Source organism: Ferrovibrio terrae, from assembly GCF_943372915.1.
In the GTDB taxonomy this organism is placed as follows: Bacteria; Pseudomonadota; Alphaproteobacteria; order Ferrovibrionales; family Ferrovibrionaceae; genus Ferrovibrio; species Ferrovibrio terrae_A.
Map to the genome: position 1 here is coordinate 1 of NZ_CALSAN010000018.1, position 56963 is coordinate 56963.

Genomic DNA, 56963 nt, shown 5'->3' on the forward strand with positions numbered 1-56963 from the left:
CAGCGCTAGGCGCTGCAGCGCCTAGCGCTGCCGCACCATACAGCGCAGTTCGCGGGGCCAGGTCACCGCCAGAATCCCCATCACACAGCCGATGACGTCCCCTCTGCCGCAAGGCAACGGATAATCGGGCAGCCAGATGCCGGCAGGCCCTGAATCGGCAATCACAATGGCATCGTCGCTCATTCCACTGACATAGCCGTAAGCGAGGGCGAAATCCTCACCCCTGGATTCATAACGGCCTGAAACCCGATATGTGTAATCGCCCGATGGCCAATCGAAAACGAGGTGACGGACCTGCCCACGATCGAGCCGGCCCTGCCAAACCTCGCCCTCGCCCGAGCCGCTCCGCATCCGCACCGAGAGGCCATCAATGGCCTCGCTGGAAACATTCATCAGCATCAGGTTGTGCCGGGCACAGGGCCCCAGGAGTACCAGCAGCACATAGAAAGGAATGGCAAGCAGGCAGGTTACGATGACAGCATCGACAAAACTGAATCGCGCCATTGTCAGTCCCACATAGCGGAAAAGGGTCAATAGGGCGACAGACGCAGCAAGCCTTGCCGCATGGCATCGCCGATCACCTCTCGGGGGTCACGATCACGATTTTCGGGCAACTGGGCCAAACTGCGACCGACATCATTATTGTAAAGATCCATCATGCGCTCGCCTGGAAGATTATCCCCGGACCGTTCATGCGCATCGCCAATCTTCTTGGCAACCGCGGCACCAAAATACTGCGTCATGCGATAGGACCAATAGGCATGGCGAAAGGCATCTGCCTCGTCATTCCATCGCTCATGATTGGGGAACTGTTGCTTGGTCACCTGCAAGGCTTCGGGCGCCAGATAGTTCCTGGTCCAGATCGCCTCCCGCGGATAGAGAGCCGCAGTCGCCTTCTCACCCAGGCCCTCTGGATCGAAATCAAGCCGGCGATACAGATCCTGCGGACTGCGCGGCACCTGATCGGGTGGCGGCAATGCCCGGTGCCGGCCGCCATCACCAGGCCGTGCCCGATAATGCTGCCGCACCTGCTCGCGCTGGCCGTCGCGCTGGCGGCCATAAGCATCGACATGCACAGGACCGCCGGCAGTCGGGCGCGGGCGGTCGACCTGATCGTCCCAGGGACGATACTGGCGCCCGGTCGCATCCCGTCGCGCCGGACCGGAATAGAGGCGGCGGAAACCGGCCTCCACCTCGCGCTGATAGGCCGGGTCGCGGCTGGTCGGATGCCAGTAGCGCGGGTCGCGCATCATCTGGCGCAGGGCGGTTTCGTCCAGGACCGCAGGCTCCCGCTGCAATGAGGGCATGTCGCCTCCCGCTCTGTTTAAGGAATGAATACGGCAGTATGTTCAATATTTGTTCTTATTGCAGGATATAGAACAAAAACGGAATACTCAAGTTGGAAAATGCCTGCGAAGCCGGGTTTGCGTCCGCCGGTCCGCTATGGTCAATTGAAGTCATTGATTCGCCAGACGGATACCGCCGCCTGCCATGCTCGCTTACATCCTCCGCCGCCTGCTGCTGATCCTGCCGACCCTGCTCGGCATCATGGTGATCAATTTCGCCATCGTGCAGTTCGCGCCGGGCGGCCCGGTCGAGCAGGTGATCGCCCAGGTCACCGGCACGGCGGCCGACACCACCGCGCGCATCTCGGGCGCCACCGGCGGCGAGACCGGGCCGGGCGCCGGTGCCTTTGCCCAGGCGGCCGAGGGCGTCAGCGCGCGCTATCGCGGCGCGCAGGGACTGGACCCGGAATTCATCAAGCGGCTGGAAAAGCAGTTCGGCTTCGACAAGCCGGCGCATGAGCGGCTGTGGCTGATGCTGAAGCAGTATGTGCAACTCGATTTCGGCGTCAGCTATTTCAAGGACCGGCCGGTGGTGCAACTGATCGCGGAGAAGCTGCCGGTCTCGATCTCGCTCGGCCTGTGGACCACGCTGATCGTCTATCTGATCTCGATCCCGCTCGGCATCGCCAAGGCGGTACGCGATGGCAGCCGCTTCGACATCTGGACCTCGGCTGCCATCGTGGTCGGCTATGCCATCCCCAGCTTCCTGTTTGCCGTGCTGCTGGTGGTGCTGTTTGCCGGCGGCAGTTTCCTGCAATGGTTCCCGCTCAGGGGACTGACCTCTGACAACTGGGCGCAGCTCAGCCTGTTGGGCAAGGTGACCGACTATTTCTGGCATCTGGCCCTGCCGGTGATCGCCATGGTGATCGGCGGTTTTGCCGGCCTGGTGATGCTGACCAAGAATTCCTTCATGGAAGAGATCAACAAGCTCTATGTGCTGACCGCGAAGGCCAAGGGGCTGAGCGAGGGCCGCGTGCTCTATGGCCATGTTTTCCGCAATGCCATGCTGATCGTGATCGCCGGCTTCCCCGGCGCCTTCATCGGCATCCTGTTCACCTCCTCGCTGCTGATCGAGGTGATCTTCTCGCTGGACGGGCTGGGGCTGCTCGGATTCGAGGCGGCCTTGAAGCGCGACTATCCGATCATGTTCGGCTCGCTGTTCATCTTCACCCTGCTCGGCCTGATCGTGAACCTGGTGTCTGACCTGATGTATGTGCTGATCGACCCGCGCATCGATTTCGAGAGCCGCGACGCCTGATGCAGATGGCCCCGATCAAACTCAGCCCGATCAACCAGCGGCGCTGGCGCAACTTCTGCAACAACCGGCGTGGCTTCTGGTCGCTGTGGCTGTTCCTCATCCTGTTCGTGCTCAGCCTGTTTGCCGAACTGATCGCCAATGATTCGCCGCTGCTGGTGAAATACGATGGCGGCTATTACTTCCCGGTGCTGAAGGCCTATCCCGAAACCACGTTTGGCGGCGATTTCGAGACCGAGGCGAAATACCGCGATGCCTTCGTGCAGGAGCTGGTGAAGGAAAAGGATGGCTGGATGGTGTGGCCGGCGATCCGCTACAGCTACCGCACCATCAATTACGACCTCGGCCGTCCGGCGCCTTCGCCGCCAAGCATAGAAAACCTGCTCGGCACGGATGACCAGGGCCGCGACGTGCTGGCCCGGCTGATCTACGGCTTCCGCATCAGCGTACTTTTCGGCCTGGTGCTGACCGCGCTGAGTTCGGTGATCGGGGTGATCGCCGGCGCCGTGCAGGGCTATTTCGGCGGCCTGACCGACCTGCTGTTCCAGCGCTTCATCGAGGTCTGGTCTGGCCTGCCGACCCTGTATCTGCTCATCATCCTGGCCAGCGTGGTACAGCCGAATTTCTGGTGGCTGCTGGGTATCATGCTGTTGTTCTCGTGGATGGCGCTCGTCGGCGTGGTGCGGGCGGAATTCCTGCGCGCCCGCAATTTCGGCTATGTGCGTGCCGCCCGCGCGCTCGGCGTCTCGGATATTTCCATCATGTTCCGCCACCTGCTGCCCAATGCCATGGTGGCGACCCTGACCATGATGCCCTTCATCCTGAATGGCTCGATCACCACACTGACCGCGCTTGATTTCCTCGGTTTCGGCTTGCCGCCGGGATCGCCGTCGCTGGGCGAGCTGCTCAGCCAGGGCAAGACCAACATCCAGGCCCCCTGGCTCGGCCTCACCGCCTTTGCCGTGCTGGCGGTGATGCTCAGCCTACTTATCTTCATCGGCGAAGCGGTGCGCGACGCCTTCGATCCGCGCAAGATCTTCAAATGACGGCGCCGCTGCTGGATGTCAAAGACCTGAGCGTGCGTTTCGGCCAGGGTGCCGGCGCGGTGGAGGCCGTGCGGCATGTCTCTTTCACCATCGCACGCGGCGAGACCGTGGCGCTGGTTGGCGAGAGCGGTTCGGGCAAATCGGTGACGGCACTGTCGGTGCTGCAGCTGCTGCCCTATCCGCTGGCCAGCCATCCGAACGGCGCGATCCACTTCGATAGCGAGGACATGCTGCAGGCCGGACCGGACCAGCTGCGGCGCATCCGCGGCAACCGCATCGCCATGGTGTTCCAGGAGCCGATGACCTCGCTCAACCCCCTGCACACCATCGAGCAGCAGGTCAACGAGGTGCTGTTCCTGCACAAGCGGCTGGACAAGGCAGCCGCGCGGGCCCGCACGCTGGAGCTGCTGCAGCTGGTCGGCCTGCCGGATGCGGAAAAGCGGCTGGGCGCCTATCCGCATCAGCTGTCGGGTGGTCAGCGCCAGCGCGTGATGATCGCCATGGCACTGGCCAATGAGCCCGACCTGCTGATTGCCGACGAGCCGACCACGGCACTGGATGTCACCATCCAGGCACAGATCCTGAAACTGCTGAAAGACCTGCAGCAGAAAATGGGCATGGCGCTGCTGCTGATCACCCACGACCTCAACATCGTGCGCAAGGTGGTCGACCACGTCTGCATCATGACCCATGGCGAGATCGTCGAGCAGGGCCCGGTGGCCCAGGTGTTCGGCCAGCCGCAGCATGCCTATACCCGCAAGCTGCTGGCCGCCGAACCCAAGGGCACGGCGGCAGTGGCCAAGATCGATGCGCCCGTGGTGATGGCCGCCACGGATGTGAAAGTCTGGTTCCCGATCACCGCCGGACTGCTGCGCCGCACGATTGGCCACATCAAGGCGGTGGATGGCGTCAGCTTAAGCGTGCGGGCCGGCGAAACGCTGGGCGTGGTGGGCGAAAGCGGTTCGGGCAAGTCGACGCTGGCCTATGCCCTGCTGCGGCTGCAGAAATGCGAGGGCAGCATCCGCTTCCGCGATACCGAGCTGCAGGGCCGCAGCTGGGGCGAGATGCGCCCCCTGCGCAAGGAAATGCAGATCGTCTTCCAGGATCCGTTTGACTCGCTGTCGCCGCGCCTGCCGGTGTTCGACATCATCGCCGAGGGCCTTGCGGTACACGGCATCGGCCAGACCGAGGCCGAGCGCCGCGCCATGGTGGCTGCGGCGATGACCGAGGTCGGCCTCGATCCGACCACCATGGACCGCTACCCGCATGAATTCTCCGGCGGCCAGCGCCAGCGCATTGCCATTGCGCGCGCCATCGTGCTGAAGCCGCATTTCATCGTGCTGGACGAGCCGACCTCGGCGCTCGACATGAGTGTGCAGGCGCAGATCGTCGACCTGCTGCGCGATCTGCAGAAAAAGCACGGCCTGGCCTATCTCTTCATCAGCCATGACCTGCGCGTGGTGCGCGCACTGGCCGACCGCGTCATGGTGATGAAGGATGGCAAGGTGGTGGAGGAGAACAGCGCGCAAGCCATCTTCACCGCACCGCAGACCGATTACACCAAGGCGCTGATCGCGGCCGCCTTCGATGTCGCGGTGCGCCATGAAACCGCCGTCAGGATGTAGCCTTGGCCGTCCTGATCTACACCAAGGCGCATGACCCGGCGGAATGGGCGGACGAGTTCAGGAAACTTGCCCCCGATCTCGACATCCGCCTGCATCCCAACACCGGCAATCCGAACGAGATCGAGGCCGCCGTGGTGGCCAAGCCGCCGCATGGCCTGCTGAAAAGCTTTCCCAACCTGAAACTGATCCATGCCTTCGGCGCCGGCGTCGATGCCATCCTCGCCGACCCCACCCTGCCGCGCCATGTGCCGCTGACGCGGGTGATCGACGACCGCCTGACCGTGGCGATGACCGAATATGTGCTGCTGCATGTGTTGCGCTTCCATCGCCAGGTCGATGCCATGGCGGCCAACCAGCGCAACAAATCCTGGAAATGGCTGCCGCCGGTGGATGCGGCCGAACGCGTGATCGGCATCATGGGCATGGGCACGCTGGGCGTGGCGGCGGCGCAGAAGCTGTCGCAATTCGGCTTCCAGCTGGTGAGCTGGAGCCGCAGCCTCAAGGCCGTCGATGGCGTCACCAGCTTCCATGGCGAGGAACATCTCGACAGCTTCCTGCGCCTGTGCAACGTGCTGATCTGCCTGCTGCCGCTGACGCCGCAAACCCGCGGCATCATCAGCCGCCGCACGCTGTCGCTGCTGCCGCGCGGCGCCTATATCATCAATGCCGCGCGCGGCGGCCATGTGGTGGAAGCCGATCTGCTGCATGCACTGGACAGCGAATGGCTGTCGGGCGCCACGCTGGATGTGTTCGACGAGGAACCGCTACGCGACAACCACCCCTTCTGGACGCATCCGAAGGTGACAGTGACGCCGCACAATGCCGCCGACAGCATCGCAGCCCAGGTGGCACCGCAGATCGTCGACAATATCCGCCGCATGCAGCAGGGCCAGCCGCTGCTACGCCAGGTGGATTACAGTCGGGGCTATTAGCCCCCTGCCATCATTCCCATTTCTTGAAAACGTCGACGAATTTCTCTTCGCCGCAGGCGATGAAGAAACCGCGCAGGGTGCAATTCTCGGACTCGCCCAGCCGCGACCGTGCCGCCTTCAGCGCCGGCAGCATTTCCTTGGCCAGCTGCTTGTCCTTGAAGCGCATGACCTCGCCCTGGGTGCGGGCGCCGTCGTAGAGCACACCGAGGCTTTCCTCGGAATTGATCTCGGGGCGCCGCTTGTAGAAGGTGTTCAGACTCTTCAGGCCGCCGGTCTTCTGGATGAACTGCACGAAATTGCTCAAGCTGGTATGGCGCTTGTCGGGCGCCGTTTCCTTGGCTTCGAAACAGCCTGCGAGCAGACCAACAGCGAGCAGCGCCGCGCCAAGCGCGGGCAGACGAACAGACCACATGGGTATTCTTCCCCTTCAGAGCGACCAACCACCCGGCCGCGTCGGCAACTTTAAACGGCCAAGGTTTAAAGAAAGCTATAGGGATCGATATCAACCGTGCGTTTTACACCTGACGGTAGTTTTGTTTTCGCCATCCATTCCCGCAAAGCGGCAGGCACATCGATTTCCCGCTCGGCCTTGAGCAACAGCCGCTCGCGATAGCGACCGCGCAGGTAATGCAGCGGTGCCGGCGCCGGCCCCAGCACTGAGAGCCCCCCACCGCGCGGCGCGACCCGCGCAAGCGCGCGGGCTGCCTGCTCCACCTCGGCCTGGTCAGTGCCGCTGATGATCACGGCGGCGAGACGGCCGAATGGCGGCATGCCAGCGCGCTGGCGTTCGGCCATCTCGGCGGCGAGAAAACCGGCGGTATCGTGGCGGCTGAGCGCGGCGATGACCGGATGCTGTGGATCGAAACTCTGCAGTAGCACGCGGCCGGGATGGGCGGCGCGGCCGGCGCGGCCGGCCACCTGGGTGAGCAGTTGATGCGTGCGTTCGGCGGCGCGCGGATCGCCGCCGGCCAGCCCCAGATCGGCATCGATCACGCCCACCAGCGTCAGCAGCGGGAAATGATGGCCTTTCGCCACGATCTGCGTGCCGATCAGGATGTCGATCTCGCGCCGTTCCATGCGCTCCAGCATCTCGCCGATCATGCGCGGGGTATTGGCGGTATCAGACGCCATCACCGCCAGCCGCGCATCGGGAAACAGCATGGCAGCTTCCTCGGCCAGGCGCTCGACACCCGGGCCGCAGGCCTTGAACTTGTCTTCTGCTTCGCATTGCGGGCAATTCTTCGGCAGGCGCTGCTGATGACCGCAGTGATGACATTGCAGGCGACCATGACGCTTATGCTCGACCAGCCAGGCGGCGCAGTTGGGACATTGCAGGCGATGGCCGCAGGCACCACAGAGCGTCAGCGGCGCATAGCCGCGGCGGTTGAGGAACAGCATCGCCTGCTCGCCGGCGGCAATCGTTTCGGTCAGCGCCGTCACCAGGGGCGCACTGATGAAGCGCTGCGTCGGCAGTCGCTCTTTGCGCATGTCGACAATCTGGATGCGCGGCAGGCTGGCGGCATTATGGCGTTCGGGCAGCACCGCATGGGCATAGCGGCGGCGCGCCACGTTATGCAGGCTTTCCAGCGACGGCGTCGCCGACGCCAGCACGACGGCAATACCTTCCAGCTTGGCGCGCACCACCGCCATGTCGCGGGCGTTGTAGATCACGCCTTCCTCCTGCTTGTAGGAGGCATCGTGTTCCTCATCGACCACAATGAGGCCGAGATCGGCGTAAGGCAGGAACAGCGCCGAACGTGCGCCGATGACGACTTTTGCCTCGCCACGGCTGATGGCGCGCAGGGTGGCCGCACGGCGGCCCTCGGCCATTTCCGAATGCCAGGCCCAGGCGGGGGCGCCGAAGCGCTGCTCGAAGCGATCCAGCGACTGCTGGGTCAACGCGATTTCCGGCAGCAGCACCAGCACCTGGCGACCGCGTGCCAAGGCCGCTGCCACGGCTTCGTAATACACCTCGGTCTTGCCGGCGCCGGTGACGCCTTCCAGCAGCGTGACGGAAAAATCCTGCGCTTCGGCCGCCGCACGCAGGGCGGCAGCGGCCTCCGCCTGCAGGGTATTCAGCGCACGGCCGTCACGGCGCCAGTCCGGCGCTGCGGGCGGGCGGAAGGCCGGCACCTGATCTGCCACCAGCGCACCGAGTTCCAAAAGTTTGCGCACCACCGCCTGCGAGACGGCGGCGGCTTCGGCCAGTTCGGTCACACTCAGGCCAGGCTGGTCGCGCACGATCTTCAGAACACGCTCACGCTGCTCACTGGCCTTCACACCGCTGGCATCGCCCAATCTCAACACCGCACGCACAGGCGGCGGCTCGATCAGGGCACGCGGTTCGGGCAGGCACATCTTCAGCACCGCGCCGGTGGGGTTGAGCGTATAGGCCGCCACCCAGTCGACCAGCTTGCGTAAGGCCTGCGGAATCGGCGGCGCGTCGCAGCGCCGCAGCACATCCTTCAGTTTCGCCTTTTCCGGCAGCGGCGCGGGCGTGCCATCCCAGACCACGCCGAGCGAGACGCGGTTGCCGATCGGCACCTCGACGATATCGCCGGGTGCAAGCGGACCCGCACTGCCAGCCCGGTAGGTAAAGGGCTCGGCCAGCGGCAGGGGCAGCAGGACGTGGATCAGATCGGCGTTCGTCAAGGGGGTTGTTCCGGTGGAACGGATGGTCCGGGTCGGGTATTGTTAACCATCCTGCTTATAGCATCGGCGGCTGATTCGGGCAGAGCCCGGGCCGCCTTGAGGAGTGATCGGGTATGAAATTTTTCGTCGATACTGCGGATATCGCCGAGATTGCCGAGCTGAACGACACCGGCCTGCTGGACGGGGTGACCACCAACCCGTCGCTGGTGGCCAAGACCGGCAAGGATTTCGTCACCACGATCAAGGATATCTGCAAGATCGTGAAAGGCCCGGTCTCGGCCGAGGTCACCGCCACCGATTATGCCGGCATGCTGGCCGAGGGCCGCAAGCTGGCAGCCCTGGCCACCAATGTCGCGGTGAAGGTGCCGCTGACCATGGATGGCCTGAAGACCTGCAAGACGCTGTCGGATGACGGCATCATGGTCAACGTGACGCTGTGCTTCTCGCCGGCACAGGCGATCATGGCCGCCAAGGCCGGCGCCACCTTCATCTCGCCGTTTGTCGGCCGGCTCGACGATATCGGCCAGGACGGCATGCAGCTGATCGCCGACATCGTGCAGATCTACAACAACTATGCCGATTTCAAGACCGAGGTGCTGGTCGCCTCGATCCGCCATCCGATCCACCTGATCGAATCCGCCAAGCTGGGCGCCGATGTGGCGACGCTGCCGCCGAATGTGCTGAAGGGCCTGGTCAAGCATCCGCTGACCGACAAGGGCCTGGAGGCATTCCTGGCAGACTGGAAGAAGACCGGCCAGTCGATCCTCGGCAACGACAAATAGGCGGGCTGCGCATGGCCGATGGCATCATAGCACCCTTTCCTGCCGCGCCCGGCCTGGCCGAGGCGGATGTGATCGCATGGCTGAAGCAGCATCCCGATCTGCTGACCCGCCATCCGGACCTGTGTGAAATCCTGCTGCCGCCGACGGCACCGCGCGGTGGCGACAATGTCGTCGACCTGCAGCGTTTCATGGTGCAGCGCCTGCAGGGCGAGTTGCATCGCGTGTCGCATGTGGGCAACGAGCTGCTGGATGCCAGCCGGCAGAACCTGTCGGCCACCCAGCGTGTGCATGCTGCCGTGCTGATGCTGCTGGAAGCGGGCAGCTTCGAGCATATGATCCATATGGCGACCCAGGACTGGACCGACCTGCTGGAGGTCGATGTGATCAGCCTGTGCGTCGAGGGTGATCCGGAAAAGATGAAGGACATCGCCACCGGCGGCGTCTTCGTCCTGCCCAATGGCGCCATCGATACCCTGCTGGGTGCCTTGCCCGCCGTGGCACGCGACAAATGCGACGCGGCCGACTGGCTCTATGGCCCGGCAGCGACGCTGGTGCGTTCGGACGCGCTGGCACGCCTCGATTTCGGCCCCAATGCGCCGCATGCCATGCTGGCGCTGGGTTCGCGCGAGGCCGACAAGTTCCAGCCGCACCAGGGCACGGAGCTGCTGCAGTTCCTCGCCGGCGTGCTCGGCCGTTCGGTGCGGGCATGGCTCGACCTGCCGCAGCCCTGAAAGCCTCAGAGGCAGACGAAGGCCTGCCGTTCTTCCTTGCTGCCGAGGATGTGAAGGCCGCGGCCGAAGCCTGGTATCGCTGGCTGGCCAAGGAAAAACGCTTCTCGCGCCACACGCTGCGCGCCTACGGCCAGGATCTGTCGGTCTATCTGTCATTCTTAAGCGAGCATCTGGGCGAACCGGCCAGCCTGGCCGATCTGCAATCACTGCGGCAGGCCGATTTCCGCGCCTATCTGAGCCATCGCCGCACCGATGGCGTCGGCGCCACCTCGGTGGCGCGCAACCTGAGCGCCGTGCGCAGCTTCTTCCGCCGCCTGCAGAAGGACGGCCGCATCGACAATGCCGCCGCCAACCTGATCCGCACGCCGAAGCGGCCGCACAGCGTGCCCAAGCCGTTGAGCGTGAATGCCGCGCAGCAGATGATCGACAGCGTGGACGAGGCTGATACCGCGCCATGGCTGCAGGCACGCGATGCCGCGATCCTGACCCTGCTCTGGGGCGCAGGCTTACGCCTGGGCGAGGCACTGGGTCTGGATGGCGACAAGATCCCACAAGGCGACAGCCTCACCGTCACTGGCAAGGGCAACAAGCAGCGCCTGGTGCCGATCCTGCCCGTCGTGCGCGAGGCCATCGCCGCCTATGTGAAACTCTGCCCTTACGCCATCGGCGGCGGCACGCCATTGTTTTACGGCGCCCGCGGCAAGCGGGTCGATCCAGCCATCATCCAGAAGGCCATGCGCAATGCCCGCCGGGCCCTGAACCTGCCGGAAACCGCCACGCCGCATGCCCTGCGGCACAGTTTCGCCACCCATCTGCTGGCCGCCGGCGGCGATCTGCGCACCATCCAGGAACTGCTGGGCCACGCCTCGCTGGCCACCACCCAACGCTATACCGAGGTGGACGCCGAGGCGCTGCTCCGGGTCTATGACAGTGCCCATCCGCGCGCCCGAGCCTGATTGAGACGGCAGTCACAGCGCCCTGTCCAAGCTTTGCCATAATTGGCCGACACTCTATGTTTGACCCCATAGGCCAGACATGACGCTCAAAATTTCACTCCGCCCCCGCCCCCTGATCCGCAATCTCCTGATCGCGCTGGCCGCCCTGATCGCCGTGCCGCTGATGGCCAGCGGCGCTTCCATCGCCACGGCCGAGCGCAAGCACTGGTCGACCGCGCGCTGGGACAGTGTCGGCCTGGCACCCGATCCGCTGACCGTGAAGGACGCGGTGATCCAGGTCTATGCCGCCCGGGTCTGGGGCTGGCGCGGGGCCTTCGCCGTGCATACCTGGGTGGTGGTGAAGCCGGCCGGTGCAGAGGCCTTTACCCGCTACGAGGTGGTCGGCTGGGGCGGTGCGCCGGTGCGCATCAGCAACCGCACCCCCGATGGCTACTGGGCCGGCAATGCCCCCGAGCTGCTGCATGACCTGCGCGGCCCGGCCGCCGCCGCCGCCATCCCGTTGCTGATCTCGGCGGCCGAACGCTATCCCGGCCGCAGCGGCTATGTGATGTGGCCCGGCCCCAATTCAAACAGCTTTGTCGCCTACCTGGCGCGTGAAGTGCCGGAGCTGGGGCTGCAACTGCCGCCGACCGCCGTGGGCAAGGACTGGCTCGGCACCACCACACTGTTTGCGCCCGCCCCGAGCGGCACCGGCTGGCAGGTCAACCTGCTGGGCCTGGCCGGCGTGACGGCGGCAGCCCGCGAGGGGCTGGAGCTGAACCTGCTCGGCCTGACCATCGGCATCGACATCCTGCGCCCGGCGCTGAAGCTGCCCGGGATCGGCCGCCTAGGCCTGCCGCTGCAGCCGCCCGCGGCCATGGCAACGGAAAATCCCCTTTAAGTAACCAGTAGTTGAGCTTCAGGGCCGCCTGATCTCGGCAGGTATTTTTCCACAGGCGATGCTAGAGTGCCGGGATATGCACAGGGCTGGCAGGCCTGTGCAGCGACGCATCAGCCTGAAGAGTGTGCATCCGGCGCCATGACGGATCAGAAACCCATTGCCGCACCGACCAGAGAGACTCTGGCGCGGGACGCGACCACCGGCAGCCCGGCCCCGGGGATCGCTGCGGCGATTCTGCCTGGCCTGGCGCCGGAGCGCGTCGGCATCGGCCTGCGCCCGCCGCATCACCAGGATCTGCTGGATACGCGCCCGCCGATCGGCTGGCTGGAAATCCATGCGGAAACCTATATGGGCGGCGGCGCAGCACGGCACTACCTGGAACAGGCCCGGGCGCTCTGGCCGATTGCCGTGCAGGCCACCGGCCTGGGGCTGGGCAGCGACGAACTGCCCGACACCGATCATCTCAACCGGCTGGCCCGCCTGGTCGACTGGCTGGAGCCGGCACTGGTGTCCGAGCACCTCGCCTGGGTCGGCGTCGATGGCCGCTACTACAATGATCTGCTGCCCCTGCCCTATACGTCTGAGAGCCTGGAAAGCTGCTGCCGCAATGTCGATATCGTGCAGGGGCGCCTGAAACGGCCGATCCTGATGGCCAACCCGGCCAGCTATCTGCGCTTCCGCGAAAGCCAGATTGCCGAGGCAGAATTCCTTAGCCGCCTGAGCCAGCAGAGTGGCTGCGGCATTCTGTGCGACGTGAACAATCTCTATGTCTCCAGTGTCAACCATGTCGGCCGCGAGGCGGCGCCGGCGGTGGCGGAGGCCTATCTCGACAGTCTGCCCGGACCGGCGGTGCACCAGATCCGCCTGGCCGGCCACAGCGAATGCACCGCCGATGGCAAGCTGATGCTGATCGATGACCATGGTGCCCTGGTGGCCGAACCGGTCTGGCGGCTTTATGCCAGCGCGGTGCAGCGTTTCCCCCATGCCGCCACCTCGCTGGAATGGGACAGCAACCTGCCGCCCCTGGCGCATCTGGTGGCCGAAGCGCAGCATGCCGAACGCCAGCGCGCCGCAGCACTGCGGCCGAGCGAACTGCCGGGAGATTCTCCTGGCGACGAACTGACAGCGACGGATGGCGATGAGCGCGCTGCTTGAACGTCAACGCGAATTTGCCGGCGCGCTGACCGGCTCGCTGTATGGCATCGTCGAGAAGGTGATCGGCGATGCGATCCCGGCGGAAGGCCGGCTGCAGATCTATGCCGACCGCTTCCGCGCCAGCCTGCTGGAAGTGCTGGCCCTCACCTTCCCGGTCACCCGCGCCCTGGTCGGCGAGGCTTTTTTCGCCCAGACCGCGCGCGCCTTCCTGATCTTCGACCCGCCGCGCTCGCCGGTCCTGGCACAGTATGGCGGCGGCTTTCCCACCTTCCTCGCCGCCTTGCCCGATCTCAGCGGGCACCACTACTTGCCCGATATCGCCGCCTTTGAATGGGCGCTGAATGTGGCCGAACATGCCGAGGATGTAGACCTGCTGCGGCCGGAAGACCTGCCCGATGCCATCGAGGAGATGACCTTCACGCTGCACCCATCCGCGCAACGTCTCTCAACGCCGTTTCCGGTCAGCGAGATCTGGCAGGTGCACCAGCCGGAATCACCGGCGGTGGAGCGTATCCAGCTGGCCGGCAGCAGCGAGCGCCTGCTGGTCTGGCGCCGCGGCATCACGGTCCGCTGGCACAAGCTCAATCACGGCGAGGACCGCCTGCTGGCCGAACTGGCCAACGGCGTGCCGCTGGATGCCGCCATGCAGGCGGCCGGCGTACATGAGGATTTCGATTTCCCCGCCAGCTTCAGCTGGATGCTGGATGGCGGCGTGTTCGCGCGACCAGCCAGCATCACGGAGTCCGCAGCTTAATCCAGCCAGCTGTAGGACGCCGCCAGCATCGCCTCGATGCCGGTGCGCAGGGTCGGATGCAGCACCGGTGCGTAGAAGGGCGAATGATTGACCGGCAGGATCGTGGGATCGTCACCGGTCTGCGCCTTGGCATAGAGATCCGGATCGCTGCCGCCAATCACCCAGAACACCGAGGGCACGTTCCAGGCCGTGCCGAACAGGCCGAAATCCTCGCTGCCCGAGGCCGGTTCCACCGTCATCACGCGCTCAGGCCCGAAGTAGGCCGACATGCCCTCGACGGTGCGCGCGGTGGCGGCCTCGTCATTGATGGTGAGCGGGAACTGGCTGATCACCGAGTATTCCGGCGGCTTCGGCGCGCCGGAAGCCTGTGCCTCGGCGTCGATGATGCGCTTGACCGAGGCCAGCACCCGGGTGCGCACGTTTTCCTTGAAGGTGCGGATATTGAGGCGCAGCAGCGCCTCGTCAGGGATCACATTTTCATTGAAGCCGCTTTGCAGCGTGCCCACGGTGACAACTGCGCTGTCTGCCATCGCCACTTCGCGCGACACGACTGTTTGCAGCCGCATCACGGTGGAGGCGGCCATCACCACGGGATCGATGCTGTTCTGTGGCTTGGAGCCATGGGCACCACGGCCGAACAGCTTCACCTCCCAGCTGTCGGCCGCCGACATGGCGACACCGGCCTTGTAGCCGATGCGGCCGGCCGGCAGCGGGATGACATGCTGGCCGAGCGAGACAGTGGGCTTGGGGAAACGCTTGACCATGCCGTCGGCCAGCATGGCGCGGGCACCAGCGCCGATTTCCTCGGCCGGCTGGAACACCGCCATCACGGTGCCCTTCCAGGTGTCGCGCGCTTCCGACAGCAGGCGGCCCACCGCCATCAGCCAGGTGACATGGAAGTCGTGGCCACAGGCATGCATGATCGACACAGACTGGCCGAAGCGATCCACGCCGGTCTGCGTGCTGGCATAGTCCAGCCCGGTCTTTTCCTTGACCGGCAGGCCGTCCATATCGGCGCGCAGCAGGATCACCGGGCCGTCGCCATTCTTCAGAATCGCCACCACGCCGGTGGTGCCGACCTTTTCATGCACCTCGAAGCCATACTGCTTCATCCAGGCGGCGGCGATGCCGGCGGTGCGCACTTCCTGCATCGAGAGTTCCGGATGCCGGTGCAGATCGAGATAGATCTTTTCCAGCTCGGGCAGCATGGCGTCGATCTTGCCGAAGATCGCGGCTCTGTCAGGGGAAAGCGTGCGGTGCCGGGGTGCGTGCATGAGCGTTCTCTTTCTTAAGCGTAAGTCTGGAACTGGGGTTTGGTGCCGGCGCGCAGGCGCGGCAGGCCGCATTTCGGCGCTTCCGGATCGGCTTCGATCTCGCCGAGCAGCACCAGGATTTCCTGGCCGATGCGCATGGCATCCTGCGGCGGCAGGGCATCGGGATGTTCGACAAGTGCGAGCAGATCGAGAATACGCTGCTGACGCTGGTAGCGGCGACGGATCGCAGCAGCCTGATCGTCAGGCATGCCGATCAGCTCCACATCGGGCGGCAGTTCACAGCGGTCGCACATGAACGAATTAGACCGGATACGCCGAAAAGCGTCAACGCGATTGAAGATTTTTACCTGTGCGGATGAGTGCGAGCGGACCAATCAGCGCACCAATTCCCATGACCGCAAGGCCGATGCCCCAGGTCACCACGCTCTGACCGCCCGCCATATATTGCGCCGCATCCAGGGCGAAACCGACAAACAGCGGGCCCAGCACCGAAACACCGAAACCCAGCGCCGAATGCAACGCCATGGTTGAGGCGCGATGCTCAGGCTCGGCGGCGGCCATCATACCAGAGGTAAGCGAACCCGAATCACCGCAGATAAAGACGAAATAGACCGCGCTGAACAGCAGCACGGCCCAGACCGGCAGCCAGGCAGTAAAACCAAACGCCAGCCCCATCACCGCCGAGATGGTCATGATGCCGACCAGGGCGCGGCGGCGACCGATCTTGAGCGCCAGTTCGTTACCCAGCAGACTGGCCGGCAGGCCGATCAGGGTGACCAGCGCTGCCAGCACGGTGGCACTGGGCAACACGGCCGACACGGATGGGTCGCGCGCCAGCACGAAGACAAGGAAAGCCGTGATCCAGGCGCGCATGGCGGTGAGTTCAAAGCCATGAGCGGCATAGCCGATGATATAGCCCATGGCATCACGGTTGCGCAGCACCGGCCGCAGGGCGAAGCCACGCTCGGCCTTGTCCTTGACCGGCGGCACATGCGGCGCCAGCAGCCACCAGGCCAGCAGGCCGGCGATCAGGCTTAAGCCACCCACCACGGCAAAGCTCCAGCGCCAGCCAAAGGATTCGGCCAGCAGGCCGGTGACGGTGAAGCTTGCCGCAACGGCAATCGAATAGCTGGCGGTGTAGAAGGTAACAGCGCGACTCTGTTCGCCGCCCTGCAGCCGGTCGGTGAGCGCACGCAGGCCGGGCATATAGATCGCAGCCTGGCCCACACCGCCGATGGCACGCAGGAAAAAGCCCGACCAGAAGCCATCGGCAAACAGGGCAAAACCCACAGTGCTGAGACCGGTGACCAGAGCACCACCAGCAAACACCAGCTTGGCGTCGAAGCGGTCGGTCAGCATCATCGCATGCGTGACCACCAGCATGTAGCCAAGGTAATAAACGCCGGCGATCCAGCCTGCCTCGGTGTTGCTTAAGCCCCAGGCGGCGATGAAATCCGGCATCAGGGCCGGAAAGCTGGCGATCGGCAGGATGGCGAGAACCTCGAGGGCCGCCAGCATAAAAATCAGGTTACGAGAGGACATCAGACCGGAATTGGCTTGAGGGTGTCAGGGGTTATCACGCAGTATTCACCCATCTTGCGCCCACTGCCAGAGTATCGTCACATTCCTCCGCGATAACTGACAGACTCGTCCAGCCAAACTGGCCTTCAGAACCAGGATCCGTCATGCCACAGAATTTCCAGTTCCGCCCGTCCCGCCGCAGCTTCCTGGCCGGCACCGCCGCCCTTGGCCTCACGCCGCTGCTGGCCTGCGCACCGCGCCCACAGGATGCCGCCGTCGCCGTGCCGCAGTTCGATACTTATCCGCCTGTGATCTTCGTACACGGCAATGGCGATACAGCGGCTTTGTGGCATACCAGCATCTGGCGCTGGGAAAGCAACGGCTTCCCCGACAAACGGCTGTTCGCGGTCGATTTCCCCTATCCGCTGGCGCGCAGCAACGATGCTGAATACCAGGCTGGCCGCTCTTCGACGCAGGACCAGTTCGAACAGCTTTCGGTGGCTGTGCAGGCTGCCCTGCGCCAGACCGGCGCCGGCCGCGTTGCCCTGGTCGGCTCATCGCGCGGCGGCAATGCGATCCGGAATTATCTCAAGAACGGCCCCGGTCCCGCCTATGTCAGCCACGCCGTGCTCTGCGGCACGCCCAACCATGGCGTGATTGTCTCGAATGACAAGCTGGTCGGCAGCGAATTCAACGGTGCCGCGCCATTCCTGCGCCGGCTCAACGATGGTCTGGAGACCGTGCCGGGCGTGCAATGGATGACCACACGCAGCGATGCCTTCGACAAATTCGCACAGCCCGATGGCGCCGGCATCGGCATGCCGGGCACGCCGACCGGCGTGACGGCCGATGGACCCGCCCTCGCTGGTGCCAAGAATATCGTGCTGCCCGGCCTCGACCATCGCGAGGTGGCCTTCCACGAAAAGGCCTTTGCCGCGACCTGGGACTTCATCATCGGTAGCCCGCCGGCCACCACCAAGATCCTGCCCGAAAGCAATCCGGTGCTGAACGGCAAGGTCAATGGTATGGCGCGCGGCGTGCCGACCAACCTGCCGGTGGAAGGCGCCACGGTTGAAATCTGGGAGACCAACCCGCAGACCGGCGCGCGCCTGCGCAGCGCAGCGTCGCATCGCAAGGTCACCGGCGCCGATGGCTACTGGGGTCCGTTCCAGGCGAGCCCGACGGCGACCTATGAATTCGTGCTGAGCGTGCCCAGCCAGACCACCACGCATATCTATCGTTCGCCATTCCCGCGTTCGTCGGCGCATATCCATCTGCGCACCGCCGTGGTGGCCGACCGCGACCGCCAGGCCGGTTCGATCGTCACCATCAGCCGGCCGCGCGGCTATTTCGGCCCGGGTCGAGACATCGTCACCTTCGACGGCCAGCCGGCGCCGGGTATTCCCGCCGGCGTGCCGACCAATTCGACCTCGACGCTGGCAATTCCGCGCGGCACGGCGCAGCGCACCGTGGTATGCCGCTGCAACGACGAAACCATCGCCGTGCAGAGCTGGGCAGCGACCGATGACCGCGCGGTGATTGCGGAGCTGCATTACTAGGGCGCCTTACTTGGGGCTGCCTTGCTGGGGTGATCTGCCCTTGCGAATCAGCAGCAGACCACCGGCCACGATCAGCGCCGTGCCGGTCCAGGCCATCAGGCTGGGCAGGGTGCCGAACACCGCCCAGCCGATCAGCGCGGCGAAGGCCACCGAACTGTAGGTGAATGGCGCCAGCCAGGCTGCATCGGCCAGGCGGTAGGCGCGCACATTGCACATCTGGCCGAAGATCGCCATCGGCCCGATCAGGCAGAGCGCCGCCAGCGTCAACGGTTCGACCGGAACCCACAGAAACAGCATCGCGCCGCCCAGGATCACGGAGGCAAAGCCGTTCACATGCAGCAGCATGGACAGCATGCTCTCATGGCGCGACAGCACCTTGATCAGGATCACCTCGCAGGCGGTGAGGAAGGCGCCGGCCAGTACGGCCAGCGGCGCCCAGGCATGACTGAGCGGATCGGGCGCCACGGCAAACCCGGTGTTGCCCCGCACGATCACCAGCGCGCCCAGCACGCAGAGCAGGCCGGCGATGCCCTGCATCAGCACGATACGCTCGCGCAGCAGCAGCACGGCCAGCCCCATGGTAAAAACACCCTGCAGCAGCGCGAGCGCCGAAGCATCGGCCAGCGGCATATGGGTCGCACCCCAGATCGAGCAGGCACCGCCGCCGACACCGCAAAACGCACGCAGCAGATGCAGGTGCCGTCGCCCGCCAGCCAGAAGGGTCTTCAATGGCTGGCGCTGGGCAGCGGCAATCCCGCTGACCGTGACAAAACCGCTGACATAGCGGATGAAGACGATCTGGATCGCCGGCACCAGGCCGCCGGTCAGCTTGCCCGAGGCATAAAGCAGCGAGAAGGCGAAGGCGGCGCCCAGCACCCAGAGCGCCGCGGCGGCTTTTGATTCGAGACGCGGGATCATCGGTCTATCATGAATGAAAAAGGGCGGCTGTGAAGCCGCCCCTTATGACCGACATGCGGCCCGGTCAGATCGTGATCGTATGCCCGTCGACGGCCAATGCGGCTTCCTTCACAGCTTCGGTCAGAGCCGGATGGGCATGGACAGTGCGGTAGATGTCTTCGGCGGAGGCACCAAACTCGATCGCCATCACCAGTTCCTGGATCAGGTGACCGGCATCGGCGCCAATGATATGCGCGCCGACCACCTTCTTGGTCTTCTCGTCTTCCAGGATCTTCACGAAACCGTCGGTCATGGTCATGGCCCGCGCCCGCGCGTTGGCGGTGAAGGGAAACTTGCCAACCTTGTAGGCAATACCTGCGGCCTTCAGTTCTTCCTCGGTCTTGCCCACGCTGGCGACTTCCGGCCAGGTGTAGACCACGCCCGGAATGGCGTCGTAGTTGATATGCGGCTTCTGGCCGGCCAGCATCTCAGCCAGCACCATGCCCTCTTCATCCGCCTTATGTGCCAGCATGGGGCCGATGATTGCATCGCCGATGGCATAGATGCCCGGTGCCGTGGTGTTGAAGTGACCATCGGTCTTGACCCGGCCGCGCTCGTCCAGCTGCACACCGGCAGCCTCCAGGCCGAGGCCAGTGGTGTAGGGCCGGCGGCCGATCGACACCAGCACGATATCGGCGGTCATCTCTTCAACCGCACCGCCGGCGGCCGGCTCCATGGTCAGTGCCACGCCAGCCTTACCGGCCTTGGCCGCCGTCACCTTGGTGCCCAGCTTGAACTTCATGCCCTGCTTGGCGAGGACGCGCTGCATCTGCTTCGATACCTCGCCATCATTGGTCGGCAGGATGCGGTCGAGGAATTCCACCACGGTGACTTCAGCGCCAAGGCGCATCCAGACAGAGCCCAGCTCCAGGCCGATCACGCCGCCGCCGATCACCACCATGGTCTTCGGCACGGCGCTGAGCTTGAGCGCGCCGGTGGACGACACCACCTGCTTCTCGTCGATCTCAATACCCTTGAGCGGCATCACTTCGGAGCCGGTGGCGATCACAATATGCTTGGCCGCATAGGTGCCCTTGCTCTCGCCGGTCACTTCCACCTTGCCGCCACCCAGCAGTTTTCCGGTGCCCTTGAGCCAGGTGATCTTGTTCTTCTTGAACAGGAATTCGATGCCCTTGTTCGACGCACTGACCACGCTCTGCTTCTGCGCCATCATCGCCGGCAGGTCGATGTCGATCTTGCCGACCTTGATGCCATGCTGGGCGAAGCCATGATTCGCCTCACGATACAGCTCGGAGGAATGCAGCAGTGCCTTGGACGGGATGCAGCCGACATTGGTGCAGGTACCGCCAAGGCCGGGATCCTTTTCCACGACAGCGGTATTCATGCCGAGCTGGGCGCAGCGGATCGCCATGGTGTAGCCGCCGGGGCCGGCACCGATGATGACAACGTCGAAAGCCTGTTCACTCATTAGGATAATCCTCCGGAAACCTATAGCGGCAGCGGGGCATAAAGCCGGCCACCGGCAACATTCATGGTTCTCACCGACTGGCTGCCAGCCAGCATGCCGCTGGCCACCAGATCTTCCAGAATTTCATGATAGACCGGTGAGGTCTTAACTGCGTCGATGGCAGTGATGTCACGCCAGTAGCTGACTGTGCGCCACTGTTCTGCGTCATAGTTGAACATGCAGCCCAGGCAGCCATCCTGATCGCGGAAAAAAGGCTCAAGGCGGTCGCGAGCGAATTCGATGAAATCGTCCAGGCGAGTGGCGTCGTAACCCGAAATCCACACCCGGACGATCATCGCCCACCCGCTTTCTTTTACATCTCAAACAGCAGGCGCTGCGGATCCTCGAGGCATTCCTTGACGCGCACGAGGAAGCTGACCGCCTCGCGGCCGTCGACGATGCGATGATCGTAGGTCAGTGCCACATACATCATCGGACGGATCACGACCTGACCATTGATCGCCATCGGGCGGTCCTGGATCTTGTGCATGCCCAGGATGGCCGACTGTGGCGGATTGATGATCGGAGTCGACATCAGCGAACCGAACACGCCGCCATTGGTGATGCTGAAGCTGCCGCCCTGCAGTTCGTCGATACCGAGCTTACCGTCACGGGCGCGCTTGCCCATGTCGGAAATGGTCTTCTCGATGCCGGCAAACGACAGGTGATCGGCATCGCGGATCACCGGCACGACCAGACCGGTCGGGGTGGAAACGGCGCAGCCGATGTTGAAGTAGTTCTTGAAGACGATCTCGTCGCCTTCGATCTCGGCATTCACCGCCGGGAATTCGCGCAAGGCCTGAACGCAAGCCTTGACGAAGAAGGACATGAAGCCCAGCCGCACGCCGTGCTTCTTCTCGAACTGGTCGACATACTGCTTGCGGGCAGCCATCAGCGCCGTCATGTCCACTTCGTTGAAGGTGGTCAGCAGGGCCGCAGTGTTCTGGGCTTCCTTCAGGCGGCGGGCGATCACCTGGCGCAGCTTGGACATGCGCTGGCGTTCCTCGCGGTCGCCATTGGCACGCGGGCCGGCCGGTACCGACGGCTTGGCGGCAGCCGCCGTGGTGCCGCTGGCCAGCAGGTCCATGACATCGCCCTTGGTGACGCGGCCATCGCGGCCCGAGCCGGCGACCCCCGCAACATTGACATTCTTCTCCGCCGCCAGCTTGGCAGCGGCCGGCAGAGCCTGGCCGGCCGCGGGCGCGGCAGCAGCCGGGGCCGCAGCGGGCTTCGGCGCGGCGGCGGGGGCAGCAGCGGGTGCAGCAGCCGGTTTGGCAGCGGGCTTCGCGGCGCCGGTACCGGCAGTCAGGGTCGCCAGCAGATCGCCGACCTGCACCGTGGCGCCTTCAGCGGCAAGAATCTCACCCAGCGTACCGGCTTCCGGCGCGTTGACCTCGACGGTCACCTTGTCGGTCTCCAGCTCGACCAGCAGCTGGTCGCGGGCAACACTGTCACCGGCCTTGGCCGACCATTTGCCGACAGTGGCTTCGGAGATCGATTCCGCCAGTTGCGGGACGCGAATTTCGACTGCCATGGTTACTTTCCTTATCCTTAAAAACGCCCCTCGAAACCTTCGTGACCCTGCGGTTTACGCCGTCAGGGCATCGTCGACCAGCTTGGCCTGCTGCTGGTTATGCTTGCTCATCAGGCCGGTGGCCGGCGAAGCGGCTTCCATGCGACCAGCATAGACCGGACGCTTCACCTTGCCGCCCAGCTCGGTCAGCACCGCCTCGACATGCGGCTCGATGAAGCTCCAGGCGCCCATGTTCTTCGGCTCTTCCTGGCACCACACCACCGTCTTGGCGTTCTTGTAGCGGCTCAGTTCGGTGATCAGCGCCTTGTGCGGGAACGGATAGAGCTGCTCGACCCGCAGAATCACGGTGTCTTTCATCTCGCGCTTCTGGCGTTCCTCGAACAGGTCGTAATAGACCTTGCCGGTGCACAGGATGACACGCTTGATCTTGGCATCGTCATGCGGTGCATCGTCCCACAGCACGCGGTGGAAGGTCGAACCCGGACCCATCTCGGTCAGCTTCGACACCGCCAGCTTGTGCCGCAGCAGCGACTTCGGCGTCATCAGGATCAGCGGCTTGCGGAACTTGCGGTTCACCTGCCGGCGCAGGATGTGGAAATAGTTGGCCGGCGTGGTGCAGTTCGCCACCTGCATGTTGTCTTCGGCACAGAGCTGCAGATAACGCTCCAGGCGGGCCGAGCTATGCTCCGGGCCCTGGCCTTCGTAGCCATGCGGCAGCAGAACCGCCAGGCCAGACATGCGCATCCATTTGGCTTCGCCCGACGAGATGAACTGGTCGAACACCACCTGGGCGCCATTGGCGAAATCGCCGAACTGGCCTTCCCACATCACCAGCGCATTCGGCTCCGCCAGGCTGTAGCCATATTCGTAACCCAGCACGGCGACTTCCGACAGCAGACTGTCGATCACCTCGTAATGGGCGGCCTTTTCGTCGATATGGTTGAGCGGCACATAGCGCTCTTCGGTCTGCTGGTCATGCCAGACGCTATGGCGCTGGCTGAAGGTGCCGCGACCGCAATCCTGGCCCGACAGGCGCACACCGAAGCCTTCCAGCTGCAGCGAGCCGAAGGCGAGCGCCTCAGCGGTCGCCCAGTCGATGCCCTCGCCCGCCTCGATGGCGGCGCGACGGTTGGCGGTGTTGCGCGCCAGCGTCTTGTGGATATTGAAACCGTCCGGCACGGCGGTAATCGCCATACCGACCTTCTTCAGGGTCTCGATCGCGACACCGGTGGTGCCACGGCGCTCATCGCCTGAAGCCTGCTCAAGACCGGCCCACTTGCCTTCCAGCCAGTCGGCCTTGTTCGGCTTGAAGGATTTCGAGGCTTCCAGCTCCTCTTCCAGGCGGTTCTGGAAATCGGTCACCATCGCCTCGGCCTCGGCCTCGGTCAGCGTGCCTTCATCGACCAGACGCTTGGCGTAAATCTGCCGCGTGGTCGGATGCGTGGCGATCGTGCGGTACATGATCGGCTGGGTGAAGGACGGATCATCGGTCTCGTTATGGCCGTGGCGGCGATAACAGAACAGATCGATCACCACATCCTTCTTGAACTGCTGACGGAACTCGATGGCGATCTTGGCCACATGCGTCACGGCTTCCGGATCGTCGCCGTTCACATGGAAGATCGGCGCCTGCACCACCTTCGCTCCATCCGACGGATAGGGCGATGAGCGCGAGTAGGACGGATTGGTGGTGAAACCGATCTGGTTGTTGACGATGATGTGGATAGTACCGCCGGTGCGATAGCCGCGAAGTTCGCTAAGCGCGAAGCATTCCGCCACCACGCCCTGGCCGGCAAAGGCCGCATCGCCATGCAGCAGCACGGTCAGCACCGAGCCGCGCTCGGTATCGCCCCACTGGGTCTGTTTGGCGCGTGCCTTGCCCAGGCAAACCGGATTGATGATCTCCAGATGCGACGGATTGGCCGCCATCGAAAGATGCACCTTGTTGCCATCGAACTCACGATCCGACGACACGCCGAGATGATACTTCACGTCGCCCGAACCCTGGAAATCGTCCGGGTGGTAGGCCATGCCCTTGAATTCGGTGAAGATGGCGCGATAGGGCTTGGCCATCACATTGGCGAGCAGGTTGAGACGGCCGCGATGCGGCATGCCCAACTCGATATCGCGCACGCCAAGCTGGCCGCCGCGCTTGATGATGGCTTCCATCGCCGGAACCAGCGCTTCGCCGCCTTCCAAACCAAATCGCTTGGTGCCGGTGAACTTCATGTGGCAGAAGCGCTCGAAAATCTCGCCTTCCACCAGTTTGTTCAGGATCGCCTTCTTGCCCTGAGGCGTGAACTGCACTTCCTTGTCGCGGCCTTCGATGCGCGACTGGATCCAGGCCTTCTGCTCAGGATGATAGATGTGCATGAACTCGACGCCGATGGTCGAGCAATAGGTACGGCGCAGGATCTGCAGGATCTCGCGCAGCGTGGCGCTCTCCAGACCCAGCATGTTGTCGATGAAGATCTGCCGGTCCATGTCGGCTTCGGTGAAGCCGTAGGATTGCGGCTCCAGTTCCGGATGCGCGCCCGGCGCCTGAATGCCAAGCGGATCCAGGTTGGCCATCAAGTGGCCGCGGATACGATAGTTGCGGATCAGCATGGCCGCGCGGATGGTATCCAGCGCAGCCGAACGGGCGTCGGCTGGCGAGGCGCCGCCCTTGGCCGCACGGTCGGCGGACTTGGCCGCCTTGCCCTGCGGACCGAGCAGACCCTCATCCTCCATCGGCACCAGCACGGTGGCCGGCGCCCAGGAGGGACGACTCAGCGCCTGCTTTGGCTGACTGAAGTCGTCGCCCAGTGCCTCGAAGAACTGCTTCCAGGAAGCATCGACGCTGTCGGGGTTGGCTACGTACTTGGCGTACAACTCCTCGACAAAGGTGCTGTTGCCACCATAGAGGAATTGCGTGCGTTCAAGCTGCGCCGTCATCGATGTCGTGGCGCCGCTTGTTGGCCGGCGCCGCCCTCTGTTTTCCTGTTACTTACCGTTCAACAGTTCAACCAGGGTGGTGCCGAGCGCTGCCGGGCTTTCCGAGACTCGGATGCCGGCCGATCGCATGGCCTCCAACTTGGTATTCGCATCGCCCTTGCCGCCCGAGATGATGGCGCCAGCATGACCCATGCGGCGCCCCGGAGGCGCGGTACGACCGGCGATGAAACCCACCGTCGGCTTCTTGATCTTGGACTTCATCAGGAACTCGGCAGCCTCTTCCTCGGCGCTGCCGCCGATTTCGCCGATCATGATGATGCACTCGGTTTCCTTGTCGCCAAGGAAGAGATCGAGCGCGTCGATGAAATTGGTGCCATTGACCGGGTCGCCACCGATGCCGATGCAGGTGGTCTGGCCCAGGCCGGCCGCCGTGGTCTGCGCCACGGCTTCATAGGTCAGCGTGCCGGAGCGCGACACGATGCCGACCTTGCCGCGGCGATGGATATGGCCCGGCATGATGCCGATCTTGCATTCGCCCGGCGTGATGACACCCGGGCAGTTCGGACCGATCAGGCGGGTCCGGGAACCGGTGAGCGCGCGCTTGACCTTGACCATGTCGAGCACCGGGATGCCTTCGGTGATGCAGACCACCAGCGGAATCTCGGCCTCGATGGCTTCCATGATCGAGTCGGCCGCGAACGGCGGCGGCACATAGATCACGGAGGCGTTGGCGCCGGTCTTTTCCACGGCATCGGCCACGGTGTTGAACACCGGCAGACCGATATGGGTGGTGCCGCCCTTACCCGGGGTGACGCCGCCGACCATTTTGGTACCGTAGGCAATCGCCTGTTCGCTGTGGAAGGTGCCCTGGCTGCCAGTGATGCCCTGGCAGATCACCTTGGTGTCCTTATTGACGAGAACAGCCATTTACTTGGCTCCCTTCACGGCCTTCACCACCTTTTCGGCGGCGTCGGCGAGATTATCGGCAGAGATGATCGGCAGGCCGCTCTCGGCCATGATCTTCTTGCCCAGATCGACGTTGGTGCCTTCCAGGCGCACGACCAGCGGCACCGCCAGCTTGACCTCGCGGGCCGCAGCCACCACGCCCTCGGCGATGATGTCGCAGCGCATGATGCCGCCGAAGATGTTGACCAGGATGCCCTTCACGTTCTTGTCGCCAAGAATGATCTTGAAAGCAGCCGTGACGCGTTCCTTGGTGGCGCCGCCGCCGACATCGAGGAAGTTGGCCGGCTCGGAGCCGTACAGCTTGATGATGTCCATGGTGGCCATGGCAAGACCGGCGCCGTTGACCATGCAGCCGATTTCGCCGTCGAGCTTAACGTAGTTCAGCGACCACTTGGCGGCTTCCAGTTCGGAGGCATCCTCCTCGTCCGGATCGCGCATGTCTTCCACATCCTTGTGGCGGTACAGCGCGTTGTCGTCGAAGTTCATCTTGGCATCCAGCGCAATCATCTCGCCGGCGCCGGTGACGACCAGCGGGTTGATTTCAACGATGGAGGCATCGAGGCTGGTGAAAGCCTCGTACATCGCGGTCATGAACTTCACCGCCGACTGCACCTGCTTGCCCTCAAGGCCAAGGCCGAAGGCAATCTTGCGGGCATGGAACGGCTGCAGGCCGGTCGCCGGATCGATGGCGACCTTGAGGATCTTTTCCGGATGCGAGGCCGCAACCTCTTCGATCTCCATGCCGCCCTCGGTGGAGGCCATCACGGTGATGCGCGAGGTGGCGCGATCAACCAGGAAGCTGAGATACAGCTCGCGCTTGATGTCGCAGCCTTCCTCGATGTAGAGGCGCTTGACCAGCTTACCCTCGGGACCGGTCTGGTGCGTCACCAGGGTCATGCCGAGGATCGACTTGGACTGTGCGGCAACGTCGTCGATCGACTTCACCACCTTGACGCCGCCGCCCTTGCCGCGACCGCCGGCATGGATCTGGGCCTTCACCACCCAGACGGGACCGCCCAGCTGCTTGGCCACGGTAACGGCCTCGTCGGCCGTGAAAGCGACACCGCCGCGCGGCACGGCGACACCGTATTTCGCGAGCAGGCTTTTCGCCTGGTATTCATGGATGTTCATGCTGACCTACGGGTTTTAAAACCGGCGCGAAAAGCCCCGGTTTCTCTGATTGCCGTTCGGGGCCGAGGTTATAGCAGCCTTCGGAAAGGCCGCAACCGCCGCGCCGCCGGAAATTCAGGTTTTTGGACGAAAGTTCACAGACTTGCGCCTGATCTCGCCGCTCCCGGGACTGTGGAATTCCCGCCTCGGGGCCAGGGCGCCGTGGACGGTAGCTGCCGTTACGGCATGTGCCCATACCGCCGGTAGCGCTGGCCCCCGGAATGGGGTCGGAAACAGGGTCCGTGAACGGACCAGAATTACACTGGTAACCGGGTTACCGGCGCTGCTGCAGGGCGCGTTCCACCGCCGGCCGGTCGCCATAGGTATAGAGCCGGGGGTTGATCTGCGGATTGAAATCGATCTTCGACAGGGTGATGGCCGTGTCCTTGCCCTGGGCATCGGTGACGGTCCAGCCGGCGAATTCGAGTGGCTTGTCGCCGAACACCAGCGTCAGGGCACCCTCTTTCGGACGGTCCGGGGCAAACAGCGTGACCCGCAGGATGGCGGCACCACGCTCGACCCTGGCGATGCCGACGCTGTCATCGAACACCACCTTGTCGCGCACCAGCAGATCGAGCGGCGTAGCCCCTAGCGGAATACGCTCCACCGTCTTCAGTTCACGGTCTTCCATGATGATATAGGCGCCGTCGGAAACGATCAGCATCGGGACCGGCGGATCATATTCAAAGCGGAAGCGGCCCGGCCGGCTCATGTAGATCTTGCCTTCCGAGGCCTCGCCCTGCGGCGCGACCTGCAGGAAACGGCCTTGCATGCTGCGCACCTCGTTGAAATAGGCGGCAATGCGGGCGAGATCAGCCTGGTCCTGTGCCGTCAGCTTGGCCGAACTGGCCGGGGCAGCGGCATAGGCAACGGAAAGCGGCAGTTTCGCCGCAGTTGCGGCAACGGCCATGGCAAGCAGGAAGCGGCGGCGATCTGTCATGGCTCACAGCGGTAGCCCTGGCAGATGGCGAAATCAAGGCGGCATGCTTAAACTGCCGCGAAATCAACCGGGAGCGTCGCATGATTCTGACCACAACCGACAGCGTGGACGGCCGCAAAATCACGGCCTATCTCGGCATCGTGGCGGGTGAAGCCGTGATGGGTACCAACATTTTCCGCGATTTCTTCGCCGGCATCACCGACATCCTCGGCGGCCGCTCCGGCTCCTACGAAAAGGAACTGCGCAAGGCCAAGGCGCTGGCGCTGGAATCCATGATGGAGGAAGCCCAGGCGCTCGGCGCCGATGCGGTGGTCGGCATGGATCTGGATTATCAGCAGATCGGCGGCACGGATCGCCAAATGTTGATGGTCGCCGCCAGCGGAACTGCGGTAAAACTGGGCTGACGCCGGGCGCCCCGGCGCGCCGGGGGAACCAGACAATGGAATCGCGCTTTACCAGCTTCGTCGGCGGGCCGACGGGGCCGTGGAAGATTGTTTCAATGCGGGCGATCAGCGGCAACGGCATGGCGCTGGCCAGTCATCTGGATCTGCGAGATGGCCTGGCCGAGGCCGAAGATGTGGCCTGGCAGCTGCGCGGTGTCGCCAGCCATCTGCGTTATACCAACGAAGCCGAACGCAACGCGCTGGCGTCCGTGCAGCCGGGTCTGGGGCGGCCGGAAGCGCGCTGCGCGGCCCTGATCCCGATCCGCAAGACTGCAGCCTGGTGGCTGCTGGCGCAGGATGAACGCCGGGCCATCATCGAGGAACAGTCGCGTCATATCGCCATCGGCATGGCCTATCTGCCCGCCGTGGCGCGCAAGCTGTTCCATGCCCGCGATCTGGGCGAGCCGTTCGATTTCCTCACCTGGTTCGAATTCGCCCCCGACCATGCCGCCCGGTTCGATATGCTGCTGGCGGAACTGCGGGTCAGCCCCGAATGGGATTATGTCGACCGCGAAGTGGAAATCCGGCTGGAACGGGTCACCTGAGGATGATTTTCGGCTTGAAATAGAACGATCGTGCTATATTCTGCCTGAACCCGACCACCCGCACTGCGCTGAATCGAGCCTCGCCATGACCAAACATTCTTCACCTCGCTCAAATAAAAGCACGAATGTTCATTCTATTATCAATTTCCTGATTCAACGCAGCCTGATCCGCACCGGTTTCCGCCTGGCGCCGGGCTGGGCGGCCAACCGCGCCGCCAGGATGTTTCTGCGGCCCTGGCGCAGACCCGCCGCGGGCCGACCGCCTTATGCGACCCGGGAAACCGCCTTCGCCGCCGAAACGCAGTATGGCCCCATCGCGGCCTGGAGTTTTGGTCCAACTCAAACCGGTACGCCGGCGATCCTGCTGGTGCATGGCTGGGAAGACGACCACCTGAGCTGGGCGCCGCTGATCGACAAGCTGGTGGCGCGCGGCCATCGTGTGCTGACACTCGACCTGCCCGGCCATGGCCGGTCGCCGGCCGATATCACCGGAATCCCGATCCTGGCGACCGCCGTCGCCGCCGTCGGTCGCGAGGCCGAAGCGATTGGTGCAGTCTCACCCCACCAGCCTTTCAAGGCGGTGATCGCCCATTCGCTGGGTGGCACGGCAACGCTGATCGCCGCCACCGAGATGGGCCTGCGCGCCGAACGCTTTGCCATCCTCGCCTCGCCCAACCATCCGCGGCTGTTCGCCGGCGCGATGATGCAGATGCTGAAACTGAGCCGGCAGCAGACCACCATGGTCTTCACCGCCATCGAGCGGCTGATCGGCCGCACCATGGACTCGCTCTATCTGCCGCCCAAACTACGCAACCTGAACCAACCCGGCCTGATCCTGCACAGCCGTGAGGACCGCACCGTACCGCTGCAGCACAGCCAGGAGAACGCCACCGCGTGGCCACGCGCCGATTTCCGCGTGCTGGACGGCATCGGTCATCGCAAGCTGATGACCGACGATGGCGTGCACAGCATGCTGCTGCATTTTATCAGCAGCACCGCACCGGCCGATGCCTATAGCCTGAAGAGCGATGCGGCGGATTAACGCCGCAGCTGCTGGGCGTGATGGGCGATATGCTCGCCGATGAAACTGGCGATGAAATAGTAGCTGTGGTCATAGCCGGCCTGCAGACGCAGCGTCAGCGGGATGCCGGCGGCAGCGGCGGCATTGGCCAGCAACTGGGGCTTCAACTGGTTTTCCAGAAACTCGTCGGCCATGCCCTGATCGATCAGCACCGGCTTGCGCCAGTCGGTGGCTGATGCCAGCGCCGTGGCGTCCCAGCTGTTCCAGGTGGAACGATCCGGCCCGAGATAGCCGGTGAAGGCCTTCTCGCCCCAGGGCACCCGGCTCGGCGCCACGATCGGCGCGAAGGCCGAGACCGATTTGTAGAGTTGCGGATTGCGGAAGGCGCAGACCAATGCACCATGACCGCCCATCGAATGGCCGAAGATGCCGCTGCGCGCCATCTCGGCAGCCGGGACATGCTCGGCAATCAGCGCCGGCAGTTCCTGCGTCACATAGGAATACATCCGGTAATGCCGCGCCCAGGGCGTCTGTGTCGCATCGACATAGAAGCCGGCGCCGGAACCGAAATCGTAAGAGTCGTCCTCACCCGGGATATTCACGCCGCGCGGGCTGGTGTCCGGGGCGATCAGAATGAGGCCATGCTCGGCGGCGTAGCGTTGCGCACCGGCCTTGGCCACCATGTTTTCCCAGGTGCAGGTGAGACCCGACAGGTAATACAGCACCGGCAGCTTTGCGTTTTTCTCTGATGCCTGCGGCGGCAGATAGACGGCAAATTCCATCGCACAGCCCAGCGATGTCGATGCGTGCCGCCAGACCTGCTGCTGGCCGCCGAAGCTGGCCCAGTTCTTGATGCGCTCCATCAGAAGGTCACGACCGAACGGATCGACTTGCCCTCATGCATCAGGTCGAACGCGTCGTTGATCCTGTCCAGCGGCATCACATGGGTGATCAGGTCATCGATGTTGATCTTGCCGTCCATATACCAGTCGACGATCTGCGGCACGTCGCTGCGTCCGCGCGCGCCGCCGAAAGCCGAGCCCTTCCAGACCCGGCCGGTGACCAGCTGGAACGGCCGGGTGGAGATTTCCGCACCTGACGGCGCCACACCGATGATGACGCTCTCACCCCAGCCCTTGTGGCAGCATTCCAGCGCCTGCCGCATGGTCTTCGGATTGCCGATGCATTCAAAGCTGAAATCAGCGCCACCCTTGGTCAACTCGACCAGATGCGGCACCAGCTCGTCATCCTTCATGTCCTTCGGGTTGACGAAATGCGTCATGCCGAATTTCTCGGCCATCTGTTTGCGGGCCGGATTGATATCAACGCCGATGATGCGGTCGGCGCCCACCATGCGGGCGCCCTGGATCACATTGAGGCCGATGCCGCCCAGGCCGAAGACCACCACGTTGGCGCCGGCCTGCACCTTGGCCGTATAGACCACGGCGCCAATGCCGGTGGTGACGCCGCAGCCGATGTAGCAGACCTTCTCGAAGGGCGCGTCAGGCCGGATCTTGGCGACCGCGATCTCGGGCAGCACGGTGTAATTGGCAAAGGTGGAAGTGCCCATGTAATGCCACACGGTTTCGCCGCGGCATTTGAAGCGGCTGGTCCCGTCCGGCATCATGCCTTGGCCCTGCGTGATGCGGATCGACTGGCAGAGATTGGTCTTGCGGCTGAGGCAGTAATCGCACTGGCGGCATTCCGGCGTATAGAGCGGAATGACATGATCGCCCTTCTTCACGCTGGTGACGCCCGGGCCGATATCGACCACCACGCCCGCCCCTTCATGACCCAGGATGCAGGGAAACTTGCCCTCGCTATCGAGGCCGGACAGCGTATAGGCATCGGTGTGGCAGACGCCGGTGGCCTTGATCTCGACCAGAACTTCGCCGGCCTTGGGACCCTCCAGTTTCACCGTTTCGATGCTGAGCGGCTTCTTGGCCTCGAAAGCGACAGCGGCGCGCACGTCCATGGCGAATCTCCTGCGATATGGGCTGCAGGACAATAAAGGCCATGGTCACGCAATGGAAAGCCCTTGAACCACGAACTTGTGGTTACGTCGGCGTTACCGTTGCTTCACGCGGCGCGCTCCACGGCAATCGCGGTGGCTTCACCGCCGCCAATGCAGAGCGAGGCAATGCCACGCCTGCCGCCGCTGCGCTGCAGCGCATTGAGCAGCGTGACGATGATGCGGGCGCCGGTGGCGCCGATCGGATGCCCCAGCGCGCAGGCGCCGCCCACCACGTTGACGCGGTCATGGCCGATATTGAGGTCGCGCATCGCCGCCATAGGCACCGCCGCGAATGCCTCGTTGATCTCGAACAGATCGACCTGGTCGACGCTCCAGTCGACCTTCTGCAACAGCTTGCGGATGGCCGGGATCGGCGCGGTGGTGAACCAGGCGGGGTCCTGCGCATGCACAGAGTGACCGACAATGCGCGCTACCACCGGCAGGCCCTTTTCCCTGGCCGTGGATTCCCGCGTCAGCACCAGCGCAGCGCCACCATCGGCATTGGCCGAGGAGCTGGCCGGCGTGATGGTGCCATTGGCCTTGAAGGCCGCCTTCAGGGTCGGGATCTTTTCCGGGTTCACCTTCAGCGGATTCTCGTCTCGGCTGACGGTCTCCGCACCCTTCACCGTGGGTGTGACGGCAACGATCTCGGCATCGAACCAGCCATTCTCCACCGCCTTGCGTGCGCGGGTCAGCGTCTCGATCGCGTAAGCATCCTGCTCAGCCCGGGTGAAGCCATATTTCTCGGCGCATTGCTCGCCGAAGGTGCCCATGGCGCGGTCGCGCTCATAGGCATCCTCCAGCCCATCCAGCATCATGTGATCGAGCACTTTCGTATGGCCGGCCTTGTGACCGAAGCGCATCTGCGGCAGCAGATACGGCGCGCCCGACATGCTCTCCATGCCGCCCGCCACCATGATATCGGCCGAGCCGGCCAGCAGCATGTCATGCGCCAGCATGGTGGCGCGCATGCCTGAGCCGCAGACCTTGTTGATGGTGACGGCGCCGACATGATCGGGCAGGCCGGCCTTGCGCGCCGCCTGGCGCGCCGGCGCCTGGCCCTGGCCGGCCGGCAGCACGCAGCCCATCAGCACCTCGTCGATCTCTTCGCCCTTCACCCCGGCGCGCTCCAGCGCCGCCTTGATGGCGACCGCACCGAGTTCGTTTCCGGCAACGCTGCTCAGCGCCCCGCCGAAGCGGCCGAGCGGGGTGCGGACGGCGGACGCAATGACGATCGTATCCTGCGCAGACGAGGGGGCGGACATGGCGGCTCTCCGTGTTTTCTCTTGCCGAGTAAATTAGATGATTGCTATCATCTATCCGTCAAGTGCTATTTGTGCTGCAGAAAGCCAGTCATGCGCCGTTCGGCCGAGGAAAAGGCGGAAACCCGTCGCCAGATCGTGCGCACCGCCGGACGAATGATCCGTGGTCGCGGCTTGGCCGACACCGGCGTCGCCGAGGTGATGGCCGAGACCGGCCTGACCCATGGCGGCTTCTACCGGCATTTCGACTCCAAGGAGGCGCTAGCGGCAGCAGCAGTGGAAGCCGCTTTTGCCCATATGCGGGCACGGCTGGAGGCGATCACGGCCAAGGCACCGCCGGGCAAGAGACTGGAAGCCCTGATCGAGACCTACCTGACGGAAGCCCATCGTGACCAGCCCGAACTCGGCTGCGTGATGGCCAGTGTGGGTATGGAGGCGCAACGCGCCGGCGGTGTCGTGCAGGCTGCCTATGAGGGTGGCATCGCGCGGCTGCTGGCGCTGTTCGCGGCACAGATCGAGGCGCCGACCCGGCAGCAGCAGAAGGATCGCGCCGATGCCGTGCTGTCGGTGCTGGTTGGTGGGCTGCTGCTCGCGCGGGCACTGCAGCATGATCCGGTGCAGTCGCGGCGGGCATTGAGGAATGCGCGCGCTGCAGCTTTAGCGATTGCACAATAAAAAGCCCGGCGGTGACGCCGGGCTAATCGAACTTCTGCGGAAACGGAACGACGACTTGGCCGTATCAGCTATCGAGGGATCAATTCCAGAAGCGCCACATAACATACGGCGAAAAGCGCAGAACCTAAGAATACTCCCCCGGCCTTCCAGAGACGATGCCAGTGGCGCTGGCCGGTTTCGGTAAGCATCTCCCGCGGCGCCAGCCACAGCTTCAGACCATCTATGGGATCAAACCACGCGAAGAACCCATTCGGTGTTTGATCAGGCTTGCGGCTGGCAACAACCAAGGCAGCACTGCCAAAGGTCACCACTCCAGCAACAAAACCGATCAGGCAAGCGAGCACAAATGGGGCGATGACAACGTATGCCATCCAATCTCCCATTGGCTGGCCCTACTCCGCCGCTTCGATATTGCGGGCGAGCACTTCGCGCTTGCCGACATGGTTGGCGCCGCCGACCACGCCTTCCTTTTCCATGCGTTCCATGATGCGGGCGGCGCGGTTATAGCCGATCTGCAGATGACGCTGGATAAAGGAGGTGCTGGCCTTGCGCTCGCGGCAGACCAGCGCCACGGCCTGGTCGTAGAGATTATCTTCCTCGCTGCCGCCACCCTCGCCACCCGAACCCGGCGCACCGTATTTGCCGCCATCGGCATCGGCAGTCACGGCTTCCACATAGATCGGCTCGGCCTGGTCTTTCAGCATCTTGACCACGCGTTCGACTTCTTCATCCGAGACGAACGGCCCGTGCACGCGGCTGATACGGCCGGCGCCCGGCATGAACAGCATGTCGCCCATGCCGAGCAACTGCTCGGCGCCCTGTTCGCCCAGGATGGTGCGGCTGTCGATCTTCGATGTCACCTGGAAGGAGATACGCGTCGGGAAATTCGCCTTGATCGTACCGGTGATGACATCGACCGACGGGCGCTGGGTCGCCATGATCAGATGAATGCCGGCGGCGCGCGCCATCTGCGCCAGGCGCTGGATGGCGGCCTCGATATCCTTGCCGGCAACCAGCATGAGGTCGGCCAGCTCGTCGACGATGACAACGATGAAGGGCAGCGGGTTGAGGTCGATCGGCCGCTCTTCATACATCGGCTTGCCGGTATCGGGATCGAAGCCGGTCTGCACGGTGCGGCCGAGTTTCTCGTCCTTGGCGCGTGCCTGGGCGAGACGCTCGTTGTAGCTGGCGATGTTGCGCACGCCGAGTTCCGACATCTTGCGATAGCGGTCCTCCATCTCGCGCACGGTCCATTTCAGCGCCACCACAGCCTTGCCCGGCTCAGTGACCACCGGGGCGAGCAGATGCGGGATGCCGTCATAGACGGAGAGTTCCAGCATCTTGGGATCGACCATGATGAAACGGCACTGATCCGGCGTCAGCTTGTAGAGCAACGACAGGATCATGGTGTTGATCGCCACCGACTTGCCCGAACCGGTGGTGCCGGCGACGAGCAGATGCGGCATCTTGGTCAGGTCGGCGATGATGGCCGAACCGCCGATATCCTTGCCGAGCGCCAGGCCCAGCTTGGTGGACGGGCTCTCGAATTCGGCCGAGGCCAGCAGCTCGCGCAGATACACCGTTTCGCGCTTGGCATTGGGCAGTTCGATACCGATGGCATTGCGGCCCGGAATGACGGCGACGCGGGCCGACAGCGCACTCATCGAGCGGGCGATATCGTCGCTGAGGCCGATCACGCGGCTGGACTTGGTGCCGGGTGCGGGTTCGAGTTCATACAGCGTGACGACCGGGCCGGGGCGCACCTTGGTGATCTCGCCCTGCACGCCGAATTCGTTCAGCACCGATTCGAGCATGCGGGCATTCTGCTCCAGTGCATCCTCGTTGATCTTTTCGCGCGCGGTATCGGCCGGCGCCGGCTTCAGCAGCGACAGTTCCGGCAGCTCGAAATCGCCGGCATCGCCCAGATTGAGCGTGGTCTGCGCCTCGCGTGCGGCCCGCACGCCGGTGCGCGGCTTTTCGATGCGCCGGGTGACGCGGCCCTCATCAGCGCGCTTGGCCGTTGGCAGCCGCGGCAGGTCGTCTTCATCGTCCTCGTCGTCGGCCTCATCGAGATCGTCGGCATCGACATAGTCATCCTCGACGGCAGCTTTCGCCTTGGCCTTGCCAAAGCTCGGCTCGGCCTTGCGGAGCACCGGCTTGTCGTCCTCGTCGTCGCGGGTGAAGGCTGCCTTGAGGCGACCGAAGAAACCCTGGGTTTCCTGGCCGGCGCGCACGGCGGCCTTGCCGCCCTGATAGATGCCCTGTGCCGCGAGGCCGGCGGTGGCGGCGGCGCCGAAGCCGAGCCCCGCGCCCATGCTGCGCCATTCGCTCATGCTGAGACCCGAGGCGAAATAGAAGCACAGCACGGCGAAACCGAAGCAGAGCACGGCCGGCAGCACGGCGGAGATCGGCATGCCGAGCATGACGCCGAAGGGCACCAGCTGGTGATAGAGGATGAAATCGCCGACCACGCCACCAAGCCCGGCGCGCAATGCCCAGACCGTCGGCACCGGTAGCGCAGCCGCGAAGGCCGCAAACAGGATCAGGGTGAGGGGCACCAGGGCCACATTCAGCCACCAGCGCGGCAGGCCACGGTGCGAGACGATGCGGAAACCCCAGCTGGCCAGCAGCAGCACGAACAGCCAGGCCGAGAGGCCGAGCGTCTGCAGCAGCACATCGGAAACATAGGCGCCCGGCAGGCCGAGCCAGTTATGCGGCGCCTTGGGGGTGGCGTGATTGAAATTGGGATCGGCGGGGTCGAAGCTGGCCAGCGCCAGCGCCAGCAGGAAGCCCAGGCCAAGGATCAGGATGCCGCCACCCTCGCGGGCCCGCATGCGCAGGAAATCGTCAAATCCCTCGGGGAAGAAAGACCGCTTCTTCTTCGACCTGGCAGCCATGCCGTTCCTCACAGATTAACCATACCGGCGCGCATACACGGCCGCCGACCCGGGCCGATTCGCCCTAGCCTGACCAGTTAACCCCCGAGAACGTTACCAATGCGTTGAAGGGCGATCTGGGTGGTCGGGATATCCGACACCAGGGCAAGCCGCAGATAGGTCTTTCCGGCCCGTTCTCCGCCATTTTCCGGCCGGGTCAGGTAATTGCCCGGCAGGCTGCGGATGGCCGCCTCGCGCCACAGGCGCAGCGCCATGGCCTCGGGGTCACCGACATCGAGCCAGAGGTAGAAACCGCCGGCCGGGCGGAAAAAGCCGAAGCGGTTGCCCAGCACATTCTGCGCCATGTCGAATTTCTGGCGATACATCGCGCGGTTTTCTTCCACATGCTTCTCGTCGCGCCACAGCGCGGCAGAGGCCGCCGCCACCGGCATCATCATGCCGGTGCAGCCATAGTTGCGCAGCTTGATGAAGGCCTTGGTGATTTCCAGGTCGCCGGTGCAGAAACCCGAGCGCAGCCCCGGCGCGCTGGAACGCTTGGACAGCGAATGAAAAACCACAATGTTCTTCAGCGCATCCTGGCCGACCTTGTTGCCGGCCAGATGCAGGGCGGCATCGAGGCCCCCTGGCGGCGGCACCTGGTCGTAGATCTCGGCATAGCATTCATCGAAGGCGACGACGAAATCATACTGCCGCGCCAGTTCGATCAGATGCGCCAGATAGTCCACGCTGGCAACCGCGCCCTGCGGGTTGGCCGGTGAGCAGATATAGACGAGCGCCGTGCGCTGCAGCGTGTCCTTGTCCAGCGATTTGAAATCGGGCAGGAAACCGTTCTCGGCCGTGGCCGGCATGAAATACGGATCGGCACCAGCCGCCACCGCCGCGCCCACATAGGTCTGGTAGAACGGGTTGGGCATCAGCACCAGCGGGCGCTCGCCTTTCGGACCCTTTTTCTGCGGCACGATCACATTGGCGATCATGTACAGGCCTTCGCGCGTGCCGGTCAGCGCCACGATCTGCGTCTCCGGCTCAATGAGAGTTTCCGGCAGCTTGTAGCGGCGCGTGATCCAGGCGGCGCAGGCGGCGCGGAATTCCGGCGTGCCGTTGATGGTGGGGTAGCGGTTGAGGATGCTCAGATCCGCCGTCATCTGCTCGATCACCATCGGCGGCAGCGGATGCGACGGCTCACCGATGGACAGGTTGATCGGCGCCATACCAGCCGGCAGCGGCTCGGAATCGAGCAGGGTGCGCAGGCGGGCGAAAGGATAGTCGCTGAGTTCGTCGATACGGGGATTGAGCATGGCGGGTCACGGCAAGGCCCGGCCGCTGGGGTGCGACTCGGGCGGGAAACAGGATGTCCGCAATCTACGGGGGCCGCCCCGGCCGGGCAAGCCGGGCACCCTGCATAAACGGCGCATATCCTCACGCGGAAATGACGCCCGCCAAACCGCCAAGGCCGGCTAACATGCAGCCATGCCGATATCAGCCCATCACTGGTTCAGCGATACCGATGTCTTGCGCCGCGTGGTCAGCGACGCTGGCCAGGCCGAGGTGCTGCGCCTGCGCGGTTCAGCGCCCATACTGCCGGCACTGTGGCCCGACGATCTGCGGCTGGAAGGTTTCGCCGCCCGCGAACGGCAGGCGATTGCCGAAGCCCTGTCACTGCTATTCGGCCTGACCCTGCCGCAGGACTTTGCCGCCGCCCGGCACTTCGGCGACTGGCTCAGGCTGCTGCAGGACGCCTTCACGGCGCGTGGCGGTGCCGGCGACCTCACCTTCCGCAGTTCCGGCAGCACCGGAACACCGAAAGCGATCCGCCACAGCTGGGATCGCTTTGTCGAGGAACTGGAATTCCAGGCCAGCCTGCATGAACCTGCTGGCGCAAGTATCCGCCGCGTCGTCGGCTTGGTGCCATCGCATCACATCTATGGCTTCATGTTCGTGCTGTTGCTGCCGCAGCGCTATGGCGCAGGCTTCATCGATCTGCGTGGCCTGCGGCCGGCCGCCGTGGCCGAGCAGTTGCAACCCGGCGACCTGGTGGTCGGCTTCCCGCAGGTCTGGCAGGCCTTGAGCGAAAGCCGCCGCCCGATCCCGCGCAACGTGCGCGGCATCACCTCGACCGCGCCCTGCCCGGCCGATACCGCACGTGCCGTGCAAGCCGCCGGCTTCACCCGGCTGGTGGAACTCTACGGCTCCAGCGAGACCGCCGGCATCGGTTGGCGCGATACGCCGGATACCGGCTTCACGCTGTTTCCCTACTGGCGCTTTGCCGGCGGCACCACGATGCTGCGCCACCGCAGCCGTGACCAGGTGGTGGCCCTGCCCGATCACCTGGCCGTGGTGGACCAGGCTGGCCGTTTCGTTGTGGTCGGCCGGCGCGATGGCGCCATCCAGATCGGCGGCATCAACGTGAACCCCGAACATGTTGCTGCCGTGCTGCGCCAGCATCCGCAGGTCGCTGCCGCCCGGGTGCGCCCCTATCGCGTTGGCCGCACGCTGCGCCTGAAGGCCTATGTGGTGCCGAAGGATACCGCGACCGAGATCCCCAGCCTGCGCCGCATGGTGGAAGAGTGGCTGCGCAAGCAGCTGCTGCCGATTGAGCGCCCACGCCATCTTACCTTCGGCCTCAGCCTGCCCGATGGCGCCATGGGCAAGGCAGCCGACTGGGATATCGCCAAACCGGCCTGAGCCTTGTCGCCCTCCTGCCGGTTGCGCAGTATCGCCGCCAACAAAGGGAGGGCATGATGCGTTTCAAACGACTGATCGTCGCGCTGGCAATGGCATGGCTGGCTTTGACGACGATGGCCCTGGCCCAGGACAAGATTGGCGTGCTGATGCTGCACGGGAAAAATCCGGGCAGCCCGAACGATCCCAATTTCGGCAGCCTGAAGGCCAAGCTGGATCATGAGGGCATGATTACGCTGATGCCCGACATGCCCTGGTCGGCCCGGCGCTATATCGACGGCAACTGGGACAAGGCGATGGCCGAGATCGACAGTCATGTAAAAACCCTGCGCAGCCGCGGTGCGACCAAGATCGTGATCGCCGGCCACAGCATGGGCTGCCCGGCGGCGATGAGCTATGCCGCACGCAGCGGCAATGTGGATGCGGTTGCGTTGCTGGCACCGGGTCACATCCCCGTATTCTACATGTCGGTCAATGCCACGGGGAGCAGCATAGAAGAGGCACGCCGGTTGGTGGCGGCCGGCCAGGGCGACACGCGCAAGGACTTCAACGACAACAACCAGGGCAGGATTCTGCAGGTGCGGATGACCGCGAAGGACTATCTGTCCTTTTTCGATCCGACTTCGGACGCGGAGATGTCGGTAACCGCGCCAAAGATACCTGCGGGTACCGCCGTGCTCTGGGTGGTCGGCAATGCCGACCCGATCTACCAGCGCGGTCGCGGCTATGTATTCGACAGGCTGCAGGACAACCCGAAGAGCAAATATCTCGAGGTCGCCGCCAACCACCTGACCACGCCCGTGGTCGCGCGCGATGACGTCGCTGCCTGGATCAAGGCCGCCGTTGCGCCATAAAAAAGCCCGGCCGGTTTGCCCCGGCCGGGCCGCTTTTCTGAACCGCTAGCTTACTTGGCGGCGAGGAAGTCTTTCACGTCCAGCAGCACAAACTCGTTATCGTCACTCTTGCCGAGCTGGCGGCCCGAGGAATAGGGCAGATTGTTGTCGTTGCCGACGATGATATGGGTGGCATCGACCACATCGACATTCTCGATGGTGAAGAAGGGGAAGGTCAGCTTCGGGCCACCCTCACCGGTTTCACCGCCCTGCTTCGCCTTCTTGTTCGGATCGGCCATGTCCATCAGGTCGATATAGCCGACCTTCTTCACATAGCCTTCCGAGTCCGCCTGACTGAAGTCGATCTTGTAGATCCGCTTGAACTTGGCCGGCACATTGAAGCAGTCAGGCGCAACCGCGCCCTTGCAGGCCTGAGCCTGATTCCCCTCGGTGTCGTCGCGCTCGATGATCATGCCGGTGCTGGCGTCGATCATGTTGAAGTCGCCGATGCTGTTGCCGTTGACTTCAAGGCGATACTTCCAGCTGCGACCGCTCCAGTCATTCTTGGCCAGATCGAATTCGAGGATGCGCAGGTATTCCTTGCCGTCAGCCCCCTTCTCGGTGCTGTTGGCGGCGGCATCCCAAAGAGCGCCTTCCAGCAGCGGATAGAGGAACTTGCCATCCTTGCTGGCGGCCATGCCCTCATAGCCCTTGCTGCGGCGCGACTCGAACGCCACCGCACCCGGCGCGCCCGGCGTGCGCACGGCATAATGATCGGGCGAACGCACCGGCTTGCCGTTCACCTTGGTCTCGACGATCTGCTTCACCTTGCCCTGGCGGTCGGTAGCGATAAGATAGGGGCCGAATTCATCGCCGAACCACAGCGTGTCGCCCGCGACCTGCATGGACTCCAGGTCGAAATCGGCGCCAGTGAGATAGCGCTTGTCGGTACCTTCATTGACGATCAGGAACGGCACTTTCTTGTCCGGGTCATGCAGGAACATTGTTTCCTGTCGCTGGATCTGACCGTTGGCGAAGTCGATCTTCAAGCGATGGAACATCAGCATCGCGTCGGGGGAGTTGGCCTTGTTGCCGAAACCATTATCGGTGACGACGAGGAACTCGCCATTGCCCAGCGCCTTGATGCCCGAGAAACCCTGCACCGGCTGACCCTCGAACGGCAGGCTGATGCCGATCTTGCGTGGCGCGGCCTTGTCCGACAGCGCCGAGATGCCCTCGACACTGCGCAGTTTGTCGTTGCGCACGGCGCCGGTGAACTTGCCCGAGGTCTTCAGCATGGCCGGCGCATCGGCCGGCGCCGGCACGAAGCTTTCCGCCGGCAGAAAAACATGCCCGGCGACGGTGGCGCGGAATGGCTTGGCATCCTGGGCGTGGACGGCGCCAGCCAGGAAAGTTGCCGAAATCAGTGCAAGTGCGATCGGTTTCATGTCCGATTCCCCCTGTGAAGTGTATGGGAGGAGAGTCGGTAACGGCCTAGCATGACACTGCGATGCCGATGCGATGACAGGTCGATGACGACAGCCGCGCATCCCTGCGCTACACTTTGGCCATGGATGAACCCAAACCGCCTGCGTCCACTGTTTGCAGTCTCGATGAGGCACCCGATGCCTGGCGCGGCTATCTGTCGCCAGCGGAAATCGCCGCCGAACTGGATCGGCTGCTGCCGCGCATCCGCGACGACGCGCTCCATGCCAGGCTGATAGCGATCCGCAACAGCCTGCCGATGCCCGCGACCAAGGACAAAGCCGACTGATGCGCGTCCTGGTTCTCTATGCCCATCCGGTCGAAACCAGTTTCCACGCCGCGCTGCATGCCCGCGTGGTGGCGGCGCTGAACGCCGCCGGCCATGAGGTCGATGATTGCGACCTCTATGCCGAGGGCTTCAATCCCGTGCTGAGCCGGGAGGAGCGTCTGAACTATCACAACACAGCGGTGAATCGCGCACCGGTGCAGACTTATGTCGACCGCCTGCTGGCGGCCGAGGCCCTGGTGCTGTGTTTTCCGGTCTGGTGTTTCGGCCTGCCGGCGATCCTGAAGGGGTGGTTCGATCGCGTGCTGATGCCAGGTGTCGCCTTCGACATCAGCGACCCGGCCAATGTCAAACCGGCACTGACGCACCTGAAGAAGATCGCGGCCTTCACCACCTATGGCCGGCCGCGCTGGATGGCGTTTTTCATGGGTGACCCGCCGCGCAAGGTGATCACGCGATACCTGCGTGCACTGACCGGAGGCACCCGCGTGGGCTATCACGCCTACTACCACATGAATGTGGCGACGCCGGAATCCCTGCGCCGGCATCTGGACCGCATCGATGCGCTGATGCGCCGGTTTTAGGGCGCATTGGTTTAATGTCGGGCGTTTTCAGGGGGAAAATGGTGCCCAGGGACGGAGTTGAACCGCCGACACGAGGATTTTCAGTCCTCTGCTCTACCAACTGAGCTACCTGGGCACACAACCTTGTTTACGGTCCACACGGGGCCGTAACGGCGCGCGGTTATAGACAAATTCCCCACCCCTGTCCAGCCCCCGACCGGGCGGCCGTCCCGCCGGCCTAATTACATGAATTTGGCCACGATATCGGTGGTCGAAGCCTTGCCGATATCGTCGAAATGCGCGGCCAGGAAGGCCTCCGCCCGCTCGCGGCCGAGATCGCGCAGATAGCACAGGAATTCCCAGTCGGGATTGAGCTTGCTGGAGACGCTGAACTTGGCCAGCACGTCCTCGGCGTCGATGCTGTGCATGAATACGCGCGGATATTTCTCGCGGTTAAGCTCTTCGGTGTCGAGCAGATTGGTCACGAACTGGATGGCGCGCATCTCACGCATCAGGCTGGAATTCCAGCTCAGCGTATTGATGCGGTCCAGGATCGCCGCCGCGGTGTTGGGCACCTCGGGGATATTGATCGGGTTGATCTGCACGATCAGGATGTCATTGGTGCCCTTTTCATAGATCAAAGGGAAGATGGGCGGATTGCCGCAATAGCCGCCATCCCAGTAGAAGTTGCCATCCACTTCCACGGCCTGGAACAGGAAAGGCAAACAGGCCGATGCCATCACGGCATCGGGCGTCACCTCATCGCGATTGAACACGCGGATGCGACCGTTCTTCACGTTGGTGGCGCAGATGAACAGTTTGGCCGCCGTCTTGTTGGCCCGCAATGCCTCGAAATCCACCACTTCGGCGATCAGGTCGCGCAGCGGATTCACATTCGTTGGATTGAGCTGATACGGCGACATCATCTGCGACAGCGAATTGAAGAAATGATACATCGGCGAGTAATCCATGTTGCCGATGCTGAACAGCTTGTCGATCGGGCTGGGCTGCAACGGGCCTTTCTTGCCGGCTTCGGACGACTTACGCCAGAATGCCTCCAGCAACGCCTTCGCCTTGGCCGGACCGCCAGCGCCCAGGCCATAGGCCGTCACCGCCGCATTCATCGCACCGGCCGATGTGCCGACCAGCGCCTCGATCTCGATACGGTCATCTTCCAGCAGACGATCAAGAACACCCCAGGTGAACGCGCCATGGGCACCGCCGCCCTGCAGGGCCAGCTTCAGGCTCTTCTTTTTCATCGTCGTAGTCCCCCAAATCCGGTGTCAGCTGCCCTGGATCGCCGCCCCCGGCGCATCCAGATGCAGGATGGTTTCATTGCGCGGCAGGTACACTGCCAGATCGCTGCTGCGCAAAGCCGAATAGGCGGCATTCAGAATGGCGCCCTTCATGATGACCAGGGCAGCGAAATTATCGGTGAAGAAATAGATACGCCACAGCATGGTAACCGGCCGCATCTCATGCAGCAGGATGATCGGCGCCGGATCGGACAGCACGCCATCCACAGTCAGGGCCGCATCTTTCAGCATCTGCCTCAATACGGCTTCATCGAAACCGTATTGCAAGGGAACCTCGACAGAGTCGAGATGGCGCAACTGTGGCTGGCTGTGGTTGATCAGCTTGGCGCGGCCGATCACGGCATTGGGCACCACCATCAGATCCATGGTGCGGGTGCGCAGATGGGTGGAGCGCCAGTTGGTCATCAGCACGATACCCTGGGTGCCATCCATGGTGATCCAGTCGCCGGCCTTAAAAGGGCGCTCCAGATTCAGGGCAACACCGGCGAAGATATCACCCAGCAGCTGCTGCAGGGCGAAGCCGAGTATGATTACAACGATGCCGGAGGTTGCAAACAGGCCGGTCGGCGCCTGGTCGAACACCTCGACCGCGACAATACCGGCCGCGGCGACATACAGCATGACATTGAACAGGTCAGTGAACAGCTTGCGCTGGCGCGGCACGCCCGAGAGGCTCTGCCCATACAGACGCCGCCAGAGGAAAAGCTCAAATCCGCTGGCCGCGGTCCAGGCCAGACTGAACCACGCCAGCACGGCGAGCGGCTTGTCGAGCCAGAATGGCAGATACGGCGAAATCAGGTAGGTCCACATGAACGGGACATGACGCGGTTCGAGAACCGTGTAGATCAGCCCGATCGAAATGAGGAGAGACCAGACAAAGCGTCTTGTTTCGCGCGACATGAGGCGGACGTTACACGGTTTGCCACGCCGGGAGCCAGTGGTTTCAAACAGCGAATCGGGACTAGAAGACGGGCATGCCCACGTCCATCCTTCCCGCCCCGTCCCCGTTATGTCATGCTGTCGCCTCTGCGACCCACCCGGCAGTTTCATGACCTTCTTCTCTGCAATCGCCTCGCTGCCTTTCAAGGTCAGCATCCTGCGTTCTGTTGGCGCCAAAATCTTCGCCATTGCCGCCAGCCTGCTTGCCATCATGGTGCTGGTCGCCGTCGTTGCCAGCCAGATGGCCCGGATCGTCAGCGATGAACTGACCCTGATTGAGCAGCATTACGTGCCGGCCTATTCCGCACTGGCGCGCGCCCATATCCGTTCGGTGGAAGAAGACCTCGCTGTGCGGCGCCTGATCGTGCATGTCCGCTCGGGCGACATGACGACCAACGAGCATAACGAGGCCTATCGCGCCGACATCTTCAAGGCGATCGAGGGGGTCAGGAGCGAGCTGGGCGTGACACGGCAGCATCTGGCTGCCTTGCTGGCATGGGACTCCTATTTCCATAACGACCAGGCCATTGCCCGCGTTGACGCTCAGCTGGAAATGATGCTGGAGATTTTCAGCAAGGAAGAGCGCGTGCTGACCCCGGTGCTGGACGGCCTGGCCGCCGAAGACTGGCAGAAGGTGTATGGGGCGCTGGATGCCATCGAGGATCGCACCACTGAGATAAACGAGCGGCTCGAGCGGTATCGCACCGAAATGCGGTCTATCCTGCAAACTGCGGCCAGCAACGCACGCAGTTTCCAAGAGAACCTGATGCTGGCCAACATGATCGTCACCATCCTGGCCTGCGCACTCGGCCTGGTTGCCGCCGGCTTCATCACCCGCAGCCTGGTGCGCCCGGTGAAGGCGCTGCTGCTGGGTGCTCAGCGGATCGAAAGCGGATCACTCGATGTCGATCTGCCGGTCTCGTCCCGCGACGAGATCGGCCAGCTCACCGCCAGCTTCAATGTCATGGTGGAAGAGTTGCGCAAGAAGGAGCGCATCCGCGACACCTTCGGCCGCTATATGGATCCGCGGATCGTGGAGGGCCTGCTTGAACGCCCCGATCTCGCTCACAGTGAAGGCGAGCGGCGCGTGATGACGGTGCTGTTCTGCGACATGCAGGGCTTCACGGCGCTGAGTGAACGTCTGTCTCCAGCCGCCCTGCTGGCCGTGGTGAACCGCTATCTGACCCTGATGTCGGAACCTGTGCGTCAGCATAACGGCGTCATCGACAAGTATATCGGCGATGCCATCATGGCCTATTGGGGCCCTCCCTTCGTAGCAAGCGATCGCCAGGCGATGCTGGCCTGCGAGGCTGCACTGGACATGATGAAGCAGCTGGACCGTTTCAACGCCGAATTGCCAGACCTGATCGGTATGCGCGGCAACCTGCCCAAGATCAACATCCGGATCGGCATCGCCACTGGCGAGATGCTGGTCGGCTCGATCGGTTCGGAATTCTCGCAGAGCTATTCCGTACTCGGCGACAGCGTCAACCTCGCCTCGCGCCTGGAAGCTGCCAACAAAAGCTACGGCACACGCATCATGATCAATACGCAAACCCGCAACATGGTGGGCGATCAGTTTGCCCTGCGCGAGATCGACATGATGCGCGTTGTCGGCAAGACCGAACCGGAACGTGTCTACGAACTGTATGGGCCGGCTGGCGCGGTTCAGCATGAACGCGACACGGCCTTTGCCGAAGCGCTGGCAGCCTATCGGCAGGGCAACTGGGCTGCCGCGCGCCGATATCTGGAGCAGAAGGCCGGCGAGGATCCTCTGGCCGAGGCTTTCCTTACACGCATCGCGATCCTGGAAAAGGACACGCCGGAGGCCTGGGACGGCATCTGGACCATGACCCAGAAATAGGTTTTTGGTCCGTCATTTGGCGGCAATGGACTAGACAACCCTTCCAAGCCTGCCATATCAGTTCGCCACGACCAGCCACCAGAGCCTGCGCATGACTGACTCAGCCATTACCGTTTCCGGCCTGGCCAAGACCTATGGCACGGACGAGAAGCAGGTGCGCGCCGTCGATGGCATCGACTTCCAGGTGGCGCCGGGCAGCGTGACCGCCCTGCTGGGCGGCAACGGCGCCGGCAAGACCACCACGATCGCCATGCTGCTTGGCCTGCTGAAGCCCTCGGCCGGCAGCATCCATATCCTTGGCACCGACATGCTGCGCGACCGGCACCACATCCTGCCGCGGCTGAATTTCTCCTCGCCCTATGTCGACCTGCCGCATCGCCTGACCGTGCGGCAGAACCTGAAGGTGTTTGCCGGGCTCTATGCGGTGCCGCAGGCCGCCGCGCGCATCGAACAGCTGGCCGAGGAACTGAACTTCGCCGCCCTGCTCGACCGGCCGGCCGGCGCATTGTCTGCCGGGCAGAAAACCCGCGTGGCACTGGCCAAGGCACTGATCAATCAGCCCGACATGCTGCTGCTGGACGAGCCGACGGCGTCGCTGGATCCCGATACCGCCGACTGGGTGCGCAGCCTGCTGGAGAAATACCGGCAGGAGCGCGGCGTCACCATCCTGCTGGCCTCGCATAACATGGGCGAGGTCGAGCGGCTGTGCGACCAGGTGCTGATGATGAAGGAAGGCCGTATCGTCGACCGTGGCAGCGCGCCGGAGCTGATCGACCGCTATGGCCGACGTAACCTGGAGGAAGTATTCCTCGACATCGCGCGCGGCCAGGGCAAGGCGGCGGCGCTTGAAGGAGCGCCAGCATGAGCATGGGCACCAACAGCATCAGCTGCAGCCTGCAGCGCATGACCGCCATGCTGCTGCGGCACTGGTATCTGCTATCTGGGTCATGGACCCGTGTCGTCGAGCTGATCTACTGGCCGGCCGTGCAGATGATCATGTGGGGCTTCCTGACCCAGTTCCTGGCCGGCAAGACTTCCTATGTGGCGCAAGCCTTCGGCGTGTTCATTGCCGGCATGATGCTGTGGGACTCGATGTTCCGCGTGCAGCTTGGCGTGGCGATCTCGTTCCTGGAAGAAATGTGGTCGCGCAACCTGGGCAACCTGTTCGTCAGCCCGTTGCGGCCGGGTGAATTCGCCGCCTCGATCCTGGCGATGGGCCTGATCCGCACCCTGGTCGGCATGGTCCCAGTCAGCTTCATGGCCTGGTGGTTCTTCGATTTCTCGGTCTATGGCATGGGCCTGGCGCTGGCCGCGTTCTTTTTCAGCCTGGTCATGTTCGGCTGGGCCATCGGCATCGCGGTCTGCGGCCTGATCATGCGCCGCGGTTTGGGTGCCGAGAGCGCGGCCTGGGGCGCCATGTTCCTGATCCTGCCGGTGGCGGCCGTCTATTACCCGGTCAGCGTGCTGCCCGGCTGGCTGCAGCTGGTCGCCTGGTCGCTGCCGCCGGCCTATGTGTTCGAAGGCATGCGCGCGCTGCTGGTCGATGGCGTGCTGCGCAGCGACCTGCTGATCGGTGCCTTTGCGCTGAACGCACTGTATCTGGCGCTCGGCTTCATCATCTTCCTCAGCCTGTTTGAATCGGCGCGCCGGCGCGGGCTGCTACTGGGCCAGGGTGAGTAGAGCCACGCCGTCGGTCATCAGCCGCCCGAGCAGGCGCATCGGCAGCAGGGTGAACAGGCCCGGGATCACCAGGGCACCGAAAAACAGGCCGGTCATCGCCATGCGGTGCCGGGTGACCTTGCCGCGCCGGATCGCCAGCACCGCCAGCGGCACCAGAACCAGCACCAGCACGCTCAGGGCATGAATTGGGCTGTAGCTGCCCCGTATGCTGGTGATCCAGAAGGAACTGACCGCCGCCGTCAGCATCAGGCCGACCCAGATCCAGCCCAGCAATCGGTGCGAGAGGGTGCCCTTGCGACGGGCCAGCATCATGATTCCCAGCAGCAGCGCCAAAATTGTCGCCGTGAGATGGATATGAACGGCTGAGCCGGCCGTTAGGAGGGGCGTGAAATTCATGCCCAAAGCCTGCCCCACCCCCTGCAAACCGGCCAGCGACTTGCTATATAGATGTGACGATGATCACCGGTTTTCCGGGACTTTCCGCCCGCCATCAAGGATCTCTCCGTGAGCGCCACCATTGCCCTGGTCGATGACGACCGCAACATCCTGACTTCCGTTTCAATCGCCCTGGAAGCCGAAGGCTACAAGGTGCGCACCTATAACGACGGCGCCGAAGCGCTGCGCCACCTGACCCAGCAACTGCCGGATCTGGTGATTCTCGATATCAAGATGCCCCGTCTTGATGGCATGGAAACCCTGAGCCGCCTGCGCCGCGTCAGCCAGGTGCCGGTGATCTTCCTCACCTCGAAAGACGAGGAGATCGACGAGGTGCTCGGCCTCAAGATGGGCGCCGACGATTACATCACCAAACCGTTCAGCCAGCGCCTGCTGATCGAGCGCATCAAGGCGGTGCTGCGGCGTGCCGAGGCCAACCGGCCAGGTGCGGAAGAAACCGCAAGCGACAAGATGGTGGTGCGTGGTCCGCTCAGCCTGGATCCAGCGCGGCATCGCTGCACCTGGAAGGGTGAGGAAGTGGTGCTCACGGTCACCGAATTCCTGCTGCTGGATGCGTTGGCGCAGCGCCCCGGCCATGTAAAGAACCGCGACCAGTTGATGGATGCGGCCTACGACGACAATGTCTATGTCGACGACCGCACCATCGACAGCCACATCAAGCGGCTGCGCAAGAAGTTCAAGATGGTCGATGACAGCTTCGATTCAATCGAAACGCTGTATGGTGTTGGCTATCGCTTCAAGGAACAGGCGGCCTGACCGTTTCAAAGCAGCTGCCGGGCTGGGGTAACAGGATGCACAGCAGGGAGAGCGGGCGGTGACCGATCAGTCTCCGCGGCGGCGGCTGATGTCGCCGCTGACGCGTCGCATCCTGCTGATCAATCTGGCAGCACCGATCGCGCTGGTGCTGGCCTTTTTCTACCTCGACCAGTTCCGCCTCAGCCTGATCGATACGCGACTAACCGCTTTGCGCTACGAGGCAGACCTGATCGCCGGCGCGCTGGGCGAGTCCGCCATCAGCCCGTCGGAGTTCACCCCCACGCTGGAACCGGAATTGGCCCGCCAGCTGCTGCGCCGCCTGTCGGCACAGTCAAGTGCGCGCGCACGGCTGTTCGATGCTGAGGGCGAGTTGATCGCCGACAGCCGGCTGCTGCTGGCGGCCGGCCGCGGCGTGGTGACCCGGCAACTGCCGCCGCCGAATATCGACACGCCTTGGGAACGCGCGCTGATCGGACTTTACGACAAGGTCAATGCCCTGTTCATGACCACGCTCGACCTGCCCAAATACGTCGAGCTGCCATTCACCCATGCCAATGATTATCCGGAAGCGCGCCGCGCACTGACCGGCGAAAATGGTGATCAGCTGCGCGACCTGCCCGACGGTCGCATCATGCTGTCGGTCGCCGTGCCGGTGCAGGGCCTGCGCAAGGTGATGGGCGCCCTGCTGCTGAATGTCGATAGCGCCGAGCTGGATGCCCGCGTGCGCGAGGAACGGCTGGGCGTGCTCAAGGTGTTTGCCGCCGTGCTTGGCTTCACCGTGCTGGCCTCGCTGTACCTGGCTGGCGCCATCGTGCGGCCGATCCACCGTCTGGCAGAAGCCGCCGAGCGCATTCGCGCCGCCAAGGGCCGCATCGCCCACCTGTCGCTGCCGGACTATTCAGGCCGCCGGGATGAGATCGGTGACCTGTCCAGCGTGTTGCGCGCCATGACGGCCGCGCTGTCGCAGCGGCTGGATTCGATCGAGCAGTTTGCCGCCGATGTCTCGCATGAGATCAAGAACCCGCTTACCTCGCTGCGCAGCGCCATGGAAACCTTCCTGCGCACCGAGAAACCGGAACTGCGCGCCCGCCTGCTGACCGTGATGCAGGATGACGTGCGCCGCATGGATCGCCTGATCACCGATATCTCCGGCGCGTCGCGGCTGGATGCCGAACTGGCACGCAGCGAAGCCCAATCGCTGGATATCGCCGAGATGCTGCGCTCGGTGGTGGAAACCTACAGCGCCCGGCTGGCTGAAACCGGCCCGCAGATCGAGTTGAAACTGATCGAGCCTGGCCCCTATGTGGCACCGGGTTTCGAGGGCCGGATCGGCCAGGTGGCCCGAAACCTGATCGACAACGCCATTTCCTTCAGCCCTCCGGGCAGCACGATCAGCATCGTGGTGAAGCGTGAGCTTCGCCACATCATGTTCAGTGTCACCGATGAGGGCCCCGGCATTCCGCCCGAAAACCTGGAATCGATCTTCGAGCGCTTCTATAGCGAACGCCCGGCAAGTGAAGCCTTCGGCCTGCATTCCGGTCTTGGCCTTTCCATCGCCCGCCAGGTGGTACAGTCGCTCGGCGGCGAAATCCGTGCGGAGAACCGCGACGACGGTCGGACCGGTGCCCGTTTCACGGTTCGCCTGCCGTTGTAGGCCGCCCGGCCTTGCAGGCCCTGGGCCGTTAACCAAGGCAACTCTGCATAAGGATGTATTGACTCTGCCGGAATGGCTCGGCAGGCTGCGCGCCCATGCTGACCCTCCATGCTAGCTGCGTGGCGATTGCCGGCGCAGCGGTGCTGCTGCGCGGTCCGTCCGGAGCTGGAAAATCCGATCTTGCACTCCGCCTGCTTGATGCCGGCGCCGGCCTTGTGGCCGATGACCAGACGTGCCTGCAACGCGATGGCAGCCGCCTGATCGCCAGCGCGCCGCCGGCGCTGCGCGGCCTGCTGGAAGTGCGTGGCCTGGGCCCGGTTGCGCATGCCTGTATTGGTCCGATGCCGGTGGCCTTGCTGATCGATCTGGTGCCGCGCAAGGATGTGCCGCGCCTGCCCGAGCCGCGCGTTGAAAGTTTTCTCAGGATCGAACTGCCTTGCCTGTCGCTACACGCCTTCGAGGCCAGCGCCGCGGTAAAGGTGAAATGGGCACTGGCGCGCGCCGTCGCCGGTACGCTGTTCCAGCCCGAGGAAATTCGCCCGGAAGATCTGCGTCTTGGGGAAAACCCCATCGTCACGCCGTTCAAGCGCAAAGCCTGACCGATGACAGCCGCTGCCGATCCGATCCGTTTTGTTGTCGTCAGCGGCCTCTCCGGCGCAGGCAAAACCACTGCGCTAAAGCTGCTTGAAGACTACGGCTACGAGGCGGTCGATAATCTGCCGATGCCGTTGTTGCGCCGCCTCACCTTGCCCGACGATGACAGCAACTCGGACACCGGCAGCCAGCCGCGCCGTGCGATTGCCGCGGGTATCGACAGCCGTACCCGCGATTTTCAACCCGACCGCCTGATCGCCCTGCTGGCGGAGCTGAAGCAGCGCCCGGACCTTGCCGTGCAACTGCTGTATTTCGACTGCGAGGACGAGGTGTTGCTCAAGCGCTTCACCGCCACCCGCCGGCGCCACCCGCTGGCAGCCGACCGGCCGATTGCCGATGGCATCGCGGCCGAACGCAGGCTTATGCAGCCCCTGCGGACCGAGGCTGACCTTGTGATCGACACTTCGGCTGTCACATTGCCCGAATTCCGGCAGGTTCTGGCCGCGCAATTCGCGCTGGACGCCTTGCCCGGCCTCAGTATCATGGTGCTCTCGTTTTCCTACAAACTTGGCCTGCCACGCGAGGCGGATCTGGTGTTCGATGTGCGCTTCCTGCGCAATCCGCATTATGATGAAATCCTGCGCCCGCAGACCGGCACCGACCCAGGCGTTGCAAACTATGTCACTGCCGATCCAGGCTATGCCGATTTCTTTGCCCGGCTGCGCGACATGATCGATACCCTGGTGCCGCGCTATGCCACCGAGGGCAAGCGTTACCTGACCATTGCGATCGGTTGCACAGGCGGGCGGCACCGCTCCGTTGTGGTTGCCGAGGCCCTGGGCAAACACTTGCGCGAAACCAGCCAACGTGTCGATATCCGCCACCGCGACCGCGATCTCACCAGCGCTTGAGCCGCAGCCGCTAAGGAATCCCCAGACCCATGACCAGCAACAAAATCGATAGCGTCCCATGATCGGTATTGTCGTCGTCACCCACGGCCGCCTTGCTGAAGAGTTCATCAACGCCACCGAGCACGTGGTCGGACCGCAGAAGAGCATGCGCGCCGTCTGCATTGGCCCGGATGACGACATGGAACAGCGCCGCCAGGATATCCTCGCCGCCGTCGCCGCCGTCGATGCCGGCAAGGGCGTGATCGTGCTGACCGACATGTTTGGTGGCACGCCGTCTAATCTCGCCATCTCGATCATGGACCAGGCCAAGGTCGAGGTGATCGCCGGCGTCAATCTGCCGATGCTGATCAAGCTGGCCAGCGTGCGCGGCAAAGCCGAACTGGCCAGCGCCGTCAGCGCCGGCCAGGAAGCCGGCCGCAAATACATCAACGTCGCCTCCAAGCTGCTGGCCGGAGAATCCGCCTGATGGATGCAGCGGCATCGAATGGCGTGCCGCTGCTCCGCAGCGTCACCATTCCCAACCAGCGGGGCCTGCATGCCCGTGCCGCGGCGAAGTTCGTGCAGGTGGTGGCGCGCTTTCCCCAGGCCAAGATCCAGGTTTCTAAGGACGGTCAGACCGTCAATGGCGAATCCATCATGGGCCTGATGATGCTGGCCGGAACCCAGGGCAGCAGCATCGATATCACCGCCTCCGGCGCCGAAGCTGCGGCTGCCCTCGAAGCCCTGATCGCCCTGGTGGAGGGCAAATTCGGGGAATCTGAATAGCCAGACCTTAAAATCTATATACCTATATAAAGATTTCTTTATATAATGCTGGACAGGGTCGGCTGGGCCCTGCTATATCCGCGCCCAGTTTAAAACTCGCCACACTGGAGCTGCGAAATGAGCGCGGATTATATCGTTAAGGACATCGGCCTGGCCGACTGGGGCCGCAAGGAGCTGGACATGGCCGAGACCGAAATGCCCGGTCTGATGGCCACCCGCGCCGAATTCGGCAAGGCCCAGCCGCTGAAGGGGGCCCGCATCGCCGGCTCCCTGCACATGACGATCCAGACCGGCGTGCTGATTGAGACCCTGAAGGCGCTCGGCGCCGACATCCGCTGGGCTTCGTGCAACATCTATTCGACCCAGGACCATGCCGCCGCCGCGATTGCCGCCGCCGGCATCCCGGTCTTCGCCGTGAAGGGCGAAACCCTGGAAGAATACTGGGACTACACCCACAAGATCTTCGAATGGGCCGATGGCGGCACACCGAACATGATCCTGGATGACGGCGGCGACGCCACCCTGCTCATCCATCTCGGCATGCAGGCCGAGAAGGACGCCTCGGTGATCTCCAAGCCGACCAATGAGGAAGAGACCGTCCTCTATGCCGCAATCGCCAAAAAGCTAAAGACCTCGCCCGGCTGGTATTCCAAGATGGGCGCCGCGATCAAGGGCGTGACCGAGGAAACCACCACCGGCGTGCATCGCCTGTATGTGATGGCCAAGGAAGGCCGCCTGCTGTTCCCGGCGATCAACGTGAACGACAGCGTGACCAAGTCGAAGTTCGACAACCTGTATGGCTGCCGTGAAAGCCTGGTCGACGGCATCCGCCGCGGCACTGACGTGATGATGGCCGGCAAGATCGCTGTCATCGCCGGCTATGGCGACGTGGGCAAGGGTTCGGCCGCCTCGCTTCGCAATGCCGGCTGCCGCGTTATGGTCACCGAAATCGATCCGATCTGCGCCCTGCAGGCGGCGATGGAAGGCTATGAGGTCGTGACCATGGAAGATGCCGCGCCGAAGGGCGACATCTTCGTCACCGCCACCGGTAATCTGGACGTCATCACCATCGAACACATGCGCGCCATGAAGCATCGCGCCATCGTGTGCAACATCGGCCACTTCGACAGCGAAATCCAGATCGGCGCGCTGAAGAACCTGAAGTGGCACAATGTGAAGCCGCAGGTGGACGAGGTCGAATTCCCCGACAAGAAGCGCATCATCGTGCTGTCGGAAGGCCGTCTCGTGAACCTGGGCAATGCCACCGGTCATCCGAGCTTCGTGATGAGCGCCTCCTTCACCAACCAGGTACTGGCGCAGATCGAACTCTGGACCAACCCGGGCAAGTACGACAAGCAGGTCTATACCCTGCCCAAGCATCTGGACGAAAAGGTCGCCAGCCTGCATCTGGAAAAGGTAGGGGCCAAGCTGACCAAGCTGACCCCGGTGCAGTCGAAGTATCTCGGCATCGGCGAAAAGGGCCCGTTCAAGCCGGATCATTACCGCTACTGAGCGATCCATGAATCGGGGCGAATCGCCCCGCATGAGCAAAGGCCGGGCCGGGAAACATCCTGGGCCGGCCTTTGTCGTTTTTAACGCCTTGTTTTGCACGGCTCGGCTGGCCGATAGTGGCGCCATGTCTGGGGCCAGAACACCTGAAATACCGGAGACCGCCGCGTGAGCGAGTTGCTGTGGCTGACGGCACTGGCCGGCACTGCTGCGGCTGGCCTGGCCGGCTGGCAGGCTCTACGCCTGCGCGACATGGCCGAACAGCTACGCCGCGCTGAAGCCGAGATGGCCGCAACCGCCATTGCCCGCGACGGCGAGCGCAAGGCATCGACCGCCCTGCAGCAACGCCTCGACACCCTGACGGCCGAAACCGACCGCCTGCGCCAGGCCGAAGCCCAGGCCAGCACCCTGCTGGATGCCGCCCCTTTCCCGATCTGGCGCCGTGACGGTGAAGGCCGGCTGATCTGGGTCAACGCACGCTATGCACTCATGGCAGAAACCACGGCACAGGATGCGGTCGAGCGCGGTCTGGAACTGGCCTCGGCCCATGATCTGGACCAGCCCCGCGATCTGGCGCTGGCGGCCCGGGCCGCCGCCACCCTGAAATCGCAGGAACGCCGCTTTGTTGCTGAGGGTGACCGCCGGAATTACCGCATCTTCGAACTGCCGGTCGGCGAAGGCACCCTTGGCTTCGGTCAAGACATCACGCCCGAAGCCGATGCCCGCGGCCAGTTGCGCCGCCATATGGAAGCCCATATGGAGGTGCTGCGCACCATCTCGACTGCAACCGCCATCTATGGTCCAGACAAGAAGCTTCTGATCTGGAACCGTGCCTATGCGCGACTGTGGCAGCTTGACGAAACCTGGCTGGAAACCCGTCCGGCCTTTGGTGAGGTCTTGGAACAGCTGCGCGCCGAGCGCCGCCTGCCCGAACAGATCGACTGGCAGACCTATAAGCGCAGCCAGCTCTCGCTGTTCACCACCGTCATCGAGAGATCGGAAGAACTGATTCACCTGCCCGATGGCTCGACACTTCGACTGGTCATCAGCGCCTATCCATCCGGCGGCCTGCTGTTCGCCTATGACGACGTAACGCGGCAGCTGACCCTGGAACGCGCCACCAACACCATGATCGCCGTGCAGCGCGCTACGCTGGACAACCTTTACGAAGCCGTTGTCGTCTATGGCTCGGACGGGCGCCTGTCGCTCTACAACCGCGCCTTTTCGCAGCTCTGGCAAATCGATGCCGACATGCTGAACCGCCAACCGCATATCACTGAAGTGATGGAAGCAGCACGCCCCCTGATGCAGCGTGGCCCGGATTGGGTGCAGCTGCGCGAACGCCTGATCGACAGCTTCGCCAGCCGCAAGGGTAC

General features: G+C 63.7%; 55 protein-coding genes and 1 tRNA gene (1 of these 56 running past the window's edge). 30 read left to right on the plus strand and 26 right to left on the minus strand.

Annotated elements, in window-relative coordinates:
• Positions 1-21: 21 nt before the first annotated feature.
• Both AAG821_RS13440 and AAG821_RS13445 read right to left on the minus strand, forming a co-directional pair.
• Positions 22-504, minus strand: a complete 483-nt coding sequence (locus tag AAG821_RS13440) for a hypothetical protein (RefSeq protein ID WP_341909780.1) — start codon at positions 502-504, stop codon at positions 22-24.
• A 26-nt stretch (positions 505-530) separates the two neighbouring features.
• Complete coding sequence (locus AAG821_RS13445) at positions 531-1307, minus strand: hypothetical protein (RefSeq protein ID WP_341909782.1); 777 nt, start codon at positions 1305-1307, stop codon at positions 531-533.
• A 184-nt stretch (positions 1308-1491) separates the two neighbouring features.
• Here AAG821_RS13445 and AAG821_RS13450 point away from each other — a divergent pair, with 184 nt between their 5' ends.
• The 4 genes from AAG821_RS13450 to AAG821_RS13465 are packed head-to-tail and all read left to right on the plus strand — an operon-like array spanning position 1492 to position 6204.
• Positions 1492-2604, plus strand: a complete 1113-nt coding sequence (locus tag AAG821_RS13450; protein ID WP_341909784.1) for a microcin C ABC transporter permease YejB — start codon at positions 1492-1494, stop codon at positions 2602-2604.
• Positions 2605-2609: 5 nt separating this feature from the next.
• The gene (locus AAG821_RS13455; RefSeq protein ID WP_341910083.1) at positions 2610-3647 is read left to right on the plus strand and encodes an ABC transporter permease; all 1038 of its coding nucleotides are present in this window, start codon (positions 2610-2612) and stop codon (positions 3645-3647) included.
• A complete protein-coding gene (locus tag AAG821_RS13460; RefSeq protein WP_341909786.1) occupies positions 3644-5272 on the plus strand; it encodes an ABC transporter ATP-binding protein in 1629 nt (542 codons plus the stop codon). Before AAG821_RS13455 ends, AAG821_RS13460 begins: the two co-directional genes overlap by 4 nt.
• 2 nt (positions 5273-5274) lie before the next feature.
• Positions 5275-6204 carry a glyoxylate/hydroxypyruvate reductase A gene (locus AAG821_RS13465; RefSeq protein ID WP_341909787.1) on the plus strand — a complete coding sequence of 310 codons (930 nt, stop codon included), beginning with the start codon at positions 5275-5277 and terminating at the stop codon, positions 6202-6204.
• Between the two features lie 10 nt (positions 6205-6214).
• On the opposite strand, the gene AAG821_RS13470 is transcribed toward AAG821_RS13465, so the two are convergent.
• Together AAG821_RS13470 and AAG821_RS13475 are read right to left on the minus strand one after the other, a co-directional pair.
• The gene (locus tag AAG821_RS13470) at positions 6215-6616 is read right to left on the minus strand and encodes a hypothetical protein (RefSeq protein WP_341909790.1); all 402 of its coding nucleotides are present in this window, start codon (positions 6614-6616) and stop codon (positions 6215-6217) included.
• Positions 6617-6681: 65 nt separating this feature from the next.
• Positions 6682-8856, minus strand: a complete 2175-nt coding sequence (locus AAG821_RS13475; RefSeq protein ID WP_341909792.1) for a primosomal protein N' — start codon at positions 8854-8856, stop codon at positions 6682-6684.
• Positions 8857-8969: 113 nt separating this feature from the next.
• Between AAG821_RS13475 and fsa the strand changes: the two genes are divergently transcribed.
• The 6 genes from fsa (at position 8970) to AAG821_RS13505 (ending at position 14114) form a co-directional block, all read left to right on the plus strand.
• Entirely contained in the window at positions 8970-9638 is a 669-nt protein-coding gene (fsa, locus tag AAG821_RS13480) for a fructose-6-phosphate aldolase (protein WP_341909794.1), read from the plus strand.
• Positions 9639-9649: 11 nt separating this feature from the next.
• Positions 9650-10369: a DUF484 family protein gene (locus AAG821_RS13485; RefSeq protein ID WP_341909796.1), complete on the plus strand. Its 720-nt coding sequence runs from the start codon at positions 9650-9652 to the stop codon at positions 10367-10369.
• The gene (locus tag AAG821_RS13490) at positions 10345-11325 is read left to right on the plus strand and encodes a tyrosine recombinase XerC (protein WP_341909798.1); all 981 of its coding nucleotides are present in this window, start codon (positions 10345-10347) and stop codon (positions 11323-11325) included. The genes AAG821_RS13485 and AAG821_RS13490 overlap by 25 nt, the downstream gene beginning before the upstream one ends.
• 79 nt (positions 11326-11404) lie before the next feature.
• The gene (locus tag AAG821_RS13495) at positions 11405-12205 is read left to right on the plus strand and encodes a DUF3750 domain-containing protein (RefSeq protein WP_341909800.1); all 801 of its coding nucleotides are present in this window, start codon (positions 11405-11407) and stop codon (positions 12203-12205) included.
• A 138-nt stretch (positions 12206-12343) separates the two neighbouring features.
• A complete protein-coding gene (locus AAG821_RS13500; RefSeq protein ID WP_341909801.1) occupies positions 12344-13360 on the plus strand; it encodes a DUF692 domain-containing protein in 1017 nt (338 codons plus the stop codon).
• A complete protein-coding gene (locus AAG821_RS13505) occupies positions 13344-14114 on the plus strand; it encodes a DNA-binding domain-containing protein (protein ID WP_341909803.1) in 771 nt (256 codons plus the stop codon). The genes AAG821_RS13500 and AAG821_RS13505 overlap by 17 nt, the downstream gene beginning before the upstream one ends.
• Here AAG821_RS13505 and AAG821_RS13510 read toward each other — a convergent pair.
• From AAG821_RS13510 to AAG821_RS13520, 3 genes are read right to left on the minus strand one after another with little or no spacing between them, the layout of a single operon-like run.
• Complete coding sequence (locus tag AAG821_RS13510; protein ID WP_341909805.1) at positions 14111-15388, minus strand: amidohydrolase; 1278 nt, start codon at positions 15386-15388, stop codon at positions 14111-14113. The genes AAG821_RS13505 and AAG821_RS13510 overlap by 4 nt on opposite strands.
• Positions 15389-15402: 14 nt before the next feature.
• Positions 15403-15681 carry a hypothetical protein gene (locus tag AAG821_RS13515; RefSeq protein ID WP_341909807.1) on the minus strand — a complete coding sequence of 93 codons (279 nt, stop codon included), beginning with the start codon at positions 15679-15681 and terminating at the stop codon, positions 15403-15405.
• 31 nt (positions 15682-15712) lie between these two features.
• A complete protein-coding gene (locus tag AAG821_RS13520; RefSeq protein WP_341909809.1) occupies positions 15713-16906 on the minus strand; it encodes an MFS transporter in 1194 nt (397 codons plus the stop codon).
• A gap of 167 nt (positions 16907-17073) precedes the next feature.
• Here AAG821_RS13520 and AAG821_RS13525 point away from each other — a divergent pair, with 167 nt between their 5' ends.
• Positions 17074-18468, plus strand: coding sequence for an alpha/beta fold hydrolase (locus tag AAG821_RS13525; RefSeq protein WP_341909810.1), 1395 nt, complete (start codon positions 17074-17076; stop codon positions 18466-18468).
• 6 nt (positions 18469-18474) lie between these two features.
• Here AAG821_RS13525 and AAG821_RS13530 read toward each other — a convergent pair whose 3' ends face one another.
• From AAG821_RS13530 to AAG821_RS13565, 8 genes are all read right to left on the minus strand, one after another.
• Positions 18475-19386 carry a DMT family transporter gene (locus AAG821_RS13530; RefSeq protein WP_341909812.1) on the minus strand — a complete coding sequence of 304 codons (912 nt, stop codon included), beginning with the start codon at positions 19384-19386 and terminating at the stop codon, positions 18475-18477.
• 64 nt (positions 19387-19450) lie between these two features.
• Complete coding sequence (gene lpdA, locus AAG821_RS13535) at positions 19451-20854, minus strand: dihydrolipoyl dehydrogenase (RefSeq protein ID WP_341909814.1); 1404 nt, start codon at positions 20852-20854, stop codon at positions 19451-19453.
• 20 nt (positions 20855-20874) lie between these two features.
• Positions 20875-21189 (minus strand): hypothetical protein, encoded by a 315-nt coding sequence (locus AAG821_RS13540; protein WP_341909816.1) that lies wholly within the window; start codon positions 21187-21189, stop codon positions 20875-20877.
• 17 nt (positions 21190-21206) lie between these two features.
• Entirely contained in the window at positions 21207-22427 is a 1221-nt protein-coding gene (gene odhB / locus AAG821_RS13545) for a 2-oxoglutarate dehydrogenase complex dihydrolipoyllysine-residue succinyltransferase (protein WP_341909818.1), read from the minus strand.
• A 54-nt stretch (positions 22428-22481) separates the two neighbouring features.
• Positions 22482-25361 (minus strand): 2-oxoglutarate dehydrogenase E1 component, encoded by a 2880-nt coding sequence (locus AAG821_RS13550; protein ID WP_341909820.1) that lies wholly within the window; start codon positions 25359-25361, stop codon positions 22482-22484.
• A gap of 48 nt (positions 25362-25409) precedes the next feature.
• The gene (gene sucD, locus AAG821_RS13555; RefSeq protein WP_341909822.1) at positions 25410-26288 is read right to left on the minus strand and encodes a succinate--CoA ligase subunit alpha; all 879 of its coding nucleotides are present in this window, start codon (positions 26286-26288) and stop codon (positions 25410-25412) included.
• Positions 26289-27458, minus strand: a complete 1170-nt coding sequence (gene sucC / locus AAG821_RS13560) for an ADP-forming succinate--CoA ligase subunit beta (protein WP_341909824.1) — start codon at positions 27456-27458, stop codon at positions 26289-26291. It lies immediately after the preceding gene.
• A 313-nt stretch (positions 27459-27771) separates the two neighbouring features.
• Positions 27772-28437: an outer membrane lipoprotein carrier protein LolA gene (locus AAG821_RS13565; RefSeq protein WP_341896095.1), complete on the minus strand. Its 666-nt coding sequence runs from the start codon at positions 28435-28437 to the stop codon at positions 27772-27774.
• A gap of 80 nt (positions 28438-28517) precedes the next feature.
• On the opposite strand from AAG821_RS13565, the gene AAG821_RS13570 reads away from it, so the two are divergent.
• From AAG821_RS13570 to AAG821_RS13580, 3 genes are all read left to right on the plus strand, one after another.
• Positions 28518-28841, plus strand: a complete 324-nt coding sequence (locus tag AAG821_RS13570) for a YbjQ family protein (protein ID WP_341909826.1) — start codon at positions 28518-28520, stop codon at positions 28839-28841.
• Between the two features lie 35 nt (positions 28842-28876).
• Positions 28877-29425, plus strand: a complete 549-nt coding sequence (locus tag AAG821_RS13575) for a chlorite dismutase family protein (protein ID WP_341909828.1) — start codon at positions 28877-28879, stop codon at positions 29423-29425.
• An 85-nt stretch (positions 29426-29510) separates the two neighbouring features.
• The gene (locus tag AAG821_RS13580) at positions 29511-30467 is read left to right on the plus strand and encodes an alpha/beta fold hydrolase (RefSeq protein WP_341909830.1); all 957 of its coding nucleotides are present in this window, start codon (positions 29511-29513) and stop codon (positions 30465-30467) included.
• On the opposite strand, the gene fghA is transcribed toward AAG821_RS13580, so the two are convergent.
• The 3 genes from fghA to AAG821_RS13595 form a co-directional block, all read right to left on the minus strand.
• Positions 30464-31309: an S-formylglutathione hydrolase gene (gene fghA / locus AAG821_RS13585; protein WP_341909831.1), complete on the minus strand. Its 846-nt coding sequence runs from the start codon at positions 31307-31309 to the stop codon at positions 30464-30466. The genes AAG821_RS13580 and fghA overlap by 4 nt on opposite strands.
• Positions 31309-32421, minus strand: a complete 1113-nt coding sequence (locus AAG821_RS13590; protein ID WP_341909833.1) for an S-(hydroxymethyl)glutathione dehydrogenase/class III alcohol dehydrogenase — start codon at positions 32419-32421, stop codon at positions 31309-31311. The genes fghA and AAG821_RS13590 overlap by 1 nt, the downstream gene beginning before the upstream one ends.
• Positions 32422-32525: 104 nt before the next feature.
• A complete protein-coding gene (locus AAG821_RS13595; RefSeq protein ID WP_341909835.1) occupies positions 32526-33725 on the minus strand; it encodes an acetyl-CoA C-acyltransferase in 1200 nt (399 codons plus the stop codon).
• A 90-nt stretch (positions 33726-33815) separates the two neighbouring features.
• Here AAG821_RS13595 and AAG821_RS13600 point away from each other — a divergent pair, with 90 nt between their 5' ends.
• Positions 33816-34397, plus strand: coding sequence for a TetR/AcrR family transcriptional regulator (locus tag AAG821_RS13600; RefSeq protein WP_341896082.1), 582 nt, complete (start codon positions 33816-33818; stop codon positions 34395-34397).
• Between the two features lie 68 nt (positions 34398-34465).
• On the opposite strand, the gene AAG821_RS13605 is transcribed toward AAG821_RS13600, so the two are convergent.
• The 3 genes from AAG821_RS13605 to AAG821_RS13615 form a co-directional block, all read right to left on the minus strand.
• Positions 34466-34768: a hypothetical protein gene (locus AAG821_RS13605; protein WP_341909837.1), complete on the minus strand. Its 303-nt coding sequence runs from the start codon at positions 34766-34768 to the stop codon at positions 34466-34468.
• Between the two features lie 21 nt (positions 34769-34789).
• Positions 34790-37294 carry a DNA translocase FtsK 4TM domain-containing protein gene (locus AAG821_RS13610; protein WP_341909839.1) on the minus strand — a complete coding sequence of 835 codons (2505 nt, stop codon included), beginning with the start codon at positions 37292-37294 and terminating at the stop codon, positions 34790-34792.
• Between the two features lie 77 nt (positions 37295-37371).
• Positions 37372-38592, minus strand: coding sequence for an aminotransferase class I/II-fold pyridoxal phosphate-dependent enzyme (locus AAG821_RS13615; RefSeq protein WP_341909841.1), 1221 nt, complete (start codon positions 38590-38592; stop codon positions 37372-37374).
• A 172-nt stretch (positions 38593-38764) separates the two neighbouring features.
• Here AAG821_RS13615 and AAG821_RS13620 point away from each other — a divergent pair, with 172 nt between their 5' ends.
• Complete coding sequence (locus tag AAG821_RS13620; protein ID WP_341909843.1) at positions 38765-39979, plus strand: AMP-binding protein; 1215 nt, start codon at positions 38765-38767, stop codon at positions 39977-39979.
• A gap of 53 nt (positions 39980-40032) precedes the next feature.
• Entirely contained in the window at positions 40033-40830 is a 798-nt protein-coding gene (locus AAG821_RS13625) for an alpha/beta fold hydrolase (protein ID WP_341909845.1), read from the plus strand.
• 50 nt (positions 40831-40880) lie between these two features.
• On the opposite strand, the gene AAG821_RS13630 is transcribed toward AAG821_RS13625, so the two are convergent.
• Complete coding sequence (locus tag AAG821_RS13630; protein ID WP_341909847.1) at positions 40881-42257, minus strand: esterase-like activity of phytase family protein; 1377 nt, start codon at positions 42255-42257, stop codon at positions 40881-40883.
• Between the two features lie 122 nt (positions 42258-42379).
• On the opposite strand from AAG821_RS13630, the gene AAG821_RS13635 reads away from it, so the two are divergent.
• Positions 42380-42583, plus strand: coding sequence for a hypothetical protein (locus AAG821_RS13635; RefSeq protein ID WP_341909849.1), 204 nt, complete (start codon positions 42380-42382; stop codon positions 42581-42583).
• Complete coding sequence (locus AAG821_RS13640) at positions 42583-43164, plus strand: NAD(P)H-dependent oxidoreductase (RefSeq protein ID WP_341909851.1); 582 nt, start codon at positions 42583-42585, stop codon at positions 43162-43164. Before AAG821_RS13635 ends, AAG821_RS13640 begins: the two co-directional genes overlap by 1 nt.
• Before the next feature lie 39 nt (positions 43165-43203).
• On the opposite strand, the gene AAG821_RS13645 is transcribed toward AAG821_RS13640, so the two are convergent.
• The 3 genes from AAG821_RS13645 to AAG821_RS13655 form a co-directional block, all read right to left on the minus strand.
• Positions 43204-43279: transfer RNA gene (locus AAG821_RS13645), tRNA-Phe, on the minus strand.
• A gap of 106 nt (positions 43280-43385) precedes the next feature.
• Entirely contained in the window at positions 43386-44402 is a 1017-nt protein-coding gene (locus AAG821_RS13650; RefSeq protein WP_341909853.1) for a patatin-like phospholipase family protein, read from the minus strand.
• Positions 44403-44426: 24 nt separating this feature from the next.
• Complete coding sequence (locus AAG821_RS13655) at positions 44427-45359, minus strand: mechanosensitive ion channel family protein (protein WP_341909855.1); 933 nt, start codon at positions 45357-45359, stop codon at positions 44427-44429.
• Positions 45360-45507: 148 nt separating this feature from the next.
• Here AAG821_RS13655 and AAG821_RS13660 point away from each other — a divergent pair, with 148 nt between their 5' ends.
• The 3 genes from AAG821_RS13660 (at position 45508) to AAG821_RS13670 (ending at position 48942) form a co-directional block, all read left to right on the plus strand.
• On the plus strand, positions 45508-47262 hold the full coding sequence (locus AAG821_RS13660) for an adenylate/guanylate cyclase domain-containing protein (protein ID WP_341909857.1): 1755 nt from the start codon (positions 45508-45510) through the stop codon (positions 47260-47262).
• Positions 47263-47353: 91 nt separating this feature from the next.
• Entirely contained in the window at positions 47354-48127 is a 774-nt protein-coding gene (locus AAG821_RS13665) for an ABC transporter ATP-binding protein (protein ID WP_341909859.1), read from the plus strand.
• A complete protein-coding gene (locus tag AAG821_RS13670) occupies positions 48124-48942 on the plus strand; it encodes an ABC transporter permease (RefSeq protein ID WP_341909861.1) in 819 nt (272 codons plus the stop codon). Before AAG821_RS13665 ends, AAG821_RS13670 begins: the two co-directional genes overlap by 4 nt.
• Here AAG821_RS13670 and AAG821_RS13675 read toward each other — a convergent pair.
• Entirely contained in the window at positions 48922-49338 is a 417-nt protein-coding gene (locus tag AAG821_RS13675) for a DUF2306 domain-containing protein (protein ID WP_341909863.1), read from the minus strand. The two genes, AAG821_RS13670 and AAG821_RS13675, sit on opposite strands and share 21 nt — an antisense overlap.
• 108 nt (positions 49339-49446) lie before the next feature.
• Here AAG821_RS13675 and AAG821_RS13680 point away from each other — a divergent pair, with 108 nt between their 5' ends.
• From AAG821_RS13680 to AAG821_RS13715, 8 genes are all read left to right on the plus strand, one after another.
• Positions 49447-50154 carry a response regulator transcription factor gene (locus tag AAG821_RS13680; RefSeq protein WP_341909865.1) on the plus strand — a complete coding sequence of 236 codons (708 nt, stop codon included), beginning with the start codon at positions 49447-49449 and terminating at the stop codon, positions 50152-50154.
• Between the two features lie 58 nt (positions 50155-50212).
• The gene (locus tag AAG821_RS13685) at positions 50213-51808 is read left to right on the plus strand and encodes a stimulus-sensing domain-containing protein (RefSeq protein WP_341909867.1); all 1596 of its coding nucleotides are present in this window, start codon (positions 50213-50215) and stop codon (positions 51806-51808) included.
• 95 nt (positions 51809-51903) lie between these two features.
• On the plus strand, positions 51904-52407 hold the full coding sequence (locus AAG821_RS13690) for an HPr kinase/phosphatase C-terminal domain-containing protein (protein WP_341909869.1): 504 nt from the start codon (positions 51904-51906) through the stop codon (positions 52405-52407).
• 3 nt (positions 52408-52410) lie between these two features.
• Positions 52411-53313 carry an RNase adapter RapZ gene (rapZ, locus tag AAG821_RS13695; RefSeq protein WP_341909871.1) on the plus strand — a complete coding sequence of 301 codons (903 nt, stop codon included), beginning with the start codon at positions 52411-52413 and terminating at the stop codon, positions 53311-53313.
• 58 nt (positions 53314-53371) lie between these two features.
• Entirely contained in the window at positions 53372-53779 is a 408-nt protein-coding gene (locus AAG821_RS13700) for a PTS sugar transporter subunit IIA (protein WP_341909873.1), read from the plus strand.
• Positions 53779-54078: an HPr family phosphocarrier protein gene (locus tag AAG821_RS13705; protein ID WP_341909875.1), complete on the plus strand. Its 300-nt coding sequence runs from the start codon at positions 53779-53781 to the stop codon at positions 54076-54078. The genes AAG821_RS13700 and AAG821_RS13705 overlap by 1 nt, the downstream gene beginning before the upstream one ends.
• A 117-nt stretch (positions 54079-54195) precedes the next feature.
• Positions 54196-55590 carry an adenosylhomocysteinase gene (gene ahcY, locus AAG821_RS13710; RefSeq protein WP_341909877.1) on the plus strand — a complete coding sequence of 465 codons (1395 nt, stop codon included), beginning with the start codon at positions 54196-54198 and terminating at the stop codon, positions 55588-55590.
• A gap of 165 nt (positions 55591-55755) precedes the next feature.
• Positions 55756-56963, plus strand: partial view of a PAS-domain containing protein gene (locus AAG821_RS13715; RefSeq protein WP_341909879.1) — the 5' portion only. It continues 877 nt past the right edge of the window; the window shows 1208 of its 2085 coding nt (coding positions 1-1208); it begins with the start codon at positions 55756-55758; the stop codon falls past the right edge of the window.

Coding starts and splice junctions, on each gene's coding strand:
- AAG821_RS13490 (WP_341909798.1), top strand. CDS start 10,345: ATGGCTCGACCTGCCGCAGCCCTGAAAGCCTCAGAGGCAGACGAAGGC.
- AAG821_RS13530 (WP_341909812.1), bottom strand. CDS start 19,386: ATGATCCCGCGTCTCGAATCAAAAGCCGCCGCGGCGCTCTGGGTGCTG.
- AAG821_RS13625 (WP_341909845.1), top strand. CDS start 40,033: ATGATGCGTTTCAAACGACTGATCGTCGCGCTGGCAATGGCATGGCTG.
- AAG821_RS13615 (WP_341909841.1), bottom strand. CDS start 38,592: ATGCTCAATCCCCGTATCGACGAACTCAGCGACTATCCTTTCGCCCGC.
- fghA (WP_341909831.1), bottom strand. CDS start 31,309: ATGGAGCGCATCAAGAACTGGGCCAGCTTCGGCGGCCAGCAGCAGGTC.
- AAG821_RS13665 (WP_341909859.1), top strand. CDS start 47,354: ATGACTGACTCAGCCATTACCGTTTCCGGCCTGGCCAAGACCTATGGC.
- AAG821_RS13670 (WP_341909861.1), top strand. CDS start 48,124: ATGAGCATGGGCACCAACAGCATCAGCTGCAGCCTGCAGCGCATGACC.
- AAG821_RS13460 (WP_341909786.1), top strand. CDS start 3,644: ATGACGGCGCCGCTGCTGGATGTCAAAGACCTGAGCGTGCGTTTCGGC.
- fsa (WP_341909794.1), top strand. CDS start 8,970: ATGAAATTTTTCGTCGATACTGCGGATATCGCCGAGATTGCCGAGCTG.
- AAG821_RS13675 (WP_341909863.1), bottom strand. CDS start 49,338: ATGAATTTCACGCCCCTCCTAACGGCCGGCTCAGCCGTTCATATCCAT.
- AAG821_RS13540 (WP_341909816.1), bottom strand. CDS start 21,189: ATGATCGTCCGGGTGTGGATTTCGGGTTACGACGCCACTCGCCTGGAC.
- AAG821_RS13515 (WP_341909807.1), bottom strand. CDS start 15,681: ATGTGCGACCGCTGTGAACTGCCGCCCGATGTGGAGCTGATCGGCATG.
- AAG821_RS13495 (WP_341909800.1), top strand. CDS start 11,405: ATGACGCTCAAAATTTCACTCCGCCCCCGCCCCCTGATCCGCAATCTC.
- AAG821_RS13510 (WP_341909805.1), bottom strand. CDS start 15,388: ATGCACGCACCCCGGCACCGCACGCTTTCCCCTGACAGAGCCGCGATC.
- sucD (WP_341909822.1), bottom strand. CDS start 26,288: ATGGCTGTTCTCGTCAATAAGGACACCAAGGTGATCTGCCAGGGCATC.
- AAG821_RS13700 (WP_341909873.1), top strand. CDS start 53,372: ATGATCGGTATTGTCGTCGTCACCCACGGCCGCCTTGCTGAAGAGTTC.
- AAG821_RS13605 (WP_341909837.1), bottom strand. CDS start 34,768: ATGGCATACGTTGTCATCGCCCCATTTGTGCTCGCTTGCCTGATCGGT.
- AAG821_RS13610 (WP_341909839.1), bottom strand. CDS start 37,294: ATGGCTGCCAGGTCGAAGAAGAAGCGGTCTTTCTTCCCCGAGGGATTT.
- AAG821_RS13630 (WP_341909847.1), bottom strand. CDS start 42,257: ATGAAACCGATCGCACTTGCACTGATTTCGGCAACTTTCCTGGCTGGC.
- sucC (WP_341909824.1), bottom strand. CDS start 27,458: ATGAACATCCATGAATACCAGGCGAAAAGCCTGCTCGCGAAATACGGT.
- AAG821_RS13505 (WP_341909803.1), top strand. CDS start 13,344: ATGAGCGCGCTGCTTGAACGTCAACGCGAATTTGCCGGCGCGCTGACC.
- AAG821_RS13450 (WP_341909784.1), top strand. CDS start 1,492: ATGCTCGCTTACATCCTCCGCCGCCTGCTGCTGATCCTGCCGACCCTG.
- AAG821_RS13520 (WP_341909809.1), bottom strand. CDS start 16,906: ATGCTGGCGGCCCTCGAGGTTCTCGCCATCCTGCCGATCGCCAGCTTT.
- AAG821_RS13640 (WP_341909851.1), top strand. CDS start 42,583: ATGCGCGTCCTGGTTCTCTATGCCCATCCGGTCGAAACCAGTTTCCAC.
- AAG821_RS13650 (WP_341909853.1), bottom strand. CDS start 44,402: ATGAAAAAGAAGAGCCTGAAGCTGGCCCTGCAGGGCGGCGGTGCCCAT.
- AAG821_RS13470 (WP_341909790.1), bottom strand. CDS start 6,616: ATGTGGTCTGTTCGTCTGCCCGCGCTTGGCGCGGCGCTGCTCGCTGTT.
- AAG821_RS13690 (WP_341909869.1), top strand. CDS start 51,904: ATGCTGACCCTCCATGCTAGCTGCGTGGCGATTGCCGGCGCAGCGGTG.
- AAG821_RS13590 (WP_341909833.1), bottom strand. CDS start 32,421: ATGGACGTGCGCGCCGCTGTCGCTTTCGAGGCCAAGAAGCCGCTCAGC.
- AAG821_RS13620 (WP_341909843.1), top strand. CDS start 38,765: ATGCCGATATCAGCCCATCACTGGTTCAGCGATACCGATGTCTTGCGC.
- AAG821_RS13485 (WP_341909796.1), top strand. CDS start 9,650: ATGGCCGATGGCATCATAGCACCCTTTCCTGCCGCGCCCGGCCTGGCC.
- AAG821_RS13565 (WP_341896095.1), bottom strand. CDS start 28,437: ATGACAGATCGCCGCCGCTTCCTGCTTGCCATGGCCGTTGCCGCAACT.
- AAG821_RS13600 (WP_341896082.1), top strand. CDS start 33,816: ATGCGCCGTTCGGCCGAGGAAAAGGCGGAAACCCGTCGCCAGATCGTG.
- AAG821_RS13440 (WP_341909780.1), bottom strand. CDS start 504: ATGGCGCGATTCAGTTTTGTCGATGCTGTCATCGTAACCTGCCTGCTT.
- AAG821_RS13570 (WP_341909826.1), top strand. CDS start 28,518: ATGATTCTGACCACAACCGACAGCGTGGACGGCCGCAAAATCACGGCC.
- lpdA (WP_341909814.1), bottom strand. CDS start 20,854: ATGAGTGAACAGGCTTTCGACGTTGTCATCATCGGTGCCGGCCCCGGC.
- AAG821_RS13660 (WP_341909857.1), top strand. CDS start 45,508: ATGACCTTCTTCTCTGCAATCGCCTCGCTGCCTTTCAAGGTCAGCATC.
- AAG821_RS13500 (WP_341909801.1), top strand. CDS start 12,344: ATGACGGATCAGAAACCCATTGCCGCACCGACCAGAGAGACTCTGGCG.
- AAG821_RS13550 (WP_341909820.1), bottom strand. CDS start 25,361: ATGACGGCGCAGCTTGAACGCACGCAATTCCTCTATGGTGGCAACAGC.
- AAG821_RS13655 (WP_341909855.1), bottom strand. CDS start 45,359: ATGTCGCGCGAAACAAGACGCTTTGTCTGGTCTCTCCTCATTTCGATC.
- AAG821_RS13525 (WP_341909810.1), top strand. CDS start 17,074: ATGCCACAGAATTTCCAGTTCCGCCCGTCCCGCCGCAGCTTCCTGGCC.
- ahcY (WP_341909877.1), top strand. CDS start 54,196: ATGAGCGCGGATTATATCGTTAAGGACATCGGCCTGGCCGACTGGGGC.
- AAG821_RS13445 (WP_341909782.1), bottom strand. CDS start 1,307: ATGCCCTCATTGCAGCGGGAGCCTGCGGTCCTGGACGAAACCGCCCTG.
- AAG821_RS13705 (WP_341909875.1), top strand. CDS start 53,779: ATGGATGCAGCGGCATCGAATGGCGTGCCGCTGCTCCGCAGCGTCACC.
- AAG821_RS13575 (WP_341909828.1), top strand. CDS start 28,877: ATGGAATCGCGCTTTACCAGCTTCGTCGGCGGGCCGACGGGGCCGTGG.
- AAG821_RS13595 (WP_341909835.1), bottom strand. CDS start 33,725: ATGTCCGCCCCCTCGTCTGCGCAGGATACGATCGTCATTGCGTCCGCC.
- odhB (WP_341909818.1), bottom strand. CDS start 22,427: ATGGCAGTCGAAATTCGCGTCCCGCAACTGGCGGAATCGATCTCCGAA.
- AAG821_RS13635 (WP_341909849.1), top strand. CDS start 42,380: ATGGATGAACCCAAACCGCCTGCGTCCACTGTTTGCAGTCTCGATGAG.
- AAG821_RS13580 (WP_341909830.1), top strand. CDS start 29,511: ATGACCAAACATTCTTCACCTCGCTCAAATAAAAGCACGAATGTTCAT.
- rapZ (WP_341909871.1), top strand. CDS start 52,411: ATGACAGCCGCTGCCGATCCGATCCGTTTTGTTGTCGTCAGCGGCCTC.
- AAG821_RS13455 (WP_341910083.1), top strand. CDS start 2,610: ATGGCCCCGATCAAACTCAGCCCGATCAACCAGCGGCGCTGGCGCAAC.